The 48,592-nt window shown below is 72.9% G+C and carries 41 protein-coding genes, 3 tRNA genes and 2 pseudogenes; 19 read left to right on the forward strand and 27 right to left on the reverse strand.

Features of this window, described 5'->3' with window-relative positions:
* The 9 genes and pseudogenes from EAO71_RS37660 to EAO71_RS13035 form a co-directional block, all read right to left on the reverse strand.
* A pseudogene (locus EAO71_RS37660) lies at window positions 1-276 on the reverse strand (ATP-grasp domain-containing protein); the annotation flags it as partial.
* A gap of 20 nt (window positions 277-296) precedes the next feature.
* Window positions 297-1,631, reverse strand: coding sequence for an aspartate aminotransferase family protein (locus EAO71_RS13000; RefSeq protein ID WP_147977872.1), 1,335 nt, complete (start codon window positions 1,629-1,631; stop codon window positions 297-299).
* Between the two features lie 23 nt (window positions 1,632-1,654).
* A complete protein-coding gene (locus EAO71_RS13005) occupies window positions 1,655-2,980 on the reverse strand; it encodes an ATP-grasp domain-containing protein (protein ID WP_147977873.1) in 1,326 nt (441 codons plus the stop codon).
* A gap of 7 nt (window positions 2,981-2,987) precedes the next feature.
* Window positions 2,988-4,325, reverse strand: a complete 1,338-nt coding sequence (purD, locus tag EAO71_RS13010) for a phosphoribosylamine--glycine ligase (protein ID WP_147977874.1) — start codon at window positions 4,323-4,325, stop codon at window positions 2,988-2,990.
* Window positions 4,326-4,329: 4 nt separating this feature from the next.
* Window positions 4,330-5,457 (reverse strand): fatty acid desaturase, encoded by a 1,128-nt coding sequence (locus EAO71_RS13015; RefSeq protein ID WP_147977875.1) that lies wholly within the window; start codon window positions 5,455-5,457, stop codon window positions 4,330-4,332.
* Between the two features lie 29 nt (window positions 5,458-5,486).
* On the reverse strand, window positions 5,487-6,278 hold the full coding sequence (locus tag EAO71_RS13020) for a HalD/BesD family halogenase (protein ID WP_147977876.1): 792 nt from the start codon (window positions 6,276-6,278) through the stop codon (window positions 5,487-5,489).
* Between the two features lie 58 nt (window positions 6,279-6,336).
* Window positions 6,337-7,164 carry a methyltransferase gene (locus EAO71_RS13025; RefSeq protein ID WP_147977877.1) on the reverse strand — a complete coding sequence of 276 codons (828 nt, stop codon included), beginning with the start codon at window positions 7,162-7,164 and terminating at the stop codon, window positions 6,337-6,339.
* Window positions 7,165-7,767: 603 nt separating this feature from the next.
* The gene (locus tag EAO71_RS13030) at window positions 7,768-8,190 is read right to left on the reverse strand and encodes an organic hydroperoxide resistance protein (RefSeq protein ID WP_147977878.1); all 423 of its coding nucleotides are present in this window, start codon (window positions 8,188-8,190) and stop codon (window positions 7,768-7,770) included.
* A gap of 64 nt (window positions 8,191-8,254) precedes the next feature.
* The gene (locus tag EAO71_RS13035; protein ID WP_147977879.1) at window positions 8,255-9,274 is read right to left on the reverse strand and encodes an NADP-dependent oxidoreductase; all 1,020 of its coding nucleotides are present in this window, start codon (window positions 9,272-9,274) and stop codon (window positions 8,255-8,257) included.
* A gap of 122 nt (window positions 9,275-9,396) precedes the next feature.
* Between EAO71_RS13035 and EAO71_RS13040 the strand changes: the two genes are divergently transcribed.
* Window positions 9,397-9,831 carry a MarR family winged helix-turn-helix transcriptional regulator gene (locus EAO71_RS13040; protein WP_147977880.1) on the forward strand — a complete coding sequence of 145 codons (435 nt, stop codon included), beginning with the start codon at window positions 9,397-9,399 and terminating at the stop codon, window positions 9,829-9,831.
* A 24-nt stretch (window positions 9,832-9,855) separates the two neighbouring features.
* Here EAO71_RS13040 and EAO71_RS13045 read toward each other — a convergent pair whose 3' ends face one another.
* Window positions 9,856-10,617: an SCO2400 family protein gene (locus EAO71_RS13045; RefSeq protein WP_147977881.1), complete on the reverse strand. Its 762-nt coding sequence runs from the start codon at window positions 10,615-10,617 to the stop codon at window positions 9,856-9,858.
* Between the two features lie 122 nt (window positions 10,618-10,739).
* Between EAO71_RS13045 and EAO71_RS13050 the strand changes: the two genes are divergently transcribed.
* From EAO71_RS13050 to EAO71_RS13075, 6 genes are all read left to right on the forward strand, one after another.
* Window positions 10,740-11,354, forward strand: a complete 615-nt coding sequence (locus tag EAO71_RS13050; protein ID WP_147977882.1) for a hypothetical protein — start codon at window positions 10,740-10,742, stop codon at window positions 11,352-11,354.
* 337 nt (window positions 11,355-11,691) lie between these two features.
* Complete coding sequence (locus EAO71_RS13055; protein ID WP_147977883.1) at window positions 11,692-12,735, forward strand: rod shape-determining protein; 1,044 nt, start codon at window positions 11,692-11,694, stop codon at window positions 12,733-12,735.
* Window positions 12,736-12,780: 45 nt separating this feature from the next.
* Window positions 12,781-14,304, forward strand: a complete 1,524-nt coding sequence (locus EAO71_RS13060) for a sensor histidine kinase (protein ID WP_147977884.1) — start codon at window positions 12,781-12,783, stop codon at window positions 14,302-14,304.
* Between the two features lie 157 nt (window positions 14,305-14,461).
* Window positions 14,462-15,649 (forward strand): nitrate/nitrite transporter, encoded by a 1,188-nt coding sequence (locus EAO71_RS13065; RefSeq protein WP_147979274.1) that lies wholly within the window; start codon window positions 14,462-14,464, stop codon window positions 15,647-15,649.
* A gap of 49 nt (window positions 15,650-15,698) precedes the next feature.
* The gene (locus EAO71_RS13070) at window positions 15,699-17,165 is read left to right on the forward strand and encodes an acyl-CoA synthetase (protein WP_147977885.1); all 1,467 of its coding nucleotides are present in this window, start codon (window positions 15,699-15,701) and stop codon (window positions 17,163-17,165) included.
* Complete coding sequence (locus tag EAO71_RS13075) at window positions 17,158-18,525, forward strand: carboxyl transferase domain-containing protein (protein WP_147977886.1); 1,368 nt, start codon at window positions 17,158-17,160, stop codon at window positions 18,523-18,525. The genes EAO71_RS13070 and EAO71_RS13075 overlap by 8 nt, the downstream gene beginning before the upstream one ends.
* A gap of 74 nt (window positions 18,526-18,599) precedes the next feature.
* Here the strand turns inward: EAO71_RS13075 and EAO71_RS13080 are convergent, their stop codons facing one another.
* The 4 genes from EAO71_RS13080 to EAO71_RS13095 form a co-directional block, all read right to left on the reverse strand.
* A complete protein-coding gene (locus EAO71_RS13080) occupies window positions 18,600-22,265 on the reverse strand; it encodes a S8 family serine peptidase (RefSeq protein ID WP_147977887.1) in 3,666 nt (1,221 codons plus the stop codon).
* A 366-nt stretch (window positions 22,266-22,631) separates the two neighbouring features.
* Window positions 22,632-23,882, reverse strand: a complete 1,251-nt coding sequence (locus EAO71_RS13085) for an MFS transporter (RefSeq protein ID WP_147977888.1) — start codon at window positions 23,880-23,882, stop codon at window positions 22,632-22,634.
* Window positions 23,879-24,325 (reverse strand): GNAT family N-acetyltransferase, encoded by a 447-nt coding sequence (locus EAO71_RS13090; protein ID WP_147977889.1) that lies wholly within the window; start codon window positions 24,323-24,325, stop codon window positions 23,879-23,881. Before EAO71_RS13090 ends, EAO71_RS13085 begins: the two co-directional genes overlap by 4 nt.
* A 134-nt stretch (window positions 24,326-24,459) precedes the next feature.
* Window positions 24,460-24,942 (reverse strand): MarR family winged helix-turn-helix transcriptional regulator, encoded by a 483-nt coding sequence (locus EAO71_RS13095; RefSeq protein WP_147977890.1) that lies wholly within the window; start codon window positions 24,940-24,942, stop codon window positions 24,460-24,462.
* A gap of 104 nt (window positions 24,943-25,046) precedes the next feature.
* Between EAO71_RS13095 and EAO71_RS13100 the strand changes: the two genes are divergently transcribed.
* Window positions 25,047-25,463: an organic hydroperoxide resistance protein gene (locus EAO71_RS13100; protein WP_147977891.1), complete on the forward strand. Its 417-nt coding sequence runs from the start codon at window positions 25,047-25,049 to the stop codon at window positions 25,461-25,463.
* A gap of 284 nt (window positions 25,464-25,747) precedes the next feature.
* Here EAO71_RS13100 and EAO71_RS13105 read toward each other — a convergent pair.
* From EAO71_RS13105 to EAO71_RS13115, 3 genes are all read right to left on the reverse strand, one after another.
* Window positions 25,748-25,824, reverse strand: a tRNA-Ile gene (locus EAO71_RS13105).
* 166 nt (window positions 25,825-25,990) lie between these two features.
* Window positions 25,991-26,063, reverse strand: a tRNA-Asn gene (locus tag EAO71_RS13110).
* Between the two features lie 5 nt (window positions 26,064-26,068).
* Window positions 26,069-26,141 (reverse strand) — tRNA-Asn (locus EAO71_RS13115).
* 168 nt (window positions 26,142-26,309) lie between these two features.
* On the opposite strand from EAO71_RS13115, the gene EAO71_RS13120 reads away from it, so the two are divergent.
* The 4 genes from EAO71_RS13120 to EAO71_RS13135 all read left to right on the forward strand — a co-directional run bounded on the left by EAO71_RS13120 (window position 26,310) and on the right by EAO71_RS13135 (window position 32,008).
* Window positions 26,310-26,612 carry a YtxH domain-containing protein gene (locus EAO71_RS13120; RefSeq protein ID WP_147977892.1) on the forward strand — a complete coding sequence of 101 codons (303 nt, stop codon included), beginning with the start codon at window positions 26,310-26,312 and terminating at the stop codon, window positions 26,610-26,612.
* Window positions 26,613-26,793: 181 nt separating this feature from the next.
* Window positions 26,794-28,233, forward strand: coding sequence for an FGGY family carbohydrate kinase (locus EAO71_RS13125; RefSeq protein ID WP_147977893.1), 1,440 nt, complete (start codon window positions 26,794-26,796; stop codon window positions 28,231-28,233).
* A 104-nt stretch (window positions 28,234-28,337) separates the two neighbouring features.
* Window positions 28,338-30,071: an ABC transporter ATP-binding protein gene (locus tag EAO71_RS13130; protein ID WP_147977894.1), complete on the forward strand. Its 1,734-nt coding sequence runs from the start codon at window positions 28,338-28,340 to the stop codon at window positions 30,069-30,071.
* Window positions 30,071-32,008, forward strand: a complete 1,938-nt coding sequence (locus EAO71_RS13135) for an ABC transporter ATP-binding protein (RefSeq protein WP_147977895.1) — start codon at window positions 30,071-30,073, stop codon at window positions 32,006-32,008. The genes EAO71_RS13130 and EAO71_RS13135 overlap by 1 nt, the downstream gene beginning before the upstream one ends.
* A gap of 64 nt (window positions 32,009-32,072) precedes the next feature.
* On the opposite strand, the pseudogene EAO71_RS13140 reads toward EAO71_RS13135, so the two are convergent.
* A pseudogene (locus tag EAO71_RS13140) lies at window positions 32,073-33,105 on the reverse strand (RNA polymerase sigma factor); the annotation flags it as partial.
* Here EAO71_RS13140 and EAO71_RS13145 point away from each other — a divergent pair.
* Complete coding sequence (locus tag EAO71_RS13145) at window positions 33,103-33,438, forward strand: hypothetical protein (protein WP_147977896.1); 336 nt, start codon at window positions 33,103-33,105, stop codon at window positions 33,436-33,438. The pseudogene EAO71_RS13140 and the gene EAO71_RS13145 sit on opposite strands and share 3 nt — an antisense overlap.
* 72 nt (window positions 33,439-33,510) lie before the next feature.
* Here EAO71_RS13145 and dnaG read toward each other — a convergent pair whose 3' ends face one another.
* From dnaG to EAO71_RS13170, 5 genes are all read right to left on the reverse strand, one after another.
* Entirely contained in the window at window positions 33,511-35,400 is a 1,890-nt protein-coding gene (dnaG, locus tag EAO71_RS13150; RefSeq protein WP_147977897.1) for a DNA primase, read from the reverse strand.
* 29 nt (window positions 35,401-35,429) lie between these two features.
* Window positions 35,430-36,689: an NAD(P)/FAD-dependent oxidoreductase gene (locus EAO71_RS13155; RefSeq protein WP_147977898.1), complete on the reverse strand. Its 1,260-nt coding sequence runs from the start codon at window positions 36,687-36,689 to the stop codon at window positions 35,430-35,432.
* A gap of 132 nt (window positions 36,690-36,821) precedes the next feature.
* On the reverse strand, window positions 36,822-38,117 hold the full coding sequence (locus tag EAO71_RS13160; RefSeq protein WP_147977899.1) for a deoxyguanosinetriphosphate triphosphohydrolase: 1,296 nt from the start codon (window positions 38,115-38,117) through the stop codon (window positions 36,822-36,824).
* Between the two features lie 114 nt (window positions 38,118-38,231).
* Window positions 38,232-39,152: a sirohydrochlorin chelatase gene (locus EAO71_RS13165; protein ID WP_147977900.1), complete on the reverse strand. Its 921-nt coding sequence runs from the start codon at window positions 39,150-39,152 to the stop codon at window positions 38,232-38,234.
* Window positions 39,153-39,267: 115 nt separating this feature from the next.
* Window positions 39,268-39,972, reverse strand: a complete 705-nt coding sequence (locus EAO71_RS13170) for a hypothetical protein (RefSeq protein ID WP_147977901.1) — start codon at window positions 39,970-39,972, stop codon at window positions 39,268-39,270.
* A gap of 84 nt (window positions 39,973-40,056) precedes the next feature.
* Here EAO71_RS13170 and EAO71_RS13175 point away from each other — a divergent pair, with 84 nt between their 5' ends.
* The 3 genes from EAO71_RS13175 (at window position 40,057) to EAO71_RS13185 (ending at window position 43,860) form a co-directional block, all read left to right on the forward strand.
* Window positions 40,057-40,854, forward strand: coding sequence for an aquaporin (locus tag EAO71_RS13175; RefSeq protein WP_147977902.1), 798 nt, complete (start codon window positions 40,057-40,059; stop codon window positions 40,852-40,854).
* A 31-nt stretch (window positions 40,855-40,885) separates the two neighbouring features.
* Window positions 40,886-41,590 (forward strand): SanA/YdcF family protein, encoded by a 705-nt coding sequence (locus EAO71_RS13180; RefSeq protein WP_147977903.1) that lies wholly within the window; start codon window positions 40,886-40,888, stop codon window positions 41,588-41,590.
* 119 nt (window positions 41,591-41,709) lie between these two features.
* On the forward strand, window positions 41,710-43,860 hold the full coding sequence (locus tag EAO71_RS13185; RefSeq protein ID WP_147977904.1) for a molybdopterin oxidoreductase family protein: 2,151 nt from the start codon (window positions 41,710-41,712) through the stop codon (window positions 43,858-43,860).
* Here the strand turns inward: EAO71_RS13185 and EAO71_RS13190 are convergent.
* The 3 genes from EAO71_RS13190 to EAO71_RS13200 all read right to left on the reverse strand — a co-directional run bounded on the left by EAO71_RS13190 (window position 43,826) and on the right by EAO71_RS13200 (window position 45,298).
* On the reverse strand, window positions 43,826-44,287 hold the full coding sequence (locus EAO71_RS13190) for a gamma-glutamylcyclotransferase family protein (RefSeq protein WP_261992118.1): 462 nt from the start codon (window positions 44,285-44,287) through the stop codon (window positions 43,826-43,828). The genes EAO71_RS13185 and EAO71_RS13190 overlap by 35 nt on opposite strands.
* A complete protein-coding gene (gene cutA / locus EAO71_RS13195; RefSeq protein ID WP_147977905.1) occupies window positions 44,254-44,589 on the reverse strand; it encodes a divalent-cation tolerance protein CutA in 336 nt (111 codons plus the stop codon). Before cutA ends, EAO71_RS13190 begins: the two co-directional genes overlap by 34 nt.
* Before the next feature lie 106 nt (window positions 44,590-44,695).
* The gene (locus EAO71_RS13200; RefSeq protein WP_147977906.1) at window positions 44,696-45,298 is read right to left on the reverse strand and encodes an NADPH-dependent FMN reductase; all 603 of its coding nucleotides are present in this window, start codon (window positions 45,296-45,298) and stop codon (window positions 44,696-44,698) included.
* A 115-nt stretch (window positions 45,299-45,413) separates the two neighbouring features.
* Between EAO71_RS13200 and EAO71_RS13205 the strand changes: the two genes are divergently transcribed.
* From EAO71_RS13205 to EAO71_RS13215, 3 genes are all read left to right on the forward strand, one after another.
* Window positions 45,414-46,199, forward strand: coding sequence for an aminotransferase class IV (locus EAO71_RS13205; protein ID WP_147977907.1), 786 nt, complete (start codon window positions 45,414-45,416; stop codon window positions 46,197-46,199).
* Window positions 46,200-46,452: 253 nt separating this feature from the next.
* Window positions 46,453-46,968, forward strand: coding sequence for a hypothetical protein (locus EAO71_RS13210; RefSeq protein WP_147977908.1), 516 nt, complete (start codon window positions 46,453-46,455; stop codon window positions 46,966-46,968).
* An 89-nt stretch (window positions 46,969-47,057) separates the two neighbouring features.
* Complete coding sequence (locus tag EAO71_RS13215; RefSeq protein ID WP_147977909.1) at window positions 47,058-47,675, forward strand: class F sortase; 618 nt, start codon at window positions 47,058-47,060, stop codon at window positions 47,673-47,675.
* Window positions 47,676-47,717: 42 nt separating this feature from the next.
* Here the strand turns inward: EAO71_RS13215 and EAO71_RS13220 are convergent, their stop codons facing one another.
* A complete protein-coding gene (locus tag EAO71_RS13220) occupies window positions 47,718-48,497 on the reverse strand; it encodes a sulfite exporter TauE/SafE family protein (RefSeq protein WP_147977910.1) in 780 nt (259 codons plus the stop codon).
* Window positions 48,498-48,592: the final 95 nt, after the last annotated feature.

Here is a 48,592-nt window from a genome sequence, read left to right on the forward strand (position 1 = left end):
GACGAGGCCGAGCCGGTCGTTGAGCCGGCCGGCCAGCTCGGTGGCCTGCTCGACCAGGGTCATGACGGCCGTGAAGCCGTACGCCTCGTGGGCGGCGCGGACGATCGGCCAGGTCACGTCCCAGTCGAGGTAGTCCACCAGGAGCAGCGCGTCGGCCGCCTCGGCCTGCCCGGGCAGCAGCCGCTCCTTGTGCTGGAGGAGGACGACGCGCAGCCCGAGCGCCTTCGCCTTCTCGATGGCCTGGAGCCGCCCGCCGATGATCAGGATCGTGTTCATGCTGGCTGTTCCTCCGGTGGTCACGGGGTGGCGGTGGTCGACGTGGCGGAGGCGGCGCCCGTGGAGGCCCGCTGGTCGTCCTGGGCCTCGTCGTAGAGGGCCTCGACGATGACGTCGAGTCCGGCCGTCAGGCTCTCGTCGGACACGATGAGCGGCGGGAGGATCTTGATGACCTCGCTGTCCCGGCCGCAGGTCTCCACGATCAGACCGCGCTCGAAGCAGCGGCGGGAGACCTTCGCGCCGGAGATGCCGGCGGCGCCCACGTCGATGCCCCAGATCAGTCCGAGGCCGCGGACCGAGGCGCGGAAGCGGGCCGTCACGTACTGGTCCAGATACGCCGCGACCAGGTCGCCCTTGCGGCGCACCTCGGCGCCGAACGCCTCGCCGGCGCCGTCCGCCCAGTGGGTGCGGATGGTCTCGGCGGCGGCGACGAACGCGAGCTGGTTGCCGCGGAAGGTGCCGTTGTGCTGGCCGGGCTTCCACACGTCGTACTCGGGCTTGACCAGCAGAAGCGCCATGGGCAGGCCGTATCCGCTGATCGACTTCGAGAGCGTGATCAGGTCCGGCCGGATGCCCGCGCGTTCGAAGGAGAAGAAGGTGCCGGTGCGGCCGCAGCCGACCTGGATGTCGTCGACGATCATCAGCACGCCGTGGGTGTCGCACCAGGTCCGCAGGCCGACGAGGAACTCGGTCGGCGCGACGTACACCCCGCCCTCGCACTGCACCGTCTCCACGATGACCGCGGCCGGCTTCTCGACGCCCGAGCTGCTGTCCGACACCATCCGGTCGAGCAGGTCGAGCGAGTCGAACGGGCCCATCGGGGAGTCGGGGAAGGGGATGTGGGTCGTCTTCGGCAGGGTGGCGTGGAGGCCGGCCTTGTAGAACTCCGAGCCGACCGCGGCCAGGGCACCGGTGCTCACCCCGTGGAAGCCGCCGCCGAAGGCGACGACGTTGGTCCGCCCCGTGACGAGCCGGGCGACCTTGAGGGCCGCCTCGACCGCGTTGGTGCCGGAGGGGCTGCAGAACTGCACCCGGTGGTCCAGCCCGCGCGGCGCCAGGACGTGGTCCTGGAAGGTCTCCAGGAAGTCCTGCTTGGCGGTGGTCGCCAAGTCGAGGGCGTGGGTGAGGCCGTCGCGCTCGATGTAGTCGATCAGGGCGCGCTTGGCGAACGCGGGGTTGTGGCCGTAGTTCAGCGCGCCCGCTCCGGCCAGGAAGTCGAGGTACCGGGTGCCGTCGGCACCGGTCACGAACTCCCGCTGGGCGGTCTCGAAGGTGGCGGGGAAGGACCGGGAGTACGAGCGGACCGCCGACTCCCGGCTGTCGAACACGGCGGCCGGGCCGCTGTCCTGCGTCATGACTGCCTCTTCGTGCGTGCGGGTCACCGCGGGCCTCCGGTCGGCGTCGGGGCCGGGAGGTCCCGGCCGATGTGGCGGGAGTGGGCGACGGCGTTGCCCGGGTGGTCCCCCAGGGGCTCGCCGTTGACGACGACCTCGCACCGCGCCTCGAGGCCGCGCCGGTGCGCCTCGGACGCCGTGTCGCCGGTGACGATGAACATGCCGACGGCGTCGAGCTGGTCGGCCCGGCCGCTGAGCTTCTCGCCCCGGGTCTTGCTGGCGCGGGCCGCGAGGGCGTCGGCGGGGAACTCGATCGAATGGAACTCGGTGGTCCCCGGGCGCGGCATCACGAGCATCTCGACGGCGAACCGGTGGGTGCGCCCGGTGAAGGACAGATCGGGCCGGATGCCGCAGCCGACGTCGACCAGCACCTCGGCGAAGTCGACCCCGTAGGCCGCGCCGGTGGCGACCGGGGAGGCGAAGCCCGCCGAGCGGGGGTTGAAGTCGATCAGCTCGGCCGTCCCGTCCTCGGCCACCATGAACTCCAGGTGGGTGCCGCCGTGGTGGAAGCCGAGGGCCTCGTGCACGGCGCGCGAGGTCTCGACGATCCGGTCCATGTGCGGGTGGAAGTAGGGCAGTTGCGTGCCCTGCTCGACCACCGGGTCGGAGGCCAGCACGTAGCGGCCGGTGAGGGCGACGAAGCCGACCTCGCCGCGGTGCACCATCGACTCGACGGAGAGCAGCTCGCCCTCCGCGCGCTCCTCCAGGACGAAGGCGCCGTGGGCCCGGATGTAGTCGCGCATCAGGGGGTTGACGACCTCGGTCCGCCCCACCGTCTCCATCGCCGCCCGGAGTTCCTCCGGCGAGGACACCTCGAAGCACAGGGCGCTGCCGGTGCCGTTGGCGGGCTTGAGCACGGCGGGCCGGTCGAAGCCCCAGGTCTCCCAGGCGAGCGCCTCGTCGAGCGGGGCCGTCCGCAGGGCGGTCAGGCCGGCCTCCTGGAGCCGGGCGCGGACCTGCGCCTTGTCGAGGATGCGGCGCAGGGTCGCGGGGACGGTCGTCGGCAGGCCGGCGAGCTCGCGGAGGGCGGCCTGGTGGGGCAGCGCCCCCTCGAACACGCTGTGGGTGCCGACGATCTCGTAGCGGTTGACCAGGTACTTCAGGAGCGGCTCGACGATGGTGGGGTCCGTCCAGGAGGCGACCTGGACGTACTCGTCGACCAGCCCGTCCGGCACGGTGAACGGGCCCTCGGAGCACAGCGGGTTGCGGTTGAGGGCGACGATCTCGAAACCGCGGGCCTTGGCGGCCTGCGCGGTGACGAGCATCGCGTTCATCATCTCGAAGAGTACGAACGCTCTTCTGCGGGGCATCGGGTGCTCACTTCCCTGCCGGAACCGCGACGGCCCCGATGTCGGTCCGGTAGCGCATGCCGGGGAATCCGATGCGCTCGATCTGGCCGTAGGCGCGGGCACGCGCCTCCTCGGGCGTGGTGCCGGCGCCGACCACGTGGAGCACCCGGCCGCCGGTGGTGCGCGGGGTGCCGGCGGTGTCGAGCCGGACGTTCGCGCAGAAGACGACGGCCTCGGCCGGGTCGACGCGGTCCAGCCCGCTCACCGCCTGGCCGACGGCGAAGGGGCCGAAGGGCCAGCCGGCCAACGCGTCCGCGGACCCCGGGTCGAGGCTGCCCTGGACGAGGGCGACCGAGCAGCGGGCCAGGCCGTCGGTCTCCAGCCGGTGCCGGCCCAGCTCCCGGGCGAGCACCGCCTCGCACAGCGCGGTGAAGTCGCTGCGCACCCCGGGCAGGACGACCTCCGCCTCGGAGTCGCCGAAGCGGGCGTTGATCTCGATGACGACGGGGCCGCGCGGGGTGAGCATGGCGCCGATGTACACGAACCCCGTGAAGTCCAGCCCCTCCGCCCCGAGTCCGCGCAGCAGCGGCTCGACCAGGGCGGCCCGGAGTTCCTCGCGCAGCTCGGGGCTGTCGTCCGGGTGGGGCGAGACGGAGCCCATGCCGTCGCAGTTCTTGCCGGCGTCGTTCTCCAGGGTGCGCTTGTAGTCGAGCCCGGTGGGGAACAGCAGGGCGCTCTCCCCGTCGAGCAGCGCGAACACCGAGATCTCGGGTCCGGTCAGGCGTTCCTCGACGACCAGCCGCAGGCCCTCGCCGCACTCGCGGGCGAATCGGTCGACGGCCGCCTCCGCTTCGGCCGTCGAGTCGCAGACCACCGAGCCGTCGCCGTCGGGGGTGAGCCCGTCGGTCTTGACGACGCAGCGGTACGGGAGGGTCCGCAGGTACTCCTTGGCCTTCTCCGGGTCGGTGAAGACCTCGAACTCGGGCACGGGGATGCCGTGGTCGGCGCAGAACTCCTTGCCGCGGGTCTTGCTCGACTCCAGCGCCGCGGCGGCCCGCGTGGGGCCGACGACCCGGTGGCCGGCGCGGCGCAGCTCGTCGACGTATCCCAGGGACAGGGCGTCGATGTTGGAGACGAACACGAAGGAGACGGGGTGCCGTTCCAGGAACGCCAGGGCGCTGGCCGGGTCGGTCAGCGAGACCGAGGGGGCGGGCACGATGCGCGGGTGGTCGATCACGTCGCAGCCGGGGCCGTAGTAGACGGTCACGTCCGGGTCGGTGCGGGTGAACAGGTCGCAGATCGCGTGGCCGCGTCCGGTGCTGTCGACGACGAGGATCTTCTTCATGGACCTTGCTCGTGTGGTCACGGGGTCACCCCGCCGTCGACGGGGTGAGGGGGGCGGACGGCACGGCGGTCCAGTCACGGACGCTGTTGCCGACGTAGACGTGGGTCAGCAGGCCGCCCCACGCCTCGTAGTAGCGGTCGGCGTTGCCCTGCGCCAGGTCGTCGTTGCGGACCCAGGAGGAGTTCGCCCAGTCGCACTTGGGCCGGACGTGGTGCAGGTCGTGCTGCACGGTGTCGCCGACGAGGATGCACATGCGGTACGGGGCGTAGAGCAGCGTCATCCGCAGCCACCAGCCGGTCCAGGCGGCGAGCCGGCCGGCCGCGCCCAGCGAGGCGGTGTCCGGGACGGACTCCCCGCAGAACCGGCCGAAGGTCAGCTCGTCGCGCTGCGCCTTGGTGAGCCGCTCGGCGTTGTCGTGGATCCACCAGCGGTGCTCGCTGAGCGTGTAGAGCAGGGTCTGGTTCTGGAAGAAGAACGTCAGCGGGACGAACCAGAGCAGCAGCCACTGCGCCCACCAGCCGGTGACCGCCAGCAGGGCGACGGTCGCGGCCAGGAAGGCGTAGGCCATCGCCATCCGGTACAGCGGGGACCGGGTCAGGAAGTTGGCCCGGATCCGGCTGAACAGGAAGGACCAGTGGTGCCGGGGCGAGAGCACCGCGCGCAGCAGGTAGCCGCGGAACTCCCGGCGGCTCATGCCGGGTCGGGCGCCGGTGCTCTGCAGGTACAGCGTGTCGCCGTCCTTGAGGGAGCAGGGGAAGGCGTGGTGGGTGAGGTGCTCCTGGCGGTTGCCGTCGAAGGGCGGGCGCCACAGCAGGGTGGTGATCAGCTCGCTGACGACCCGGTTGCCCTCCTTGGAGGCGGTGAACATCCGGTGCAGCGTCTGGTGGACGACGACGACGTCCAGCCGCCGCATGCCGCCGGCCGTGACCGGCCAGCTGAGCAGCAGCACCGGGACGAGGACGTACCAGGGCTGTGTCAGGGCCCAGGCGCCGACGGCGACGGAGACGGCGGTCTGCACCGCGCCGGCGATCAGGGCCAGGGTGGGGCGCCACATGACGCGGGGCGCGGCGCCGGCCAGCGGCACGCCGGTCACCCAGGTCAGGAAGGGTTGCACGAGGCGCGGCAGGCCGCGCATCGTCTCGCGTGGTTGCATCGTTGGCTCCTCGGTGGGCGACCGGGGCGTCAGCCGGCGTCTCGCGGATCGCGGACGCCGCCGAAGAGGGCGTCGTTGGTCTCGTGCGTCATGGGGCGGCTGAGGTCGTCCGCGCTGGCCAGCGTCATGTTGACGATCGTGCGGCGGCCCTCGCCGCGGATCGGGTACACGCGGTGCATGGTGGTGTTGGTCTTCACGACGTACGCGTCGCCGGGCTCCAGCGCGTAGGAGCGGACCTGGCTGCTGATCAGCGCGCCGTGGACGTCGGGGTTCTCCTTGTCCCAGGAGGTGTGCGCGACCGCCTGGACGAAGCCGCCCTCGGTGTAGTGCGGGGCCTCGAGGACGAGGATGATGCCGTACGTGTAGTCGTCCCAGTGCCAGCCGTGGGTGTCGCCCGACTTCAGCAGGCGGCTGATGACGTAGTGCTCGCCGGCGTAGGGGCAGGTGTGGACCTTCTCGCCGACGACGCGGGAGACGAGGTCCAGGACCTGGGGGGAGAAGTAGAAGGCGTCGATCAGCGGGCCCTCGTCCTTGATGACGGGCTGGCCGACGGTGGTCATGCTGCGCGGGGTGCCGTCGGTGATCTCGAAGGTGAGGTCGTGACTGACGCCGTAGCGGTCCATGATGCCGAATGCCTCGTCCCGGATCGGACCGAAGAGTTCCGGCGGAAGCAGTCCGCGAAGCGGCACGATGTGTTCCGCTGCGAATTTCTCACGTATTTCAGCCGTCGCCGCGGCGTCGAACTTCTCGGCGAAGTGGCGCCCCAGCAGGCCGTCCACCTCTTCCGCGGCCACGTGCACCGCACTTCCGTCGATCGTCATGCGTTCCCCCTCGTCGATTTTTTTCGTGCGATTTCGGTGCGTTGCGGAGTGATCGGAGTCAGGCGGCGCCGAACGGACGCGTGAATTCCAGCGCGTGGACCATGAAACGCTCGCCCTCGAATTCGGCACGGCCGTCGGCCCGCAGCTTCTCCAGGTGGCCGAGCATGATGTCCTTGTGTTCCGCGTAGCTTTCCAGCGGAATGTCCATCTCGCAGACCTCGATGGTGCGCACCTCGTAGCCCTTGTCGCGCATCTCGGAAACCGTGCGCGCCACGTCGGCGAGCGAGGAATGGGCCATGACCAGCCGGCCGCCGGGCACGAGCAGGTCGTCGATCCGGGCGACGACCGCGTCGTACATGCCGCGGCCCTCGCGGCCGGCGACCAGGGCGGTCTCCAGTCCGCTGTCGGTGGAGTAGCGCGGGTCGTACGGCAGGTGCGGCGGGTTGGTCACGACCAGGTCGGCCTTCTCGACCGGCGCGAAGGTGGCGAGGTCGGCGGCGACGCAGGTCACGCGGTTGACGTCGAGCCCGTTGCGGGCGACGTTGGCGAGCGTGTCCCCGGCGGCGGCGGCGTTGACGTCCATGGCCGTGACGTGGGAGGCGCCGCCCGCCAGCAGGGCGACGGTGTACAGGCCCGAGCCGCAGCCGAGGTCGAACGCGGTGAGGCCGCGCGGGTCCGGGGCGCTCGGGTTGTTGAGGGCGGCGACCAGGCTCAGGCCGCAGTCGGTCGGGAAGAGCACCTCGGCGGGGTCCTCGACCTCGATGCGCAGCGGCCGGCCGCGGTACTCGAAGACGCCGTAGGCGGGGCGGGCGGCCCAGAGGGTCCCCTTTCCTCCGACAGGCAGGGACCGTCGCTCGACCGGCGTCGTGATCGGGGCAGCACTCATCGCAGCCTGGAACCTTTCGATGGGTTGGGCAGAGTGGAAGAAGGCGCGTCGAAACAGCCGGAATGCCGTGGAGGCAATTCCGGAAGAAGGCATGACGAATTGCACGCGCCGGACACAGGGAACCGCCGAGGCGAAGAGCGCGTGAATCAGCCGGTACTCACCGGGGAACAGTGGGAGAACGCGCGGCCGTGGGGAAAGGGCCGGCAGGGGGCGGGCTACGGGGCCCGCACCGTCAGAACATGGACCGAGACGCTTCGGAGACGCCGCTGAATCGGCGGGCGGGAGCTCGGTCGGGACGGTGGAGAAGCATGGGGGGTGTCGTGCTCAAAGTGACTGCCTCCGGGTGAGGGGTAAACCGGAATCGGAGCTTACGGACGCAGGTGGCGCCGTACGGGGCGGCCCAGGATGGTGATGCGCCGGTGAGCGCGGAGTCGTACTGGTTTCTGAGCCGTCGCAGAAACTAGTGATCGCGAAAGGAGTTCGTCAACCCTCGTCATTCATATTCTTCAACCTGACAAACTCCGCAGCATTGCCTTTGGCATATGCAGAGAGGGCCGCACCCCGGTCGGTCGGGGTGCGGCCCTCGTCTAGCCTACGCGGAACTCAGACGGCGAGCTCGACGGTGATGTTSCCGCGGGTGGCCTTGGAGTACGGGCAGACCTGGTGGGCCTTCTCGATCAGGCTCTTCGCGGTCTCGGCGTCCACGTTCGGGATGGTGGCCGAGATCTTGACGATGATGCCGAAGCCGTCGTCGTTCTTGCCGATGCCGACCTCGGCGGTGACCGTCGAGCCGGAGACGTCGGCGTTCTCGTTGCGGGCGACGACGCCCAGCGCGCCCTGGAAGCAGGCGCTGTACCCGGCGGCGAAGAGCTGCTCGGGGTTGGTGCCGGCGCCGGACCCGCCCATGGCCTTGGGCGGGTTGACGACGACATCGAGCTGACCGTCGTCGGTGGCGACACGGCCGTCGCGCCCGTTCTGCGCGGTGGCGATGGCCGTGTACAGGACGTCGGACTGCTGTATGGACATCTGGGTCTTCCTTCTCATGGTTCGCCGCGACTCGCGCCCACGATCGCGGCGGCTGAGGGGAAGACTAGCCGGTCACCGAGACGATCATCTTTCCGGTGTTGTCACCGCGGAGCAGGCCCAGGAAGGCGTCCACGCCGTTCTCGATGCCCTCGACGACGGTCTCGCCGTACTTCAGCTCGCCGGAGCGCAGCCAGCCGCCGACCTCCTGGACGAACTGGCCCTGCAGGCCGTAGTGGTCGCCGACGAGGACGCCCTGGAGGCGCAGCCGCTTGCCGATGATCATGGCCATGTTGCGCGGGCCGGGTACCGGCTCGGTGTCGTTGTACTGCGCGATCATGCCGCAGATGGTGGCGCGGCCGTGCACGTTCAGCGAGGAGATCGCGGCTTCGAGGTGGTCGCCGCCGACGTTGTCGAAGTAGACGTCGATGCCGTCCGGGGCGGCCGCGCGCAGCTGGTCGCGGACGGGGCCGTTCTTGTAGTTGAAGGCGGCGTCGAAGCCGTACTCCTCGACGAGGAGCTTGACCTTCTCGTCGGAACCGGCGGAGCCGATGACCCGCGAGGCACCCTTGAGCTTGGCCATCTGGCCGACCTGGCTGCCGACGGCGCCGGCCGCGCCGGAGACGAAGACGGCGTCGCCCTCCTTGAAGGAGGCGACCTCGAAGAGGCCGGCGTAGGCGGTCAGGCCCGTCATGCCGAGGACGCCGAGGTAGGTGGAGAGCGGGGCGAGCTCCGGGTCGACCTTCGTGGCGTGCTGCGCCGGGACGTCGGCGTACTCGCGCCAGCCCAGACCGTGCAGCACGTGGTCGCCGACGGCGAAGCCCTCCGCGTTGGACGCGACGACCTGACCGACCGCGCCGCCGTCCATCGGGTGGTCCAGCTTGAACGGCGGGACGTAGGACTTCACGTCGTTCATCCGGCCGCGCATGTACGGGTCGACGGAGAAGTGGAGGTTCTTGACGAGGATCCGGCCCTCGGCGGGCTCGCTGACGGGCGTCTCGCGCAGGGCGAAGTCCGCCGGGGTGGGCCAGCCGTGCGGGCGGGCGACGAGGTGCCACTCACGGCTGGACGCGGGAAGTACGGACATCTGCACGGCCTCCTGGGAATGCTTCACTCTGAGAAAACTTCAGATTGCCAATACTTAACAACCTGAAACAACCATGCCCCTGGATATTTCATGTTGTCAAGTATCTGGGTAGGATGTGACCCATGACCACCTCACCCACCGACCCCCTGACCCTCGAAGTCGTCGAGTTGATCGGCACGGTCGTGGCGCGGTACTACGCGGAGTACGAGCAGGCGGCGGCCCAGCACTCGCTGACCGGCGCCCAGGCGCGGGTCCTCGGGCTGCTCTCCCTGGAGCCGGTCCCGATGCGCAGGATCGCCCAGAAGCTCCGGTGCGAGCCGTCGAACGTCACCGGGATCGTGGACCGGCTGGAGACGCGCGGCCTGGTGGAGCGGCGTCCGGACCCGGACGACCGGCGCGTCAAGCTGGCAGCGCCCACCCCGGAGGGCCTGGACACCTCGCGCCGACTGCGCGAGTCCCTCGACTTCGCGCGGGAGCCGCTGAGCCGGCTCTCGGAGGCCGAGCGCGCGCTGCTGCGCGATCTGCTCAAGCGGATGCTGGGCGAGAACGCGCTCTGACGCCCCGCCGCGCGCGACCGCAGCTCAGACGCACCACCACAGGAACGGCGTGCAGGGCTTCTCCGTCGGGGAGGGCGTGGGGGCCGGCGCGGTGGTCGGCGGCAGACCGCCCGATGCGGTGGAGGAGGGGTCGCGCGAGATCGTGGCGGTCGGAGTCGGCCCACCGGCCGAGGAAGAGGCGGAGGCCGTGGGCGAGCCCGACGGCCCCGGAGGCCCCGCCGGTCCTCCGCCGGAGCCCTGCGAACCGCCGCCCGCACCCGAGCCGCCCTTGCCCGACCCGCCGGAGGCAGGCGCGCGCGTGGCGACGGGGGACGCCGTGACCGGCTTGTCGACGGAAACCGGCCCGTCGGACTCCTCGGGGCTCTCCGAAGGCTCGGGAGGCAGCGAGCTCTCGACGATGTCCTCTTCCTGCACGGCGGTGGCGGCCCCGCCCTCGGCGGGCTGCTCCAGGGCCGACTTCGCCAGGCCCAGCGCGCCGGCGGCCAGTACCACCCCCAGCGCCCCGACGAGGACGGCGCGGCCCTTGCGGCCGCGCGATCGGCGACCTCGGCGCGCGGCGGCGCGCCCCGTGGCGGCGGGTCCGACGGCCGCGCGCCGGGCGGCACGACGGCCGCCCTGGGCCGGGCGCGGAGGCTCGAGCAGGTCCAGTTCGTAGACGTGCTCGGCCTCGGCCGCGTGGGCGGTCGAGTGGGGCGATTCGTACCGGAGCTCCTCGACGGGGGTCCCGCACCCGGCACAGGCGAGGGCGCCGTTGAGATGCCGCCGGCACTGGTGGCAGTAGTCCATGGCGCCCGCAGGCTATGTCGCACCCGAACACCGCAGGTACCCCTGAACGTGAGGATCCTGTAAGGAAACCGCAGGTCCACGGCGTGCCGTCACCAAAGTCCCGCTTCGGGCAGGATGGGCGGATGACGTCAGCCGAGTCTCCGGGGTCCCGTTTCGGCCCCCGCTCCCAGGCCCCCGCCGGACCGGACTTCGGACCGCGCGAGTTCCAGCTCGTGCTGCTGCGCCGGATGGCCGACCACCAGCCGGAACGGGTCGACGACGCCCGGCGGGCGCTGGGTGCGAGCCGGGCCGAGATGCGGGAGGCCAACCGCCGGTGGCAGGCGTGGGCCCACGCCCGCCGGGGTCCGGGCGAACTCCACCGCTACCGCAAGGCGCTCGGCGAGCCCGAGTCCCGCCACACCGTCGAGGCGTACGCGTCCGAGGTGCTGCGCTGGCCGCTGCCGCTCTGGCCCGAGCTGCGCTGGGAGGTCATGGTGGGCCCGGTCGGCGGCCGCGCGCCCGTCGAGGTGTGGGGCTGCGGCCTGGTCCGCGCCCCCGGCTCCCCCTCCCCCGAACTGCGCACCGTGGACGACCTGCGGCCCTGGAGCTGCACGCTGGCCGAGGTCGGCAACGCCTTCCCGCCGGCCCGGCCCCGCGACGGCAGCGCACCGAGCCGGCTGCGCCTCGACTTCACCCTCCCCGACGGCACCCCGCGCGCCGCCGAGTTCACCTGGGGCCTGCTGCAACGCCTCCTGTGACCCGGACGACGCGGCCGGCACGCCCGGCACGGTCACTCGCGCCACACCAGCCACTGCGGCCACTCACGGCCTGTACGACACGTCTGTCACTGACGCCTCGTCCGACTCGCTCGAGACAGCAGCCACTCACCACTCGTACGCCTCACATCAGTCGACAGTCCCTCCTGCCCCTGTGAGCACTCTCGCCTCGTCCGACACACCGTCAGCGGGCCCGGACCCCCGGCCGGCGCAGCCCAGCGCGCGCCGCGCCGCGCGGAGGCGGACGATGCCAACAGGACCGCGTAGACACCGCGAACCACCTCGCTCCGTGCCAGCACCGCACTCCGGAGGACTTGCCGTGACCGTCAGTCTCGAACAGCTGCGCCGTTGCCATGTCGCCGTCGACCTCGGGGCCGCCCGGACCCGCGTCTTCGTCAAGGGCGTCGGCCTCGTCGTCGACGAGCCCAGTGTGGCCGCCGTGAACACCCGTACCGGAGCGCTGATCGCCGTCGGCGCGCTGGCGGAGAAGATGACCGGCCGCACCCCCGACTACATCCGGGTCACCCGGCCCGTCTCCGGCGGCACCGTCGTCGACATCGACATGGCCCAGCGGATGCTGCGCCACCTCCTCGGCGAGAAGCTCCGCCGCCAGCTGCGCCGCAAGCCCCGGCTGCGCGCCGCGGCCTGCACCCCGCACGACTCGGACCCGCTCGCGCAGCGCGCGGCCGTCGAGACCCTCGTCGGTCTCGGTGCCCGCCGGGTCGAGCTGGTCGACACCCTGATCGCGGCGGCCGTGGGCTGCGGACTCCCCGTCGAGCAGCCCACCGCGACCATGATCATGGTGTGCGGGGCCGCCACCACCCAGGTCGCCGTGCTCTCCCTGGGGGCGATCGTCACGGCCGAACGCATCCCGGTGGGCGGCGACGCGATCGACCACGCCGTCATCCAGCACCTGCGCCACCAGCACGAGCTCATGCTGCCCAGCCAGTCCGTCCGTCCGCTCCAACTCGCCCTGAGCGGGAACGGTCTGACCCTCCAGGGCCCCACCTTCACCGAGATCCACGGCCGCGACGTGGCCACGGGCCTGGCCCGTTCGGTGACCGTCGACACCGCCGCCGTGCGCGACGCCATCCACACCCCGCTCACCGCCGTCCTCGACGGCATCGGCAAGATCCTCCGCGAGTGCCCGCCCGACCTGGTGGCCGACCTGGCCGAGCGCGGCATCATGATGGTCGGCGGAAGCGCCCTGCTGCCGGGCCTCGACCAGATGCTGCGCGAGGCGACCGGGATGCCGGTGCACATCGCCGAGCGGCCCGACGTCTGCGCCATCCTCGGCCTCGGCGCGATGCTGGAGGGCAAGATCCAGGCGATGGTGCTCGACCCGCTGGCCGACACGGAGTGATCGCCGGGTACGCCCTTTTGTTCACTTTCGCACCACAATGAAACCATGTCGCTCACCGACCGGGACGCGTCCGCTCCCCGCCTGCCGACGCTGCTGGAAGCCGTCCTCAGCGTCGGCACGGACCTCGAACTGCGGGCCACCCTCCAGCACATCGTGGACTCCGCGACCGAGCTGGCGGGCGCGCGCTACGGAGCGCTCGGGATCGTCGATCCCGAGCGAGGGCGGCTCACCGCCCTCTTCACGTCCGGTCTCACCGAGGCCGAACGGAAGCGGATCGGCGATCTTCCCGACGGCCGCACCGGCCTGATCGGCGTCCTCGTCCAGGACCCCCAGCCACTGCGCCTGGACGACCTGACCACCGATCCGCGCTCCTCCGGCGTCCCGGAGGGCCATCCCGAGATGCGCTCCTTCCTGGGCGTGCCGATCCGCGTCCACACCGAGGTCTTCGGCAACCTCTACCTGACCGAGAAGCGCTCGGGCACCTTCACCGAGCAGGACGAGTCGCTGCTGCGGGTCCTGGCCTCCCAGGCCGGCATCGCCATCGGCAACGCCCGGCTGTACGACACCGCGCGGCAGCGCGAACGCTGGATCGAGGGCGCGGCGGCGGTCACCACCGCCCTGCTGGCCGGACGGCCGGCGGCCGACGCGCTGACGACGGTCGCCGAGCAGGCCCGGCTGCTCGCCGACGCCTCGGCGGGGGTCGTCCTCCAGCCCACCGAGGAGGGCGGGATGGAGATCGTGGCGGCCTCGACGCCGGACGACCCGGGTGATCTGGTCGGCACGGCGATCGCGCCCGGATCGCCCGTCCTGGAGCAGCTGCTCGGCGGGGAACCCGTGTTCATCGAGGACTCGGCCACCGACCCGCGGATGACCACGCACGTACGGTCGCGGTTCGGGCCCTCGATGATGCTGCCGCTGCAGAGCGGCGGAAGGCTGATCGGCACCCTCGCGCTCCCCCGGCGCCGCGGCGGGCGCCCGTACACCGGGGTCGACCGGCTGCTCGCCTCCCAGTTCGCCTCGCAGGCGGCACTGGCGCTGGTCCTCGCGGACGCCCAGCACAACCGGGAGCGGCTGGCGGTGTACGAGGACCGCGACCGCATCGCGCGCGACCTGCACGACCTGGTCGTCCAGCGGCTGTTCGCCACCGAGATGATGCTGGAGTCCACCCGTCGCCGGGCCGCCGGATCCGCCGAGGAGAGTTCCCTGCTCGGGCGGGCCGTGGACGAGCTGGACTCCACGATCCAGGAGGTGCGGACGGCCATCTTCGCCCTCCAGCAGCCGCCGGCCGAGGTGCCGGCGTCGTTCCGGGGCCGGGTCCTGCGCGAGACGGGCGGCGCGGCGGCGCTGCTCGGCTTCCAGCCCTCGGTCCACTTCTCGGGGGCGGTCGACACCCTGGTCGACGAGGCCGACGCCGAGCGGATCCTCGCCACGCTGCGGGGCGCGCTGGCGGCGGCCCACCGCCGGCCGGAGGTCCGCGCCATCACCGTCGAGGTGTCGGCGCCGCCGCTGGGCCCCGCCCTGCGGGTCACGGACGACGCGCGGCCGCCCACCACGGTCAGCTGGCCCTGAGCCCGCGGGCGCCGGGGCGCCCGGGCCGGCCGAACCGGCGCCCGCGCCGGGGCCCTCGAACGGCCCATTCCGGCGCGCCACCGCAGTACCCGCGATCTTGACTGGTGGCGTGGACACCGTCGCGAAGCCCCCCGCAGCCGCCTACCGGAACCTGGTGATGGCCACCATCGGATTCACGCTCACCTTCTGGGCCTGGAATCTGATCGCGCCGATCGCGAGCTGGTACGGCGACCGGCTGGACCTCAGCTCCTCCGAGCAGTCGCTGCTCGTGGCCGTGCCGGTGCTCGTGGGCTCGCTCGGCCGGATCCCGGTCGGCGCGCTCACCGACCGGTACGGTGCCAAGAGGATGTTCCCGCTGGTGTCGGCGCTGACGATCGTGCCGGTCCTGCTGCTGATCCTCGCGAAGGACTCGTACGCCGCGATGCTCGCCGTCGGGTTCCTCCTCGGCCTGGGCGGCACCACGTTCGCCATCGGCATCCCGCTCGTCAACTCCTGGTTCCCACCGGCCAAGCGGGGCCTCGCGCTCGGCATCTTCGGCATGGGCATGGGCGGTGTGGCGCTGTCCGGCTACTTCACCCCGCGCATCGCCGAGCACGGCGAGGACCTGCCGTTCGTCGTCGTCGCGTGCGCGCTCGCCGTCTACGCGGTCCTCGCCTTCCTCCTCGTGACCGACCGGCCGGGCCGCCCGGTGCCCACCGACTCCCTGGCGACCCGGCTCGGCCGGGCCGGACGGCTGCGGGTCACCTGGGAGCTGTCGGCGCTGTACGCGATCGGCTTCGGCGGCATCGTCGCCTTCGGCGTCTACCTGCCGACGTACCTCAAGACCTGGTACGAGCTCGACCCGACCGACGCCGGCACCAAGGCCGCCGGGTTCGCGCTGGTCACCGTCGTCTTCCGGCCGTTCGGCGGCTGGCTCTCCGACCGCGTCCACCCGGCCCTCGTCACCTCCGGCGCGCTCGGCGCCGCCGCCCTCCTCGCCATCGTCCAGGCCTTCGACCCGCCGCTGGACCCGGGCGGCACGATCGCGCTCCTCGGCATGGCCGCCGGGCTCGGGACGGCCAGCGGCTCGATCTTCGCGCTCGTCTCCCAGGTCACCCCGCAACCGCAGGTCGGCAGCGTCACCGGCATCGTCGGCGCGATGGGCGGACTCGGCGGCTTCGTGCCGCCGCTGGTGATGGGCGCGATCTACAGCGCCAAGGGCTCGTACTCGATCGGCTTCATGCTCCTGTCCGACCTGGCCCTCGCCGGCTGTGTGTACGCCTACGGCCGGATGCGGAACATCACCCCGACCGCGGACGGCGAGCGGCCCGGCGAGGTGAGCAAGGTCGCAGCCCGGCGCCCGTGAGGCGCGGGCAGAATTCCTCACGGCATCCCCGACGCGAGGAGATCGACCGATGAGCCCGCTCTTCCCGGCCCTGGCGGCCGGCCCGGACCGGCCGCACGACCGACCCGCGCTGCGCTTCGGCGCCGAGGCGCTGACGTACGGGCAACTCGCCTCGGCGGCGGGCACGCTCGCCGGCCGGATCTCCGGGGCGGGCCGGGTGGCGGTGTGGGCGACGCCGACCGCGGAGACCGCGGTGGCCGTGGTCGCGGCCCTGCTGGCCGGGGTGCCGGCGGTCCCGCTGAACCCGCGCACCGGTGAGCGGGAGCTGGCGCACATCGTCGGCGACAGCTCGCCCGGCCTGGTCCTGGCCGGTGCGGCGGACGAGCTGCCCGCCGGACTGGCTGGCCTGCCGCGCGTCGACGTGGAGACGGCCGGCGGCGGGGAGGCCGAGGTGCCCGAGGTGACGGACCCCGAGGCTCCCGCCCTGATCGTCTACACCTCGGGCACCACCGGGCCGCCGAAGGGCGTCGTCCTCTCCCGCCGCGCGATCGCCGCGTCGCTGGACGCGCTGGCGGACGCCTGGGCGTGGACGGCCGACGACGTGCTGGTCCACGCACTGCCGCTGTTCCACGTCCACGGCCTGATCCTCGGCGTCCTCGGCCCGCTGCGGCGCGGCGGCTCGGTCCGGCACCTCGGCTCGTTCTCCGTGGAGGGCGTGGCGCGCGAACTCGGCGCGGGCGGCGGCACCATGCTGTTCGGGGTGCCGACGATGTACCACCGGATCGCGGACGCGCTGGAGGGCGACCCGGCGCTGACGCGGGCGCTGGCCGACGCGCGGCTGCTGGTCTCGGGTTCGGCGGCGCTCCCGGTGCACGACCACGAGCGCATCGCCGCGGCGACGGGACGGACCGTGGTCGAGCGGTACGGCATGACCGAGACCCTCATGAACACCAGCGTCCGGGTGGGCTCCGGTCCGCGCCCCGGCTCGGTGGGCGTGCCGCTGCGGGACGTGGAGCTGCGCCTGGTCGAGGACGACGGCACCGAGATCCCCGTGTCGGACGGCGAGAGCGTCGGCGAGATCCAGGTCAGGGGCCCGAACCTGTTCTCCGGGTACCTCGGCCGGCCCGACGCGACGGCCGCCGCCTTCGACGGGGACTGGTTCCGCACGGGCGACATGGCGGTCCGCGAGTCCGACGGCTCCGTACGGATCGTGGGCCGCCGGGCGACGGACCTGATCAAGAGCGGCGGGTACAAGATCGGCGCGGGCGAGATCGAGAACGCGCTGCTCGACCACCCTGCGGTGCGCGAGGTCGCGGTGACCGGCGAACCCGATCCGGACCTGGGGGAACGCGTCGTGGCCTGGGTCGTGCCCGTGGACCCGGAGAAGCCGCCGTCGGACGGGGAACTGGCCGCGCACGTCGCGGGACTGCTCGCCCCGCACAAGCGTCCCCGGGTGGTCCGCCACCTCACCGAACTGCCCCGCAACGACATGGGCAAGGTCATGAAGAAGGCGCTGCCGGGGGCCCTCCATGGCTGAGCGGTTCACCGCCCGTGCGGCGATCGCGCTGGTCACGGACGACTTCACCGACCACGTGCCGGACCGCGCCGCGGACGCCAGGCCGGACGGGCCGCTCGGGGCCGCGGCCGACGGGCCGCTGGGCTGGGCCGGTTACGACGCGTCCCGGGCGCGGGCCGCGTCGCGCACCGGGGAGGAGGAGTCCGTCGTGTACGGCACGGCTCGCGTCGGCGGTCGCGCGTGCGTGCTGCTCGCCTTCGAGTTCGGCTACCTCGGCGGTTCGCTGGGCGGCGCGGCCGGGGACCGGCTGGTCGCCGCCTACCGCACGGCCCGGGAGCGGCGGCTCCCCCTGGTCTCGCTCGTGGCGACCGGCGGCAGCCGGATGCAGGAGGGCATGGTCGCCCTGGCCCAGCTCCAGCGCGTGGCCGCCGAGACCGTCCTGCTGCGGGAGGCCGGTGTCGCCCATGTCGCGGTGCTGCGCGACCCGTCGACGGGCGGCGGCTGGGCGACGGTCGGCGCGGGCGCCGACGTGGTGCTGGCCCTCCCGGACGCCCAGGTCGCCTTCGCGGGCTCCCGGGTCCGCCCGCCCGGCGCGGACCCGGCCGCCTACACCGCCGAGGAGCAGTGGCGGCACGGCCACGTCGACGCGCTGGTCCCGCCGGCCGCCCTGCGCGGGACGCTGGCGCGGTGGCTGCGCCTGCTCGCGCCGGACGCCCGCGCGCCGGAGCCCTGGGCCGCTCCCCCGCCCGCCGCCCTCACCGAGGCGGACGCGCCCCGCACCGGCTGGGAGGCGGTGACCCGGGCCAGGGATCCGCGCCGGCCGCGGGCCGCCGCGTATCTCGACGCGTACTTCGAGGAGCGGGCCGCCCTGCGCGGCGACCGCGCCGGCGGGGTGGACCCCGGGACGGAGTGCGGCTTCGGGCTGCACGAGGGACGGGTCGTGGCGTACGCCGCGCAGGGCGGCACCCCGACCCGGCCCGCCGGATTCCGCACCGCGGCCCGGCTGGTGCGGCTCGCCGGCCGGCTCGGGATCCCCGTACTGACCCTCATCGACACGCCCGGCGCCGCCAACGACGCCGAGGCCGAACGGGCCGGCGCGGGCCCGGCCATCGCGGAGGCGTTCGCGGCGATCGCCGGGGCCCGGACCCCGGTCACCTCGCTCCTGATCGGCGAGGGCGGATCCGGCGGCGCCCTCGCGCTGGCCGCGCCCGGCAACACCTGGACCACGCCGGACGGCTACTTCTCCGTCATCGCGCCCGAGCTCGCCGCCGCCATCCTCAAGCGCGCCCCCGAGGAGGCCCCGGCGACGGCCGACCAGCTCCGGCTGCGCCCGCAGGACCTGGTGGAACTCGGCTGCGTGCGGGGGATCGTGACCCGCTGAGCGTCCGCCCCGCGCACGGCGAAGGCCCGGTACGGCTGCGCGCCGTACCGGGCCCTGCTCGTGGCGGGCGGGGCCTACTTCACCCCCACCGCCCGGATGATCTCCTGCGTCACCGCACCGCCCCGGTCGTCGCTCGCGCCGGCGCGCAGCGACACCGAGCCGGCCCGGTCCGGAACCCGCAGTTCACCGGTCCAGGCGGCCTTCGTCCCGGACGTGCGCCGCAGGGCGACCCGGGTCCAGGTCTTCCCCTCGTCGTACGAGACCTCCAGGGTCCCGCCGGTGATCCTGCCGGTGTCCGAGGCACCCTCCACGTACTCCGCGAAGATGCCGACGGGCAGCTTCCGGCCGCCCCTGACGTCACCGGTGAGGTCCGTGTCGACGTCGAAGCCGAGGTTGAGCATCGGCAGGTAGGTGCTCCGGTCGTTCGGGGTCTCCTTGGACCGGAAGGTCCACTCGGCGTGGCCGCGGGTGGAGAGCCGCCAGCGCGCCGGATCGAGCGCCGTGTCGGTGACGACCTTGTAGGTGGCCTCCTCGGCCGGGGCGTCCCAGGCGTAGGCGCCCGAGCTCATCTTGCGGTCGACGCGGACCCCGTTGACGTACACCTCGGTGTACTGGGTCATCGAGTCGTCGCTCCACACGTTGCCGAAGCCGGTGTGGTCGGGGCCCGAGTCGCCCCACCCGGGGGTGTTGAAGCGCAGGTCGTTGCCGGTGCGCTCCTGCCCCCAGCCGAGACCGGTGCCCAGCCACGGGTGCCAGACCGGCGCGAACCACTCCAGCGTGCGCCGGCTGCCGCCCGGGTAGGCGTTGGTGCCGCCGCGCTGCTCGAGGGACTCGCCGAGGTCGACCGACTCGTGCCAGCGCTGGCCGGTGCCGGTGGAGACGTACTCGGTGCGCTGGGCGGGGAAGGCGATCCACTCCTTGAACCCGAAGCCGATCGGGAAGGTGTCGGTGATCGAGTAGCGGAACTCGCCGCCGATCTCCTTCTTGCCCGTCGGCATGTGGAACGTGGAGTCGAGGGTGGCGAGTTCGTTCCTGCCGGGCCGGAAGACGAGGTCCTGGCCGATCGCTCCGGGGTGCCCCTCGGACAGGTCGTAGGTGTACGGCGTGTAGCGGGTACCCGTCAGGTCGAGCCGGGTGCCGCGGGCCGCCGCGGCGGCGATCCGCGCCGCGTCGGCGGAGTTCACGGAGGCGACGACGAGCGGCCGGTCCTGGTAGTCGGCGGTGCCGAACCAGGCCATCAGCCGGCCCGGCTGGTCGTCGGTGACGAACAGCGCCGTGACGCCCGCGTCCTGCGCGTTCTGGGCGAGCTCCGCGGCGGGCAGCGCGCCGGCCCGGACGAGGACGGCCTTGCCCTTGACGTCCTTGCCCGCGTACTCGGCCGCGGTGCCGGTGCCCGCGTCGACGACCCGGAGCCGGTGCCTGCCTTCGAGCAGGGCGGCACCGGGCTGGGCGACGGCGTCGGACAGCGCGCGGCCGTCGGCGCTCGCCTCCAGGACCGGCTTGCCCAGGCGCCAGACCGTCCGGTACTCGAAGGTGCCGGTCGCGGGCTTGGTGGTGGGAGCGGCGAAGATCGAGTCGTACTTCGCCGGCACCTGGTAGGCGCCGCCGTAGTGGGCTCCGTTCGCCCGGCGGTCGAACTCCATCAGCAGCTGACGGGTCTCGGTCCGCCGGTCGACCTCGGCCCGGATCTCCCGGAGCCGGCGGCCGTCGAGGGTGATCTCACGGTCCCGGTCGAGGGTGATCTCGGGCGCGGTGAGGAAGCCGAGTCCGAGCGAGTCCGTGCCGTGCGAGCCGCGCACGTCGAGGAAGGTGTCGACGGTGTACGTGCCCGGCTTCAGGCGCAGTTCGAGCGTGCCGGACTCGCCGACCGCCACCGGGAACGGGTCCACGCCCTCGGTGAGGTGCTGGACGCCGAGATGGGCGGGGGCGGGGGCGCCGTCACGGTCCTTGACGTGGACGGTGAGCGTGTAGCGCTCCTCCTCCTTGACCATGCCGAGCGCGGTGTGCGCGACCGGGGTCCCGCCCGCGGAGGCGACGACGCGTCCGGTGGACTGCCCGACCGGCGCCTTGGTGCCGTCCCCGGTCACGGTGGTCCGGGCGGTGCCGTGCGCCGGGACGGTGAGGGTGGTGTCGGCCAGGGTGGCGACCCCGGCGGGGACTCCCTCGACGGCGAGGCTCAGCTCGACCGGGCGGTCGGAGGAGTTGGCGTACGTGACGGTCCGGGTGACCGGCTTGCTGTCCTCGTACGGCCAGGCGACGAAGCCGAGGTCGGCGGAGCCGGTCGCGGTCACCTGCGCGGCGACGGCGGCGCCGACGTCGACCCGGCCGGCGCCGAGCGCGTACGGGGAGTCCGTGAGCGTCTTCGACGAGGACATCAGCGCGTCCTTGAGCTGCGCGCCCGTCCAGTCGGGGTGCTGCTCGGCCAGCAGGGCGGCGACGCCCGCGACGTGCGGGGTGGCCATCGACGTGCCGCTCATCGACGTGTACAGGCCGGTGCCGCCGACCAGTTGGGAGCGGGCCGCGAGGATGTCCACGCCGGGCGCGGACAGGTCGGGCTTGAGTGCCTGGTCGCCGTGGCGGGGGCCCTGGCTGGTGAAGTACGCCGGTGCGTCGCCGGAGTCGACGGCGCCGATGGTCAGCGCGGAGTCGGCGGCGCCGGGCGAGCCGATGGAGCCGGGGGCACCGGAGTTGCCGGCGGCGATGACGAACAGGGCGCCGGTCTCGGCGCTGAGCGTGTCGACGGCCTGGGCCATCGGGTCGGTGCCGTCGCTGGGTTCCTGGGAACCGAGGCTCATCGACACGATCTTGGCGTCGATGTCCTTGGCGGCCCACTCCATGCCGGCGATGATCTGCGACTCGCTGCCGGAGCCCTCGTCGGAGAGGACCTTGCCGACGGCGAGCGCCGCACCGGGCGCGACGCCCTTCTCCTTGCCCTCGGAACCGGCGCCGCTGCCGCCCACGGTGGAGGCGACGTGGGTGCCGTGACCGTTGCGGTCGGCGACCTCCTGGCCCTCGATGAAGGACCTGGACTCGGTGACCCGGCCCGCGAGGTCGGGGTGGGCGAGGTCGGCGCCGGTGTCGAGGACGGCGACCTTGACGCCCTTGCCGGTGAAGCCGGCGTCCCACGCCTTGGAGGTGCCTATCTGCGCGTTGGACTCGGCCATGGCGGCCTTGACCCGTCCGTCCAGCCAGACCTTGCCGACGGCGGAACGCGCGGCGGGACCGGTGAAGGACTGCCAGAAGGCGGCGGGGTCGGTGGCCTGCACGGCGGCGCCGCCGATGCTGGGCAGGGCGCGGACGGTCTCGGCGCCGCGCGGGGCGGCGGCGCGGGCGGCCCTGCCGTAGGTGACGATCAGCGGCAGTTCGTCGGTGACGCCCTGCTCGATGAGTCCGCTCACGTCGAAGAGCCGCCGGTCGAGCACCCCGGAGTCCAGGTAGCGGCGGGCCTCGTCGGGCACGACGGTGACGCGGCCGTTCACGATCTCGCTGCGGACGCCACCGGTGGCGCCCTTGACCCGGTCGACGCTGACGGCCTTCCGGCCGCCGCCGAGGTCCGTGACGGTCACCCGGTCGCCGGTGACGAGCGTGACGGTGCTGCTGGCGCCCTTGGTTCCGGTGAAGGTGTCCGGTACAGGGCTGCCGGTCGCTCCGGCCGCGGCGGTCTGCCCGGCCGAGAGCATCACGAGGGAGAGGCCGGTGGCGAGCAGCCCGGCTCTCCCTCTGACGGAAGGTCTGGTCATCGACGCACTCCTCGGACACCCGGGGGAAGGGTTGGTTCCGGGCGTCGCGACGAGTCTCGGCCGTTCACGTCCGGTTGAGGCCGGGTCGGCCTGGCGGGTATCTGCCGTGGCGGCCAACCGCCAGGTGGGCGCTTGGCGTTGAGCGATCGATCAGGCCGGAAGACCTGCGGTGCGGGGCGGGGCGGGAGCGCAGGACGTGCGGCTGGAGGCGCGGCCGGACGAAAGGCCGGGGGACCAAGGGGACCTCTGGCCGGTCGGGCCGGCTCGGGGAGCGGGGGTGTCCTGCCGATCAGGCCGCGAGCCCGGCGGGCCGCCCCCCGAGGGCGGGCGTCGGCGGCGCGGCCCGGTGGCCGCGCCGCCGACGTGTCACGGCGTGGGGTCCAGCGCGTCGTAGCGGCGGAAGCCGCGGCCGCGGAGGGCGAGCAGGCCGACCGCCAGCACGCAGGCGAGTCCGCCGCCGGTGATCGCGACGGTCGGCGAGGTGAGGTCGGCGACCGAGCCCGCGAGGAAGTCACCGAGCCGCGGGCCGCCCGCGACCACCACGATGAACACCCCCTGGAGCCGGCCGCGCATCTCGTCCGGCGCCGCGACCTGCATCATCGTGTTGCGGAAGATCATGGAGACGGTGTCCGAGTACCCGGCGATCGCGAGGAACAGCAGCCCGAGCCAGAGGTTGCGGGTGAGGCCGAAGACGGCGATCGCCGTCCCCCAGCACGCCACCGCCAGGAGGATCGCCTGCCCGTGGTGGCGGATGCGTCCCTGCCAGCCGGACAGCACCCCGCCCAGCAGCGCCCCGGCCGCGGGGGCGGCGGCGAGCAGGCCGGTGGTGCGGGCGTCGCCGTCGTACCAGAGCACGGCGACGACCGGGAAGAGCGCCCGCGGGTGGGCCAGGATCATCGCGCAGAAGTCGGAGAAGAAGGTCATGCGCAGGTTGGGCCGGGTGGCCAGGAAGCGCAGCCCGTCGAGGACGGAGGCGCGCTTGGCACCGGTCCGTTCGGGAAGCATCGACGGCAGCCGCCACATCGCGTACAGCGCCGCGGAGAAGGCGAGGGCGTCGATGAGGTACGCGGTCTGGAAGCCGCCGAAGCCCACCAGGAGGCCGCCCAGGCTGGGGCCGACGAGCGTGCCGAACGTCGTGGTCATGGAGTTGAGCGCGTTCGCGGCACGCAGCTGCGCCGCCGGCAGCAGCCGGGGGATCATCGAGGTGCGGGCGGGTGAGTTGAGCGCCGCGCAGACCGACTGCAGGGCGACGATCGCGTACAGGAACCAGACGTCGTGGAACCCGGCGAACGCGGCGGCGGCGAGGGCAGCGGAGAGCACGGCGGAGCCGGACGCACTGGCCAGCCCGAGTCTGCGGCGGTCGACGGTGTCGGCGATGGCGCCGCCGTAGAGGCCGAAGACCACCAGCGGCACGAGCGAGAAGAGGCCCACGAGCCCGACGGAGAAGGGCGAGCGGGTGATCTCGTAGACCTGGAGGGAGACGGCGAGGGCCGTCATGCCCTGCCCGACCCAGGAGACGGTGTTGCCGAACCAGAGGCGGCGGTAGTGCGCGGAGGTCCGCAGCGGGGTGAGGTCCGCGAGGACGCGGCCGCGTGCGGGGGCCCGGGTCTCGGTCACGCGACGTCGAACCGGAGCTCGGGCCGGGTCCAGTAGATCCCGCCGGTGGGTTCGACGGCGCCGGTCCGGCGTGCGCCGGTCCGCAGGTAGAACTCCTCGGCGGGCGGATGCGCGACGACGCGGACGGACGTCAGGCCGGCGGCGCGGGCCTCGCCGGCCATGTGCTCCATCAGCAGGCGTCCGGTGCCGAGCCCCTGGGCGTCGTCGGCGACGAAGGCGAGGTCGAGCTCGGCCTCGTCGAGGAGGAGGGCGTAGAAGCCGACTGTGCGGCCCTGGCCGTCGACGGCGACGTGGACGCAGTGATGCTCGATGTACGGGCCTCCGACGACGTAGCCGTCGACCATGACGGCGTAGTCACCGCGGTACGCACCGGACTTCCTGACGAGCTGGGTGAGGCGGCGGGAGTCCTCTGCGGTGGCGCGTCGGACGGTGATGGCGGGCATGGAGGGAGTATAGGGATGGAAGGTAATGGAGTCCTTACAGTTTCCTCCGGGTACGTACAGGACCCCAGGTCGGGACAGGCGCCACCCGACCGTGGCCCCCGGCCTCCGGCCCGCCGCCGGGCGCCGGGCGCCGGTCAGCCGCAGGGGCTCAGATCGTCCGGGTCGACGTCGTCGAGCCGGGCGGCCAGTGCGTTGAGCTGGGCCCGCAGGCCGCGGATCTCCTCCAGCGACATCCCCGTCGCGGCGGCGATCCGCCGCGGCACGCCGAGGGCCTTCTCGCGCAGCTCGGCGCCGGCCTCGGTGACGCGCGCGGTGACCGAGCGCTCGTCCTCCGCGCTGCGCCGCCGCTCGACGTACCCGGCCGCCTCCAGCCGCTTGAGCAGCGGCGACAGGGTGCCCGAATCGAGCCGCAGGTGCTCACCGATCCGCTTCACGGGGAGCTCGCCGTACTCCCAGAGGACCAGCATGACCAGGTACTGGGGGTAGGTGAGTCCGAGCTCCTTGAGCGCACCGCGGTAGACCCCGTTGAACGCGCGGGTGGCGGCGTGCAGCGAGAAGCAGATCTGGTGGTCGAGCCGGAGGAAGTCCTCGTCCCGGGTCGTGTCGAGCGTCTCCATGGCTCCAGGTTACGCGAGGGCCATTGAGTTGTGCACAACTGAATTGTGCGATACCAATGACTCAGCACCGCACCGGCTCCGCACGAGGACAGGAAGAGACACCCATGAACGCGATCTACACCGCTGTCGCCACCGCCAACGGCCGCGAGGGCCGCGCCGTCAGCTCCGACGGCCACATCGACCTCCCCCTCGCCCACCCCCAGGCGCTCGGCGGCAACGGCCAGGGCACGAACCCGGAGCAGCTCTTCGCCGCCGGTTACGCCGCCTGCTTCGCCAGCGCCATGGGCGTGATAGCCCGCCAGGAGAAGATCGACGTCAAGGACGTCTCGGTGACCGCCGAGGTCAGCATCGGCAAGGACGAGGCCGACAGCGGCTTCGGTCTCGCGGTCGTCATGCGCGCCGAGTTCCCCGACCACCTCCAGGGCGAGCCGGGCCGCACCCTGCTCGAGAAGACCCACGCCTTCTGCCCGTACTCGAAGGCCACCCGCGGCAACATCCAGGTGGAGCTCGTCATCGAGTAGTCGCCACCCCGCATGTCCGCCCCCGGCGCAGCCCCACGCGCCGGGGGCGTTCGCCGTCCCCGGCCCGGACGGCGCCGGCCGGGGGTGGGGAGAAGAGGCTCACGAAGAGGTGGCCGGCACACGGGCCGTGCCATCCGGGTGATGTGGGCGTGTCGGGCCGACTGCTCGCGCCCGCCGTCCGCAGACTGGGGTGAGATGCACGAGGCGGATACCGCCGCCGTCGCGGTGGCGAATCGCCCGGCCGACGATCGCGCTGGCCAGAACGATTCTGCTTCACCGTGCGTTGGTGGGGCGGGTGGGACTCGAACCCACGGCCGACGGATTATGAGTCCGCTGCTCTAACCGGCTGAGCTACCGCCCCTCAACGGCGTGGCGCGTACAAGTGTGCGCGCCGTCTGCCGCAGCATAGCTGCTCATACGATCTCCTGCTGTGGCGCCCGGCAACCACAATCATGAGGACTTCGACCCGGACGAGATGGTTCCCGGGCATAAGAAAAAAGGACCCCGAAGGGTCCTCTTTCCGATCGCTCCCCCGGCTGGACTCGAACCAGCAACCCTCCGGTTAACAGCCGAATGCTCTGCCAATTGAGCTACAGGGGATCGCGCTCCCCCGACTGGACTCGAACCAGTAACCTGCCGGTTAACAGCCGGCTGCTCTGCCAATTGAGCTACAGGGGATTGCTGCGTTGCACCGAACGTACCCACCTCGGGTGTCCCGGGCGGCGCTCGCTCGCTGCGACACATACATTAGCGCAAGCAGGGGGGTGCTCCGCCAATCGGTATGCCGCGCGCGCTCGTGGGCACCAGTGAGGCATCGGCAAACTTCCAGGGAAGGGTGGTGCCGCCGTGCGGTACAAGCTGACGTTCGTCGTGGGACTGGCCCTCGGTTACGTCATCGGCACACGGGCCGGGCGCGAGCGCTACGAGCAGATGAAGAAGTCCGCGCGGGAGATCTCGCAGAACCCCGCCGTGCGCAACGCGGCGGAGTCCGCGGCGCAGACCGGCCGCCAGGTGGCGGGCAAGGCGCTCCACGTGGTGAGCGACAAGGTCGGCGACCGGCTGCCGGACTCGATGACCGAGCGGATCCACGCCCTGCGCCACCACAACGGCCAGGTGACCGAGGACGAGTGGGGCGTCAGCAACACCTGACGCCCGCACGCGGACCGTGGTCAAGCTCACGCGGCGCCGCTCACCGGCCCCGGGGCCGCGCACGGTCCGGACGCGCCATGGCCCCGGGGGCGCCGGGCCGGTTCCGGACCGTGCGCGAAAACGCGTCTCCTACCCCGCGGGCGCTCCCCCTACTCCTCCGCGTGCGGCAGAATCTCTTGCCATGGGGATAGTCGCGGGTTTGGACAGCTCTTCGGGGTTCACACGCATCGTCGTCTGCGACGCGGACACGGGTGCCGTGCTGCGGCAGGGCTATGCCCAGCATCCCGGCGACCCGAAGGCCACCGACGTCGACCCGCAGGCCTGGCTGCTCTCGCTCGGCGAGGCGGCCACCGGCGGTCTGCTGGAGGGGGTCCAGGCGATCGGCGTCTCCGCCCAGCAGCACGGGCTCGTGCCGCTTGACCAGCAGGGCGGCCTCGTACGGCCCGCGATGATCGGCAACGACAAGCGGGCGCAGGTCGCCGCGGCCGATCTGGTCGAGGCGTTCGGCGGGCGGCAGGCGTGGGCCGAGGCGGTCGGGTCCGTCCCGCAGGCCGGGCAGCCCGTGGCCAAGCTGCGCTGGCTGGCCCGGACCGAGCCCGAGAACGCCCAGCGGGTCGCGATGGTGCTCCAGCCGCACGACTGGCTGGTCTGGCAGCTCCTCGGCCGCCCCCTCCGCCGCACCACGGACCGCGGCGCCGCCTCCGCCACCGGGTACTGGTCCGCCGGCGCGGGCACCTACCGTCCCGATCTGGTCGAGCTGGCGCTCGGCCACATGGCCATGCTGCCCGAGGTGCTCGGTCCCGCCGAGGCCGCCGGGACCACTCCCGAGGGCCTGCTGATCTCCGCCGGTACGGGCGAGACCATGGCCGCCGCGCTCGGCCTCGGGCTCGGCCCCGGTGACGCGGTCGTCTCCCTCGGCGCCTCCGGCTCGGTGATGGCCGTGCACCACGAGGCGCTCACCGACCCGCAGGGCATGATCACCTCCTTCGCCGACGCGACCGGCATGCACCTGCCCGTCGTCCACACCTCCAACGCCGTCCGGACGCTGCGCGGCACCGCCGAGATGCTCGGCGTGGACAGCCTGGAGGAGTTGTCGGCGCTCGCGCTGAAGTCGACCCCCGGCGCCTCCGGTCTCGTCCTGCTCCCCTACCTGGAGGGCGAGCGCACCCCGCAGCTGCCGCACACGGCCGGCACCCTCAGCGGTCTGCGCCGCGAGTCGATGAAGCCCGAGCACCTCGCGCGGGCCGCCTTCGAGGGCATGCTCTGCGCGCTCGCCGACGCCATGGACGTGCTGCGCGGACGCGGCGTCGACGTGCGCCGGGTGTTCCTGCTGGGCGCGGCGGCCGAGCTGCCCGCCGTGCAGGCGCTCTCGCCGGCCGTCTTCGGCGCGCAGGTCGTCGTCCCGCAGCCGGCGGACTACGCGGCGCTGGGCGCGGCCCGGCAGGCCGCGTGGGCGCTCGGCGTCTCGCACGGCAGGCTCTCCCCCGGTGCCCCGCCGGCCTGGCAGGGCGCCGCGGCCCAGGTCTTCGAGCCGGGCGAGGAAATGGCGGTGGGTCAGGCGGTGCGGCAGCAGTACCGGGCCACGCGGGAGCAGATCCACCCGGGCGCCTTCGACGCGTAGCCGTCGGGGCTCCGGGGCCGCCCGGAGCCCGGCTTCGCAAAGGCTTGACCAGGTCGGGAAAACCCGGTCGTAACGCCGTGGGGCCACGGGCGATAGTAGAACCCGTGCTCATAAGACTCCTCCGAACCCACCTCGGACCGTACAAGAAGCCCATCGCCCTGCTGGTGCTCCTGCAGCTGCTGCAGACCTGCGCCTCGCTCTACCTGCCGACCCTGAACGCCGACATCATCGACAACGGTGTCGTGAACGGGGACACCGGCTACATCCTCCGCTTCGGCGCCCTGATGGTCGCGGTCTCCGTGGTCCAGGTCGTCTGCAACATCGGCGCCGTGTACTACGGAGCCCGGACCGCGTCCGCGCTCGGCCGCGACGTCCGCGCCGCGGTCTTCGAGCGCGTGCAGTCCTTCTCCGCCCGCGAGGTCGGGCACTTCGGCGCCCCGTCGCTGATCACCCGCACCACCAACGACGTCCAGCAGGTCCAGATGCTGGTGCTGATGGCCTTCACGCTGATGGTGTCCGCGCCGATCATGTGCGTCGGCGGCATCATCATGGCGCTGGGTCAGGACGTGCCGCTGTCGGCGGTGCTGCTCGCGGTGGTCCCGGTCCTCGGCATCGCGGTCTCGCTGATCGTGAAGCGGATGCGTCCGCTGTTCCGCACCATGCAGGAGCGGCTGGACACGGTGAACCGGGTGCTGCGGGAGCAGATCTCGGGCAACCGGGTGATCCGGGCCTTCGTGAAGGACGACTACGAGCGCGACCGCTTCAAGGTCTCCAACACGGAGCTGACCGACGTGTCGATGGCGACCGGCCGGCTGATGGCGCTGATGTTCCCGACCGTGATGACGGTCGTGAACGTCTCCAGCATCGCGGTGGTCTGGTTCGGAGCACACCGCATCGACAGCGGCGGGATGGAGATCGGCGCGCTGACCGCCTTCCTCGCCTATCTGATGCAGATCGTGATGGCCGTGATGATGGCCACCTTCATGTTCATGATGGTGCCGCGCGCCGAGGTGTGCGCCGAGCGCATCGAGGAGGTGCTCGGCACCGAGTCCAGCGTGGTGCCGCCGGTCGTGCCCGTGCGCGAGCTGCGGCAGCGCGGGCATCTGGAGGTCAGGGCGGCGGACTTCCGCTACCCGGGCGCCGAGGAGTCGGTGCTGCGGAGCGTGGCCCTGGAGGCCCGGCCCGGCGAGACCACGGCGATCATCGGCTCGACCGGCTCCGGCAAGTCCACCCTGCTCGGACTGGTGCCGCGGCTCTTCGACGTGACCGGCGGCGAGGTCCTGGTCGACGGCGTCGACGTCCGGACGCTCGACCAGGCGCTGATGGCGCGGACGGTCGGACTCGTCCCGCAGAAGCCCTACCTCTTCTCCGGCACGGTCGCGACGAACCTGCGGTACGGGAAGCCCGACGCGACCGACGAGGAGCTGTGGCACGCCCTGGAGGTGGCCCAGGCTGCGGACTTCGTGCGGGAGCTGGAGGCCGGCCTGAACGCGCCGATCGCGCAGGGCGGCACGAACGTGTCCGGCGGGCAGCGCCAGCGGCTCGCCATCGCCCGGACGCTGGTGCAGCGGCCGGAGATCTACCTCTTCGACGACTCGTTCTCGGCGCTCGACTACAAGACCGACGCGCTGCTGCGGGCCGCGCTGTCCGAGGAGACGGCGGACGCGACCGTCGTGATCGTCGCCCAGCGGGTGTCGACCATCCGGGACGCCGACCGGATCGTGGTCCTGGACCAGGGCCGGGTCGTGGGCACCGGACGCCATCACGAACTGATGGCAGGCAATGAGACGTACCGGGAGATCGTGCTCTCCCAGCTGACCGAGGCGGAGGCAGCCTGATGGCCGGTCCTGGCGGACGGATGATGGCCGGCGGCGGCCCCGACCAGAAGTCGATGGACTTCAAGGGCTCGGGCAAGCGGCTGCTGCGGCAGCTGGCGCCCGAACGGAGCTCGCTCTGGCCGATGGTGATCGCCGGCGTGCTCAGCGTGGCCGCCTCGGTGGTCGGCCCCAAGATCCTCGGCAAGGCGACCGACCTGGTCTTCGCGGGCGTGGTCGGGCGGCAGATGCCCGAGGGTGCCACGAAGGCGCAGGCCATCGACTCGCTGCGGGCCGAGGGCAACGGCGGGATGGCGGACATGCTGTCCGGGGTCGACTTCACCCCCGGTCAGGGCATCGACTTCACCGCGGTGGGTCAGGTGCTGCTGTGGGCGCTCGCCGTCTACGTGGTGGCCGGCCTGCTGATGCTGGTCTCCACCCGGATGTCGATCAAGGTGATCAACCGCACCGTGTTCCGGATGCGGGAGGACGTGCAGACGAAGCTGTCCCGGCTGCCGCTGTCGTACTTCGACAAGGCCAAGCGGGGCGAGGTCCTCAGCCGCGCCACCAACGACATCGACAACATCTCGCAGACCCTGCAGCAGTCGATGGGCCAGCTGATCAACTCGCTGCTCACCATCGTCGGCGTACTGGCGATGATGTTCTGGATCTCGCCGCTGCTGGCGCTCGTCGCCCTGGTGACGGTGCCGGTGTCGGTGGTCGTGGCGGCCAAGGTGGGCAAGCGCTCGCAGCCGCACTTCGTGCAGCAGTGGAAGTCCACGGGCAAGCTGAACGCGCACGTGGAGGAGATGTACACCGGTCACGCGCTGGTGAAGGTCTTCGGGCGGCAGGACGAGTCGGCCGCCGACTTCCGCGAGCAGAACGAGGCGCTGTACGAGGCGGGCTTCAAGGCCCAGTTCAACAGCGGCGTCATGCAGCCGGTGATGTTCTTCATCTCGAACATCAACTACGTGCTGGTGGCCGTCGTCGGCGGTCTGCGGGTGGCCTCGGGCACCCTGTCGATCGGTGACGTGCAGGCGTTCATCCAGTACTCCCGGCAGTTCTCGATGCCGCTGACGCAGGTCGCGTCCATGGCGAACCTGGTGCAGTCGGGCGTCGCCTCGGCCGAGCGGATCTTCGAGCTGCTCGACGCCGAGGAGCAGGAGCCGGACTCCCCGGTGAGCGAGCGGCCCTCCGAGTCCGCGGCCGGCAAGGGCCGGGTCGAGCTGGAGCACGTGTCCTTCCGCTACGAGGCCGACAAGCCGCTCATCGAGGACCTGTCGCTGACGGTGGAGCCGGGGCAGACGGTGGCGATCGTCGGACCCACCGGCGCGGGCAAGACGACGCTGGTGAACCTGCTCATGCGGTTCTACGAGGTCACCGGCGGCCGGATCGCGCTCGACGGCGTGGACGCGGCGTCGATGTCCCGCGAGGAGCTGCGGGCCGGCATCGGCATGGTCCTCCAGGACACCTGGCTGTTCGGCGGGACGATCGCCGAGAACATCGCCTACGGTGCGAGCGGCCCGGTCACCCGGGAGCGGATCGAGGAGGCGGCGCGTGCCGCGCACGCCGACCGTTTCGTCCGCACGCTGCCGGACGGCTACGACACCGTCATCGACGACGACGGGGCGGGCGTCAGCGCCGGCGAGAAGCAGCTGATCACCATCGCGCGGGCGTTCCTGTCCGACCCGGTGATCCTCGTCCTGGACGAGGCGACCAGCTCCGTCGACACCCGGACCGAGGTCCTGATCCAGAAGGCGATGGCGCGGCTCGCCCACGGGCGGACCAGCTTCGTGATCGCGCACCGGCTCTCCACGATCCGGGACGCGGACGTGATCCTGGTGATGGAGAACGGCTCGATCGTCGAACAGGGCACGCACGACGAGCTGCTGGCGGTGGACGGCGCCTACGCGCGGCTGTACGCGGCCCAGTTCGCCCAGGCGGTCGTCGAGGTCGACTGACGCGTTCCCGGTGCCGGGCGTCCGTCCGGCACCGGGGACCTCGCACGAACCCGGGGGCCGCGTCTCAGTCCAGGTAGCCGCGCAGCTGGTCGGCGAAGGCGTGGTCCCGGAGCTTGTTGAGGGTCTTGGACTCGATCTGGCGGATGCGTTCGCGCGTCACGCCGAAGATCCGGCCGATCTCCTCCAGGGTGCGGGGCCGTCCGTCGTCGAGGCCGTAGCGGAGCTGGACGACCTTGCGTTCACGCTCGCCGAGGGTGGAGAGGACCGCCTCCAGGTGCTCGCGCAGCAGCAGGAAGGCGGCGGACTCCACCGGGGAGGCGGCGTCCCCGTCCTCGATCAGGTCGCCCAGCGCGACGTCGTCCTCCTCGCCCACCGGGGCGTGCAGGGAGACCGGCTCCTGGGCGAGGCGCAGTACTTCACCGACCCGCTCGGGTGCCAGGTCCAGCTGGGCGGCGACCTCCTCGGGCGTGGGCTCGTAGCCGCGCTCCTGGAGCATCCGGCGCTGGACCCGGACGACCCGGTTGATCAGCTCCACGACGTGGACGGGGACGCGTATCGTCCGGGCCTGGTCGGCCAGCGCGCGGGACATCGCCTGGCGGATCCACCAGGTCGCGTAGGTCGAGAACTTGTAGCCGCGCGCGTAGTCGAACTTCTCCACCGCGCGGATGAGGCCGAGGTTTCCCTCCTGGACCAGGTCGAGCATCGTCAGCCCGCGCCCCACGTACCGCTTGGCGACGGAGACGACCAGGCGCAGGTTCGCCTCGATGAGGCGGCGTTTGGCCATCCGGCCCATGACCACGAGCCGGTCCAGGTCGAGGGCCAGCCGGGAGTCGAGGTCGGTGGCGGAGGCGAGCCGCTCCTCGGCGAAGAGCCCGGCCTCCACGCGGCGGGCGAGCTCGACCTCCTCGGCCGCGGTGAGCAGCGGGATGCGGCCGATCTCGCGCAGGTACTGCCGGAAGAGGTCGGAGGAGGGTCCGCTCCCGCCGGTGTCGACGCGGCGGGGGGCGGGTGCCTCGATCTCCTCCACGGGCTCCGTCTCGACCGGCTCGACCGGCTCGGCCGGCGCGGCCGCCTCCGCGGGATCCGCCTCGTCGGTGAGGCCGGCGGGATCCGGCGCGCCCTCGGACTACCTGGCCACCGTCCGCGAGGCCGCGCCCAACGACACCGTCCGCGCGCTGGTCACCGAACTCGCCGTCGAGGCGATCTTCGCCAAGACCGTCGACGAGGCCTACGCCGGAGACCAGCTCGTCACCGTCCGCCTCCCGTTCGCTGCCGGTTCGGGGGCGTGCGACAGCGGGACGGGCGCGGCCGGGCCGCCACTGTCCGTCCCGTACACGATGAGCGGAACCGCGGGGGCACGCTCCGAGGGCTCAGGCACCGCCCACCAGTGTGGGGTACGACACATCACCGCCACGAGGGGCGTGCGGTGACTTTTTGAATGCGGCCGACTACGAAGGGGGACCCTGTCCCGGGCGATGGCCGGTGCGCCGCCGGGGCGGCGCTCAGAGCGCGGCCGCGCCGTTGTTCCGCAGGGACTGTCCGTACTGGGTGAGCACCCACAGCTCGTTCTGCACGGCGGCCTGCTGCTCCGGGTCCCCGTGCGCGCCGAGGCGCGCCAGGGAGCCCTGTACCTCCCGGATGCGGCGGTCGACCGCGCGGAGGCGGACGGTGACGAGCTGGTCTCCGGCGTAGGCCTCGTCGACGGTCTTGGCGAAGATCGCCTCGACGGCGAGTTCGGTGACCAGCGCGCGGACGGTGTCGTTGGGCGCGGCCTCGCGGACGGTGGCCAGGTAGTCCGAGGGCGCGTCGGTGGCCCCGCCCGCGTCCTGGATGCACTGGCGCACGGTCGCGTAGGGCGGTGCGGTGAACTCGTCGACCCCGTAGGCGTCGAAGGCGGGCGAGACCAGCTCGGGGCGCTGGAGCGCCAGCTTGAGGAGCTCGCGCTCGGTGCGGTGGGCCGGGCTGCGCAGGTTGAGCGCGGGGCCGGCCGGGGCCTGGGGGGCGTGGATCGGCGGGGGCGCCGTGCGGTTCTGCGCGGGCGCCGGGCCCCGGCCGCCGCGGTCCCGGGCCCAGCGGGCGATCTGGGCGACGCGCCGGACCACGAACGGCGTGTCGAGGATGCCGAGCATGCCCGCGAGCTGGACGGCGACCTCGTGCTGCGAGGCGACGTTCTTGATACGGGCGACGATCGGGGCCGCCTCGTCGAGGGCGGCGGCCCGGCCGGCCGGGGTCTCCAGGTCGTAGCGGCGCACGATCTGGCGCAGGGCGAACTCGAACAGCGGGGTGCGCGGCTCGACGAGGTCGGCCACGGCCTGGTCGCCCTTGGCCAGCCGCAGGTCGCAGGGGTCCATGCCGTCCGGCGCGATGGCGATGTAGGTCTCCGCGGCGAACTTCTGGTCGTCCTCGAAGGCGCGCAGCGCGGCCTTCTGGCCGGCCGCGTCTCCGTCGAAGGTGAAGATCACCCGGGCCGAGCCGTTGTCCATGAGGAGCCGGCGGAGGATCTTGATGTGGTCGCCGCCGAAGGCGGTGCCGCAGGTGGCGATGGCGGTCGTGACACCGGCCAGGTGGCAGGCCATGACGTCGGTGTAGCCCTCGACGACGACGGCCCGGCTGACCTTGGCGATGTCCTTCTTGGCCAGGTCGATGCCGTAGAGCACCTGGGACTTCTTGTAGATCGGCGTCTCGGGCGTGTTCAGGTACTTGGGGCCGTTGTCGTCCTCGCGCAGCCGGCGGGCGCCGAAGCCGACGACCTCGCCGCCGACGTCCCGGATCGGCCACATCAGGCGGCCCCGGAAGCGGTCGATGGGGCCGCGGCGGCCGTCCTGGGAGAGCCCGGAGAGGATCAGCTCCTTGTCGGAGAAGCCCTTGCCGCGCAGGAAACGGGTGAGGTGGTCCCAGCCGGCCGGGGAGTAGCCCACGCCGAAGTGTTCGGCGGCGGCCTGGTCGAAGCCGCGCTCGGCGAGGAACTTCCGGCCGATCTCGGCCTCGGCTCCGCCGAGTTGGTCGGCGTAGAACTGGGCGGCGACCTTGTGTGCCTCGACCAGCCGGATGCGCTCGCCGCGCTGGTGGCCGGGGTTGTAGCCGCCCTCCTCGTACCGCAGCGTGATGCCCGCCTTGGCGGCGAGGCGCTCGACCGTCTCCGAGAAGGAGAGGTGGTCGATCTTCATCACGAAGGCGATCGTGTCGCCGCCCTCCTGGCAGCCGAAGCAGTGGAACAGGCCCTTGCTGGGGCTGACCTGGAAGGAGGGCGACTTCTCGTCGTGGAAGGGGCACAGGCCCTTGAGGTTGCCGCCGCCCGCGTTGCGCAGTTGAAGGTACTCGGACACGACGGAGTCGATCGGGACCGCGTCCCGTACCGCCTTCACGTCGTCATCGTTGATCCTGCCTGCCACGCATGAATCCTACGGTGCCGGGCGGCTTCTCAGGTCAGGCCGTCGAGGGGGACCGAGGGGTCCGCGAGGGCGTCCGGGTCCACCGGGGCCCCGGATCGGATGAGCCGCTGGATCGACTCTGTGACGTCCCACACATTCACGTTCATCCCGGCGAGCACCCGGCGGTCCTTCAGCCAGAAGGCGATGAACTGCCGCTTGCCGACGTCGCCGCGCAGGACGACCTGGTCGTACGAGCCGGGCGGGGCCCAGCCCGAGTACTCCATGCCCAGGTCGTACTGGTCGGAGAAGAAGTACGGCACCCGGTCGTAGCTGACCGGGCGGCCGAGCATGGCGCGGGCGGCGGCCGGCCCGCCGTTGAGGGCGTTGGCCCAGTGCTCGACGCGCAGCCGGGTGTGGAGCAGCGGGTGGTGCGCGGCGGCGACGTCGCCGGCCGCGAAGATCTCCGGGTCGGAGGTGCGCAGGGACTCGTCGACGGCGATGCCGCCGCCGTGGGCGCGGTCGACCAGGGCGAGGCCGGCCGATTCGGCGAGGGCGGTGCGCGGCGCGGCGCCGATGGCGGCGAGGACGGCGTGGGCGGGGTGCTCCTCGCCGTCGTCGGTGCGGACGGCGAGGACCATGCCGTCCTGGCCGACGATCTCGGTCAGCCGGCCGCCGAAGTGGAAGCGGACGCCGTGCTCGGCGTGCAGGTCGGCGAAGAGCTGGCCGAGCTCGGGGCCGAGGACCTGGTGCAGCGGGGTCGGCGCGGACTCGACCACGGTGACCTCGGCGCCGTACCCGCGGGCCGCGGCGGCGACCTCCAGGCCGATCCAGCCGGCGCCCGCGATCACCAGGTGGCCGTTGTCGCGGCCGAGGGCGGCCAGCACGTGGCGCAGCCGGTCGGCGTGGGCGAGGCGGCGCAGGTGGTGGACGCCGGCGAGTCCGGTGCCGGGGATGTCGAGGCGGCGGGGCTCGGAGCCGGTGGCCAGCAGGAGCCGGTCGTAACGGATGGTGGTGCCGTCGCCGAGGCGGACGGTGCGCGCCGTGCGGTCGACGGTGGTGACCGCCTGCCCGAGGTGCAGCTCGATGTCGTTCTGGGCGTACCAGGCGGCCTCGTGGACGAAGACGCCGTCGCGCTCATCCTTGCCGATGAGGTAGCCCTTGGACAACGGCGGTCGTTCGTAGGGATGGTCGCGCTCGTCGCCGATGAGGATCACCCGGCCGTTGAAGCCCTCGGCGCGAAGGGTCTCCGCGGCTTTGGCCCCGGCGAGGCCCCCGCCGACGATGACGAAGGTCTGATCTGCGTCGACCACGTGATGCCTCCTCGTTGCGACCGCTTCTACGCTACGCCTCCGGCCGTTCGGCGGGCCGTTCCGCCTCGGGCCTTGCAGCGAGCGTCCCGCACGGAGCGTGATGGCGGAAGGGGGCGTGACCTCGTCGGCCGGTCAGCCGTGGCGGGGGTGGAGCCGGGCGTGGAGGGCGCGGGCGGAGGCGTCGGTGAGGGAGGAGATCTGGTCGATGATCACCCGCTTGCGCGCGCGGTCGTCGCCCGCCTCGTCGAACAGCGCGCGGAACTGCGGGTCGAGTTCCTCGGGCGCGCGGGCGGTCAGCGCCTCGGCGAGCTCGGCGAGGACGATGCGCTGGTCGGCGCGGAGCGCCTCCTGCTCGGCGCGCTGCATCACGTACCGGTCCGCCACGGCCTTGAGGACGGCGCATTCGTTGCGGGTCTCCCGCGGGACGACGAGCTCGGCCGCGTAGCGCGTGAGACGGCCGGTGCCGTACCGCTGCCGTGTGGCGCCCTCGGCGGCGAGGCAGAAGCGGCCGATCAGCTGGCTGGTGGCGTCCTTCAGCCGGGCCTGGGCGACGGCCGAGCCGTCGTAGCCGTGCGGCCACCAGTCCTGTCCGGTGAGCCGGTCGAGGGCGTCGGCGAGCTCCTGCGGGTCGGTGTCCGGCGGGACGTAGCGGCCGAGGGCGACCGTCCAGATGTCGGCGCGCTCGGGCTCGGCGAAGAGCATGTCGGGGTCGATGTGGCCGGCGTGCAGACCGTCCTCGAAGTCGTGCACGGAGTACGCCACGTCGTCGGACCAGTCCATGACCTGGGCCTCGAAGCACTTGCGGTGGCCGGGCGCGCCCTGGCGTGCCCACGCGAAGACCGGGAGGTCGTCCTCGTAGACGCCGAACTTGGACGAGTCGGGGTCCTCGGGATGACCGCCGCGCGGCCAGGGGTACTTGGTGGCGGCGTCGAGCGCGGCGCGGGTGAGGTTGAGGCCGACGCTGACGGGCTCGCCGCCGGCGGGATCGGCGATGAACCGCTTCGGTTCGATCCGGGTGAGCAGGCGCAGCGACTGGGCGTTGCCCTCGAACCCGCCGCAGTCCTTGGCGAAGTCGTTGAGGGCCTGTTCGCCGTTGTGCCCGAACGGCGGGTGGCCCATGTCGTGGGAGAGGCACGCCGCTTCGACGAGGTCGGGGTCGCAGCCGAGGGCGGCGCCGAGTTCCCGGCCGACCTGGGCGCACTCCAGGGAGTGGGTGAGCCGGGTGCGGGGGCTGGCGTCCCAGGCGTGGCCGCGGGTTCCGGGGGTGACGACCTGGGTCTTGCCGGCGAGCCGCCGCAGCGCGCTGGAGTGGAGCACCCGCGCGCGATCGCGCTGGAAGGCGGTGCGGCCGGGCCGTTTGTCGGGTTCGGCGGCCCATCGTTCGGTGGCGGTGTCGTCGTATCCCGGGGTGTCCGTGTTGCCTTCCATGCACCGAAGGTAACCGGAGGGACCGACACCTGGGGGCAGGGCGTGCGTTTCGCACCGGGACGGGGCGGCCGGCGGGGGCGCTCCCCGCCGGACGGCGCCCGGGGCAGGCGGTCGTCAGGCGGTGGCGAGTTCGCGCGCGGGGACGGCGGGCCTGCGCAGGGCCTCGTCGTAGCGGTGCAGGATCAGCCGGGCCAGGGCCGGGTGGTCGCCGAGCGGGGCCGCCGCGATCCAGGGGGCGTGGGCGGCGCTGCGGGTGGCGAACAGACCGGGCGCGGTGAAGCAGGAGGCGACGGCGACGCGGTGCCGGCCGCGGGCGGCGAGGGACCGTACGGCGTCGGGCACGGTCGGCGCGGCGGCGGAGGCGAAGGCGGGGACGACGGGCACGTGGCCGAGCCGCTCGGAGAGCAGCCGTGCGACGCGGCGGACGACGGCGAGCGACTCGGGGTCGCGGGAGCCGGCCGCTGCCAGGACGACGCCGGCGGACGGCGAGGCGTCGTCCCGGGCGGTCCAGCCCGCCTCGGCGAGCCGGTCGGCGAGCGCCTCGACGAGCAGGGGGTGCGGGCCGAGCGGGAGCGCTGTGCGGATCCGCAGTCCGGGTGCGGCGGCGGCAGCGGCGGGCAGGTCCTGTTTGACGTGGTAACCGGGCCCGAAGAGGAGGGGTACGACGACGGCGTCGGCGGCGTCGCGGGGGCGCCCCCCGGCGAGACCGGCGAGGGTGTCGTCGAGGAGCGGCGCGTTCAGTTCGATGTGCGCCAGGCGGACGTCGAGGCCGGGCCGCAGGTCGCGGACCCGGTCCAGCAGCAGGCCGAGGGTGGCGCGCGCCCGGGGGTCGCGGCTGCCGTGGCCGACGGCGACAAGGGTGGGGGCGGTGCTTCTCATGGGCCTGCGCGTTTCGTCGGGGGCGTCGGGACTTCCGTGAGTCATTCGGCCGCCACGCCCGTTCAGATGCACGCGGCCCAGTTGGGCGCCGAGCTGTGCGGTGATCCGTCCCAGCAGCTGGGCGGTGCTGTCGAACGTGCTGTCCGGCTCCGTCATGGACCGATCCTGACCCCGGCACGTTGCCTGCCCGTTGCGCCGGGGTCACGAGTGTTTTCCGCCCGCTCACCGGGTGCCCCGCGCCGGTGTCAGGCGCCGGTGTCCCGCGCCGGTGTCAGGCGCCGGTGTCCAGCCAGACCCGCAGCGGCGCGAAGGAGGAGAAGCCGGCCGCGTGGGCGGGTGCCAGGTCGTCGCCGGACTCGTAGCCGACGACCGGGCGGCCGGGGTCGGCCAGGCCCAGGCAGCCGGCCCATGCCTCGGCCGGGTCTGTGCCGTCGACGGCGAAGAGGTTGGACACGCCGGTCACCGGTCCGCTGTCGCTGAGCACCGCGCCACCGGCGATCGCACCGTCGGGGCGGTGTCCGGCGACGATCGTGGTCGCCGGGTCGGCGAGCAGCTCCGGGCGGAACAGCGCGGCCTCCTCCGCGTCGCCGCCGCTCCAGGACAGCGCCCAGTCGGCGAGGTCCGCCGGGGTGCGGACCGGGCTCCAGCGCAGGCCGGCGGCACCGTCGGCGGCGGGAGCGGGAAGCCCCGCCGGGCGGTGGATCCACTCCGCCTCGAACAGCAGCAGGAAGCCCTCCGCCGCCAGGTCGAGACGGGCGAAGCTGTCCTTGACGGAGGCTCCGGGGGCGCCGCGGTCGATGCCGTCCAGGACGTCGCGGACGCCCGCGTCGGCGGTCAGCGTGACGGCGTCCGGGTAGTAGGTCGGCGTGCGGAGGGCGTTGGTCCACACGCGCGGGGCGAAGGTGCCGGGGCGGCCGTGGGCCCGGCACATCGCCTCGCACCACTCGGCGTTGTTACGGACGGCGTCGTTGATCATCTGTGGATCGTACGACCACGTCCCGCGCTTCTCGTCATTCTTTTCCCTATCCGCACTTCCGCACTGCGGAATATATTTTCCATCATGAGAATGACTCCTCCGGCGCTGCACCGACGTGCCGTCGCCGAACTCGTCGGCACCGCCGCCCTGGTCGCCGTCATCGTCGGCTCCGGCATCCGGGCCGACGCGCTCAGCCAGGACATCGGGGTCCGGCTGCTGGCCAACTCCCTCGCCTCCGCCCTGGGCCTCGGACTGCTCATCGCCCTTCTCGGCCCGCTCTCCGGCGCCCACTTCAACCCCGTGGTCACCCTCTCCGAGTGGTGGTCGAGGCGCCGCGAGGCCGGCGCACCGGACGTCCGCGAGGTCGCCGCCTACGTCGCCGCACAGCTCACCGGCGCCGTGGCCGGCGCCCTCCTCGCCGAGGCCATGTTCGGGCGGACGCCCGGCACCTGGTCCACGCGGGCCCACGCGGACGTCTCCCTGCTGCTCGGCGAGACCGTCGCCACCGCCGGGCTCGTCCTGATCGTCCAGGGTCTGCGGCACATCGACCGGACCTCGCTCGCCCCGGTCGCGGTGGCCGCGTACATCGCGGCGGCCATCTGGTTCACCTCCTCGGGCTCCTTCGCCAACCCGGCCGCCACGGTGGGCCGTTCCTTCTCCGACTCCTTCACCGGGATCGCCCCCGGCTCGCTGCCCGGCTTCATCGGCGCGCAGTTCCTGGGAGCCCTGCTGGGCATCGCCCTGGCCACCGTGCTGTACGGATCCGGGCGCGCGGGAACGGCCGGTCCGGCGGTGCCGCGCCCCGCGGACCCGGGCGACCCGGCCACACCGCCGCCGCCTCCCAGTGAACCGAGGGGCCGCATTCTGCGTCGGTTGAGGTGACGGGGCAGGCAAGATCCACGGAGGTACGTCCATGCGACGCGTACGCGTTCCCGCCCGGCTGAAGAGGGCCGTGCGGCTGCTGCCGCGCGGCCGCCGGGCCCGCCGCCGTACGGTCCAGGCCGTCATGCTCGGCACCGTGCTCGCGCTCGCCCCGGCCACCTGGATGCACGCCACCGCCGACGGGCGGCTGCGCACCACCGCCGACGTGCCCGCCCAGGACGTCGCCGTCGTCTTCGGCGCCGGCCTGTGGAAGGGCCGCCCGACGCCCTACCTCGCGCACCGGCTCGACACCGCCGCGGAGCTGTACCGCACGGGCAAGGTCAAGGTCGTGCTCGTCACCGGCGACAACAGCCGGAGCGCGTACGACGAACCCGACGCCATGCGCACGTACCTCACCGGTCACGGCGTGCCGGACGCGCGGATCGTCAGCGACTACGCGGGCTTCGACACCTGGGACTCGTGCGTGCGCGCGAAGAAGATCTTCGGCGTCGACCGGGCCGTCCTCGTCACGCAGGACTTCCACATCCGGCGCGCGGTGGCGCTGTGCGCGGCGGCGGGCGTCGACTCCTACGGCGTCAAGGTGGTCGAGCCCCACGACGCCACGTTCTACTACGGCGGCACCCGGGAGCTGTTCGCCGCCGGTAAGGCGGCGCTGGACGCGGCGCTGCGTCCGGACCCCCACTTCCTCGGAGACCGCGAGAAGGGCGTGACGGAGGCGCTGGCCTCGGCGCGGTAGGGCACGCCCCCACCGGCCGCTGCCCTCACCCGCGGCGAGGCCGGCGGCGGAGTCCGACGTACCGGTCCCGTAATCGGGCGCGCCCCCTCCCGTAACACGCGCGTCGCACGCTCTCGTACATGTCCGAGGCTGTCACCACCCCCACGCACTGCCCCTACTGCGCGCTCCAGTGCGGCATGTCGCTCCGCCGCTCGCCGGAGGGGACGGGCTCCGTGGAGGTGGTCGACCGCACGGACTTCCCGGTCAACCGGGGCGCGCTGTGCGGCAAGGGCCGCACCGCCCCGGCCGTGCTCTCCTCCCGGGTCAGGCTGACCGAGCCCCTGGTCCGCTGCCCTGACACAGGTGCGCTGAAGTCGGCCACCTGGGAGGAGGCGCTCGCCGCCGTCGCCGACGGGCTGCGCCGGACCCGCGCCGACCACGGTCCGAACGCCGTGGGGGTCTTCGGCGGCGGCGGTCTCACCAACGAGAAGGCGTACGCGCTCGGCAAGTTCGCCCGGCTCGTCCTCGCCACCTCCCAGATCGACTACAACGGCCGCTTCTGCATGTCCTCGGCGGCCGCCGCCCACCAGCGGGCCTTCGGCCTCGACCGGGGACTCCCCTTCCCCCTGGAGGACATCCCGCGCACCGGCTGCGTGATCCTCGTCGGCTCCAACCTCGCCGAGACCATGCCGCCCGCCCTGCGCTACCTCACCGAGCTGAAGGAGAACGGCGGCCGGCTGATCGTCGTCGACCCGCGCCGCACCAGGACCGCCGAGCAGGCCGACCTCCACCTCGCGCCGCGCCCGGGCACGGACCTCGCGCTCGCCCTCGGCCTGCTCCACCTCGTCGTCGCCGAGGGGCGCGTGGACGACGAGTTCGTCCGCACCCGCACCCAGGGCTGGGAGGCCGCGCGGGCCGGGGCGATGGCCCACTGGCCCGAGCTGGTCGAGCGGATCACCGGCGTGCCCGTGCCGCTGCTGCGCGAGGCCATGCGCATGTTCTGCGACGCGGAGAACGCGATGGTGCTCACCGCGCGCGGCCCTGAGCAGCAGTCCAAGGGCACGGACACGGTCGGCGCGTGGATCAACCTCTGCCTGGCGACCGGGCGGGCCGGGCGCCCGCTCTCCGGCTACGGCTGCCTCACCGGGCAGGGCAACGGCCAGGGCGGCCGCGAGCACGGCCAGAAGGCCGACCAGCTCCCCGGCTACCGCAAGCTCGACGACCCCGCCGCCCGCGCGCACGTGGCCCGGGTCTGGGACGTGCCGCCGGAGTCCCTGCCGGGGCCGGGCCGCAGCGCCTACGAACTCCTCGACGCCCTGGGCGGCGACGTGCGGACCCTGCTCCTGATGGGTTCCAACCCGGTCGTCTCCGCCCCGCACGCGGGGCACGTCGAACAGCGGCTGCGGTCGCTCGACTTCCTCGCCGTCGCGGACGTGGTCCTGTCGGAGACGGCCGAACTGGCCGACGTGGTGCTGCCCGTGACCCAGTGGGCGGAGGAGACCGGGACCACGACCAACCTGGAGGGCCGGGTCCTGCTCCGCCGCCGCGCGCTCACCCCGCCGCCGGGGGTCCGCAGCGATCTGGAGGTGCTGCACGCGCTCGCGGCGCTGCTCGGCTGGGAGAAGGGCTTCCCCACCGACCCGGAGGAGGTGTTCGACGAGCTCCGCCGCGCCTCGGCGGGCGGCCCCGCGGACTACTCCGGCATCAGCTACCGCCGCATCCAGGAGGAGGACGGCGTCTTCTGGCCCTGCCCCGAGGTCCCGCGGACGTCCCCGTCCGACGGTGCGCCGGAGGCCGACGGGGCGTCCGGCGCCGGGACCGGCGGGCGCCCGCACCCCGGCACGCCGCGTCTCTTCCTCGACCGGTTCGCCACCCCCGACGGCCGGGCGCGGTTCGTGTCCGTGGTCCACCGGGCGTCGGGCGAGGAGACCGACGACGAGTACCCGGTCGTGCTGACGACCGGACGGGTCGTCGCGCAGTACCAGTCCGGCGCGCAGACCCGGCGGGTCGAGGAGCTGAACAGCGCCGCGCCCGGCCCCTTCGTGGAGCTGCACCCGCGGCTCGCCGAGCGGATCGGGGTCGCCGACGGCGAGCGGGTCGCGGTGGTCTCGCGGCGCGGGCGTGCGGTGGCGCCGGCCCGGATCACCACGGCCATCCGGCCGGACACCGTCTTCATGCCCTTCCACTGGCCGGGCGAGGGCCGGGCGAACACGCTCACCAACCCCGCCCTCGACCCCGTCTCGCGGATGCCGGAGTTCAAGACCTGCGCGGTCCGCCTGGAGCCGGCGTGACCCAGTCGCCGCCCGCGACCGGGGGACCCAGCGGAACCCCCGGCGCGGCGAGGTAGACCCACGCGGGCACGGCCGCCCCGTCCCGGAGCCGGACCACCTCCCGCTCCACCCGCTCGTACAGGTTGAGCGGGTGGCCCGGCCCGCGGTACTCCTCCAGCCGGTCCAGCACGTCCAGCAGCCCGGCGTACGCGCCGGGCGCGGCGGTCACCAGTTCGCCGGCGATCCGGCCGTCCCCCGGCACGGCGAACGGATAGCCGGGGCCGTCGTGCAGCACCGCGCCGGCGAGCCGTGCGGGTTCCTCCGCGGCCGTGCGGCCGAGGAGGAACCGGTCGTGGTTGCGCCGGCCGGGGCGGAGCGTGCCGTAGACGAAGAAGGGCAGCTCCGGCCCGGCCGTCACGGGGTGGTGGCCGTCTCGGACGCGATCCACTTCACGTAGCCGGCGGAGGCGCGGACGACCGGGGTGGCGAGGATCTCCGGGGTCTCGTAGTCGTGCGCGGCGAGCAGGTGGGCCTCCAGCGCCTCGTAGCGGGCCTCGGTCGTCTTGAGCACCACCTGCCACTCCTCTGTCGTCTCGATCGCCCCCTGCCAGTGGTAGACGGAGGTGACCGGCCCGGAGACCTGGGCGCAGGCGGCGAGACGGGCCTCGACCGCGCCGCGCGCGAGTTCCTGGGCCTTGGCGGGGCTGTCGGTGGTGGTCAGTACGGTCAGTGCCGTGGGTGCGTGGGTCACCCCGCCACGGTACTCAGGACCGCGTCCGGGTCACGGCAGGGAAGCACCCGTACGGCCGTGCCCCGCCGGCGGCCGACGGGGTCGGCCCTACGGGCCGGGCCGGGACTCAACCGGTGTACGGGCGGACCGCCTTGGCGTCGCGCAGGGCACGAGCCCACCACGCGACCTGGTCGAGCAGCACCTTGGCCGCGGCGTCGGGGCCGCTGGGGTCCTTGGGACTGCCGTCCGGCTCGAACAGCCCGTGGGCGTGGTGGAACGAGACGGTGTCGCGGACGGTGACGGCGTGCATCTCGGCGTAGACCTGGCGCAGTTGCTCGACGGCGCGCAGACCGCCGGACATGCCGCCGTAGGACACGAAGCCGACGGGCTTGGCCTGCCACTCGGTGAAGTGCCAGTCGATGAGGGACTTCAGGGCGGCGGGGAAGGAGTGGTTGTACTCGGGGGTGACGACGACGAAGGCGTCGGCGGCGGCCAGGACCGGGGAGACCTTGGCCAGTTCGGCGCGGACGCCGGGTGCGGGGTGATGGGAGAGCGAGGTCGGGAGCGCGGTCTCGGCGAGGTCGACGACATCGACGGTGAAGTCGTCCCGCTCGGCCGTGCGGGAGAGGAACCAGTCGGCGACGACCGGGCCGAAGCGGCCTTCGCGGTCGCTGCCGACGATGACGGCGAGCTTGAGCGGGGCGGAGTTCGCGGAGTTCGTGAGGTCCATGCGGACGACCTTCCTACCTCAAGTCTGGTTGAGGTCAAGGGGCTCGATCCGGAACCGGGAGATCTCCTGCGATCGGCCCGGCGGGAGACCCCACGACACCCCCTACGGTGGTGTCATGACCGAGGCTCCCCCCGCACCCCTGCACATCGAGATCGACGGCCGCCCCGTCGCCGACCCCGCGACCCTCGCGGCCCTCACCAGCGGCTACGGGCACTACACGGCGATGCAGGTGCGCGACGGACGGGTCCAGGGCCTCGGGCTGCACCTCGAACGCCTCGACCGCGCCACCCGCGAGCTCTTCGGGCAGGGTCTCGACGGGAACCGCGTCCGCTCCCTGCTGGCAGGTGCTCTGGAGGCGGCCGGGCGCCGGGACGCGGCGGCGCGGGTGTACGTCCACGAGGGGATCCGCACGGTGGTGACGGTCCGCGAGCCGTTCACGCCCGACCCGGCCCCGCAGAGCCTGAAGTCGGTCGGCTACCAGCGGCCGGCGGCCCATATCAAGCACCTCGGCGGCTTCGGCCAGCGCTTCCACGGGGACGCCGCGCGGCGCGCGGGCTTCGACGACGCCCTGCTGACCGCCCCGGACGGCGAGATCGCGGAGGGGGCGGTCACCAACATCGCCTTCTGGGACGGCACTTCCGTGATCTGGCCGTCGGCGCCGTGCCTGACCGGCATCACGATGTCCCTGCTGGAGGCCCGGCTGCCCTCGGTGCGGCGCCGCGTGACGCTGGCGGACCTGCCGGACCTCCGGGCGGCGTTCGTGACGAACGCCCGGGGCGTCGCCCCCGTGCGCCGGATCGACGACGTGACGTTCGAGGTGGACGGGACGCTGATGGCACGGGTGGGCGCCGCTCTGGCCGCGGCCCCCTGGGACGCGCTGGAGCCGGGCGCGGAAAGGTGACCGGCCGCGCCCCGCGGGCCGGGCGGAGACCACGGACGGGGAGCGTCCTTCCGGCCCGACACGCCGGTCACCCGTTCGGCACGAATCGCCGACCGGGATCATGCAGAACGCTCCGACCTGCACAAACAATGGAAAGGCAAGGCGACACACCGCACCGTTCGGAGTAATTCTGATCCTCCATCAGCAGGCGCCGGCCGCGCCGCGGCACTTACCTCGGTCTCAGGAAGACCGACAGCGCGCCCCGGAGGACCTCATGCGCACCACTGCCCGCCTGCTCACCGGTACCGCGTTGGCGGTCGCCGCGATCGGTGCCTTCGCCGCGCCGGCCGCGTACGCCGAGAACTCCGAGCACCACGAGAGCCTGGAGGTCTTCCCGTCCTCCGCCTCGCCCGGCACCACCGTCACGGTGAACACCCTCGCCTGTGGCAAGCACGGGCACGGTGTCGGGGACGCGCAGTCCCTCGGCGCGGGCGACTTCCAGCTGAATCCGAGCACGCACAAGGAGGTCGTGGTCGGTCAGTTCACGGTCCCGGAGCACGCCAAGGCCGGTTCGTACGGCATCAGCGTGGCCTGCGACAACGGCAAGACCGCCCGCGGCGAGCTCGTCGTCAAGCACAAGAGCCCGAGCGGGCACGTCCAGACCGGTGTCGGGGGCAGCGTAGGCCCCGACACCGCCCAGATCACGGCAGGCGTGGCGGTGCTGGCCGCGGCTGCCGTCGGCGGTACCTGGCTCCTGCGTCGCCGGGCGAGCGGCGCGCAGGGCCGCTGAGTCGTACCGCAACGCCCTGCCCCCGCCGTGCGACCCTTCGGGGCCCGGCGGGGGCAGGGCCACATCTCTCGCACCCGAGAGGGAGAACCGTGAGCAGCAGGACCAAGGGCTGGGGCGTGGCGATCGCCGCGTGCCTGGGCATCTGGCTCGTCCAGAACGGCTCGGAGGACGTCACTCCGCCCATGCCGTCCGCGGCGCAGGCCTTCGCCGCCGGGCCGAACGCGCACACCGACGCGGCCGCCGACCCGCTGCCGCCCTCCGAACCGGTCCGGCTGCGCATCCCCGAGATCGACGTCGACACGCCGATGACGTCGCTCGGGCTGACCGCGCGGGGCGCGCTCGACGTCCCGCCCGCGGACGACCGCAACCTCGCGGGCTGGTACCGGAACGGCACGACCCCCGGCGCCAAGGGCACCGCGATCGTGGCGGGCCATGTCGACAACGCCCGCGGCCCCGCCGTCTTCTACGCGCTCGGCGCCCTCAAGAAGGGCAACCGGATCGAGGTCGACCGCCGGGACGGGCGGACCGCCGTCTTCACGATCGACGCGGTCGAGGTCTACGAGAACGAGGACTTCCCGGACACGAAGGTCTACGGCGAGGCCGGACGGGCCGAGCTGCGGGTGATCACCTGCGGCGGCGGCTTCTCGCAGAAGTCCGGCTACCAGGGGAACGTGGTGGCGTTCGGGCACCTCATCGGGGTGCGCTGAACGACGGGCCGGCTCCGTGCGGCCTCGGGACGCGCGGTCTGCTCAGGACCACTGGTCGAAGGCGAGCTTCGCGACGAGCGAGAAGACCACGACCAGCAGCACCCCGCGCACGAACTCGGAGCCCTTCCGCAGCGCCATCCGCGCGCCGATCATGCCGCCGGCCAGGTTGAAGAGCGCCATCACGGCCGCGAGCCGCCAGAGCACCGTGCCCTGGTAGGCGAACATCGCGAGGGCGCCGCCGTTGGTGCAGACGTTGACGATCTTGGCGGTGGCGGAGGCGGTCACCAGATCGAGGTGGAGCACGGCGGTGAGCGCCAGCACGAGGAACGTACCGGTGCCGGGCCCGAAGAGGCCGTCGTAGAACCCGATGCCGCCTCCGACCAGGACGATCGCGGTGACGACCCGCGCCCGGCCGGCCGGCGCCCCGTCCTGCCGCCGGGTGCCGAAGGCGGGGCGCAGCATCACGAACGCGGCCACGCCGAGCAGGACGACCATGATCACCGGACGCAGCACGTCGCTGCTGATCCCGGCGGCGAAGAAGGCGCCGGCCATCGACCCGGCGAGGGCCGCGAGTCCGATCCGCACCGCCGTCTTCACCCGCACCGGCGCTTTGCGCACGTACGTGACCGCGGCGCCGGACGTGCCGACGATCGCGACGGCCTTGTTGGTGCCCAGGATCTGGGCGGCCGGCAGGTGCGGAAGGCCGAGCAGCAGGGCGGGCAGCAGGAGCAGTCCCCCGCCGCCGACCACGGCGTCGATCCAGCCGGCCACCAGCGCGGCGGCGCAGAGCAGGACGAGCGTGGTCACGGTTATCTCGGGCATGACCACGACCCTAGGAAGAAAATGACTGTGCCGTCCATCAATCTCGGGAGAGTCGAGCCACGTCTGAGGTGGTGACGTGCTGCTCCCGGTCCGGC

This window comes from Streptomyces sp. MS191, from assembly GCF_008042125.1.
Lineage (GTDB): Bacteria > Actinomycetota > Actinomycetes > Streptomycetales > Streptomycetaceae > Streptomyces.

Excerpts from the sequence above, each read along its gene's own strand:
- EAO71_RS13000 (WP_147977872.1), bottom strand. The coding sequence starts at position 1,631 with ATGACGCAGGACAGCGGCCCGGCCGCCGTGTTCGACAGCCGGGAGTCG.
- EAO71_RS13005 (WP_147977873.1), bottom strand. The coding sequence starts at position 2,980 with ATGCCCCGCAGAAGAGCGTTCGTACTCTTCGAGATGATGAACGCGATG.
- EAO71_RS13015 (WP_147977875.1), bottom strand. The coding sequence starts at position 5,457 with ATGCAACCACGCGAGACGATGCGCGGCCTGCCGCGCCTCGTGCAACCC.
- EAO71_RS13020 (WP_147977876.1), bottom strand. The coding sequence starts at position 6,278 with ATGACGATCGACGGAAGTGCGGTGCACGTGGCCGCGGAAGAGGTGGAC.
- EAO71_RS13025 (WP_147977877.1), bottom strand. The coding sequence starts at position 7,164 with ATGAGTGCTGCCCCGATCACGACGCCGGTCGAGCGACGGTCCCTGCCT.
- EAO71_RS13035 (WP_147977879.1), bottom strand. The coding sequence starts at position 9,274 with ATGTCCGTACTTCCCGCGTCCAGCCGTGAGTGGCACCTCGTCGCCCGC.
- EAO71_RS13040 (WP_147977880.1), top strand. The coding sequence starts at position 9,397 with ATGACCACCTCACCCACCGACCCCCTGACCCTCGAAGTCGTCGAGTTG.
- EAO71_RS13045 (WP_147977881.1), bottom strand. The coding sequence starts at position 10,617 with ATGGACTACTGCCACCAGTGCCGGCGGCATCTCAACGGCGCCCTCGCC.
- EAO71_RS13050 (WP_147977882.1), top strand. The coding sequence starts at position 10,740 with ATGACGTCAGCCGAGTCTCCGGGGTCCCGTTTCGGCCCCCGCTCCCAG.
- EAO71_RS13060 (WP_147977884.1), top strand. The coding sequence starts at position 12,781 with ATGTCGCTCACCGACCGGGACGCGTCCGCTCCCCGCCTGCCGACGCTG.
- EAO71_RS13065 (WP_147979274.1), top strand. The coding sequence starts at position 14,462 with ATGGCCACCATCGGATTCACGCTCACCTTCTGGGCCTGGAATCTGATC.
- EAO71_RS13070 (WP_147977885.1), top strand. The coding sequence starts at position 15,699 with ATGAGCCCGCTCTTCCCGGCCCTGGCGGCCGGCCCGGACCGGCCGCAC.
- EAO71_RS13075 (WP_147977886.1), top strand. The coding sequence starts at position 17,158 with ATGGCTGAGCGGTTCACCGCCCGTGCGGCGATCGCGCTGGTCACGGAC.
- EAO71_RS13080 (WP_147977887.1), bottom strand. The coding sequence starts at position 22,265 with ATGACCAGACCTTCCGTCAGAGGGAGAGCCGGGCTGCTCGCCACCGGC.
- EAO71_RS13090 (WP_147977889.1), bottom strand. The coding sequence starts at position 24,325 with ATGCCCGCCATCACCGTCCGACGCGCCACCGCAGAGGACTCCCGCCGC.
- EAO71_RS13095 (WP_147977890.1), bottom strand. The coding sequence starts at position 24,942 with ATGGAGACGCTCGACACGACCCGGGACGAGGACTTCCTCCGGCTCGAC.
- EAO71_RS13100 (WP_147977891.1), top strand. The coding sequence starts at position 25,047 with ATGAACGCGATCTACACCGCTGTCGCCACCGCCAACGGCCGCGAGGGC.
- EAO71_RS13125 (WP_147977893.1), top strand. The coding sequence starts at position 26,794 with ATGGGGATAGTCGCGGGTTTGGACAGCTCTTCGGGGTTCACACGCATC.
- EAO71_RS13135 (WP_147977895.1), top strand. The coding sequence starts at position 30,071 with ATGGCCGGTCCTGGCGGACGGATGATGGCCGGCGGCGGCCCCGACCAG.
- EAO71_RS13160 (WP_147977899.1), bottom strand. The coding sequence starts at position 38,117 with ATGGAAGGCAACACGGACACCCCGGGATACGACGACACCGCCACCGAA.
- EAO71_RS13165 (WP_147977900.1), bottom strand. The coding sequence starts at position 39,152 with ATGACGGAGCCGGACAGCACGTTCGACAGCACCGCCCAGCTGCTGGGA.
- EAO71_RS13170 (WP_147977901.1), bottom strand. The coding sequence starts at position 39,972 with ATGATCAACGACGCCGTCCGTAACAACGCCGAGTGGTGCGAGGCGATG.
- EAO71_RS13175 (WP_147977902.1), top strand. The coding sequence starts at position 40,057 with ATGAGAATGACTCCTCCGGCGCTGCACCGACGTGCCGTCGCCGAACTC.
- EAO71_RS13180 (WP_147977903.1), top strand. The coding sequence starts at position 40,886 with ATGCGACGCGTACGCGTTCCCGCCCGGCTGAAGAGGGCCGTGCGGCTG.
- EAO71_RS13185 (WP_147977904.1), top strand. The coding sequence starts at position 41,710 with ATGTCCGAGGCTGTCACCACCCCCACGCACTGCCCCTACTGCGCGCTC.
- EAO71_RS13200 (WP_147977906.1), bottom strand. The coding sequence starts at position 45,298 with ATGGACCTCACGAACTCCGCGAACTCCGCCCCGCTCAAGCTCGCCGTC.
- EAO71_RS13205 (WP_147977907.1), top strand. The coding sequence starts at position 45,414 with ATGACCGAGGCTCCCCCCGCACCCCTGCACATCGAGATCGACGGCCGC.
- EAO71_RS13210 (WP_147977908.1), top strand. The coding sequence starts at position 46,453 with ATGCGCACCACTGCCCGCCTGCTCACCGGTACCGCGTTGGCGGTCGCC.
- EAO71_RS13220 (WP_147977910.1), bottom strand. The coding sequence starts at position 48,497 with ATGCCCGAGATAACCGTGACCACGCTCGTCCTGCTCTGCGCCGCCGCG.